The 57,671-nt window shown below is 65.5% G+C and carries 51 protein-coding genes and 1 tRNA gene (2 of these 52 running past the window's edge); 21 read left to right on the forward strand and 31 right to left on the reverse strand.

What is annotated here, in order from left to right:
* The 6 genes from ASG67_RS13290 to ASG67_RS13315 form a co-directional block, all read right to left on the reverse strand.
* On the reverse strand, positions 1-397 hold the 5' end (the start) of the coding sequence (locus ASG67_RS13290) for a sensor histidine kinase (RefSeq protein WP_056531088.1). The gene continues 2,297 nt to the left of window position 1, outside the view; the window shows 397 of its 2,694 coding nt (coding positions 1-397); it begins with the start codon at positions 395-397; its stop codon lies off the left edge, out of view.
* A complete protein-coding gene (gene kdpC, locus ASG67_RS13295; protein ID WP_056531090.1) occupies positions 397-969 on the reverse strand; it encodes a potassium-transporting ATPase subunit KdpC in 573 nt (190 codons plus the stop codon). The genes ASG67_RS13290 and kdpC overlap by 1 nt, the downstream gene beginning before the upstream one ends.
* 52 nt (positions 970-1,021) lie before the next feature.
* The gene (gene kdpB / locus ASG67_RS13300; RefSeq protein WP_056531093.1) at positions 1,022-3,067 is read right to left on the reverse strand and encodes a potassium-transporting ATPase subunit KdpB; all 2,046 of its coding nucleotides are present in this window, start codon (positions 3,065-3,067) and stop codon (positions 1,022-1,024) included.
* Between the two features lie 13 nt (positions 3,068-3,080).
* The gene (gene kdpA / locus ASG67_RS13305; RefSeq protein ID WP_056531095.1) at positions 3,081-4,784 is read right to left on the reverse strand and encodes a potassium-transporting ATPase subunit KdpA; all 1,704 of its coding nucleotides are present in this window, start codon (positions 4,782-4,784) and stop codon (positions 3,081-3,083) included.
* A gap of 13 nt (positions 4,785-4,797) precedes the next feature.
* Positions 4,798-4,887 carry a K(+)-transporting ATPase subunit F gene (gene kdpF, locus ASG67_RS13310; protein WP_037531783.1) on the reverse strand — a complete coding sequence of 30 codons (90 nt, stop codon included), beginning with the start codon at positions 4,885-4,887 and terminating at the stop codon, positions 4,798-4,800.
* A gap of 338 nt (positions 4,888-5,225) precedes the next feature.
* Positions 5,226-5,315: transfer RNA gene (locus ASG67_RS13315), tRNA-Ser, on the reverse strand.
* Positions 5,316-5,438: 123 nt separating this feature from the next.
* Between ASG67_RS13315 and hspQ the strand changes: the two genes are divergently transcribed.
* From hspQ to ASG67_RS13335, 4 genes are all read left to right on the forward strand, one after another.
* A complete protein-coding gene (hspQ, locus tag ASG67_RS13320; RefSeq protein WP_056531098.1) occupies positions 5,439-5,822 on the forward strand; it encodes a heat shock protein HspQ in 384 nt (127 codons plus the stop codon).
* 114 nt (positions 5,823-5,936) lie between these two features.
* Positions 5,937-6,233, forward strand: a complete 297-nt coding sequence (gene rplU, locus ASG67_RS13325; protein WP_056531100.1) for a 50S ribosomal protein L21 — start codon at positions 5,937-5,939, stop codon at positions 6,231-6,233.
* A gap of 28 nt (positions 6,234-6,261) precedes the next feature.
* Positions 6,262-6,531 carry a 50S ribosomal protein L27 gene (gene rpmA / locus ASG67_RS13330; protein WP_056531103.1) on the forward strand — a complete coding sequence of 90 codons (270 nt, stop codon included), beginning with the start codon at positions 6,262-6,264 and terminating at the stop codon, positions 6,529-6,531.
* A gap of 179 nt (positions 6,532-6,710) precedes the next feature.
* A complete protein-coding gene (locus tag ASG67_RS13335; protein WP_200940797.1) occupies positions 6,711-7,256 on the forward strand; it encodes a GNAT family N-acetyltransferase in 546 nt (181 codons plus the stop codon).
* 67 nt (positions 7,257-7,323) lie between these two features.
* Here the strand turns inward: ASG67_RS13335 and ASG67_RS13340 are convergent, their stop codons facing one another.
* Positions 7,324-8,190: a metal-dependent hydrolase gene (locus ASG67_RS13340; protein ID WP_056531106.1), complete on the reverse strand. Its 867-nt coding sequence runs from the start codon at positions 8,188-8,190 to the stop codon at positions 7,324-7,326.
* A gap of 126 nt (positions 8,191-8,316) precedes the next feature.
* Between ASG67_RS13340 and ASG67_RS13345 the strand changes: the two genes are divergently transcribed.
* Together ASG67_RS13345 and obgE are read left to right on the forward strand one after the other, a co-directional pair.
* Positions 8,317-8,892: a TetR/AcrR family transcriptional regulator gene (locus ASG67_RS13345; protein WP_056531109.1), complete on the forward strand. Its 576-nt coding sequence runs from the start codon at positions 8,317-8,319 to the stop codon at positions 8,890-8,892.
* 9 nt (positions 8,893-8,901) lie between these two features.
* A complete protein-coding gene (gene obgE, locus ASG67_RS13350) occupies positions 8,902-9,948 on the forward strand; it encodes a GTPase ObgE (RefSeq protein ID WP_056531112.1) in 1,047 nt (348 codons plus the stop codon).
* A gap of 750 nt (positions 9,949-10,698) precedes the next feature.
* On the opposite strand, the gene ASG67_RS13355 is transcribed toward obgE, so the two are convergent.
* Complete coding sequence (locus ASG67_RS13355; RefSeq protein WP_056531115.1) at positions 10,699-11,502, reverse strand: class I SAM-dependent methyltransferase; 804 nt, start codon at positions 11,500-11,502, stop codon at positions 10,699-10,701.
* Between the two features lie 185 nt (positions 11,503-11,687).
* Between ASG67_RS13355 and ASG67_RS13360 the strand changes: the two genes are divergently transcribed.
* The 10 genes from ASG67_RS13360 (at position 11,688) to lptG (ending at position 23,082) form a co-directional block, all read left to right on the forward strand.
* On the forward strand, positions 11,688-12,539 hold the full coding sequence (locus tag ASG67_RS13360) for a DUF4394 domain-containing protein (protein ID WP_082543517.1): 852 nt from the start codon (positions 11,688-11,690) through the stop codon (positions 12,537-12,539).
* 88 nt (positions 12,540-12,627) lie between these two features.
* Positions 12,628-13,350 (forward strand): response regulator, encoded by a 723-nt coding sequence (locus ASG67_RS13365; protein WP_056531122.1) that lies wholly within the window; start codon positions 12,628-12,630, stop codon positions 13,348-13,350.
* Between the two features lie 4 nt (positions 13,351-13,354).
* The gene (locus ASG67_RS13370; RefSeq protein ID WP_235535204.1) at positions 13,355-14,713 is read left to right on the forward strand and encodes an ATP-binding protein; all 1,359 of its coding nucleotides are present in this window, start codon (positions 13,355-13,357) and stop codon (positions 14,711-14,713) included.
* Between the two features lie 256 nt (positions 14,714-14,969).
* Positions 14,970-16,073, forward strand: coding sequence for a glutamate 5-kinase (gene proB, locus ASG67_RS13375; RefSeq protein ID WP_056531431.1), 1,104 nt, complete (start codon positions 14,970-14,972; stop codon positions 16,071-16,073).
* 151 nt (positions 16,074-16,224) lie between these two features.
* Positions 16,225-17,124: an SDR family oxidoreductase gene (locus ASG67_RS13380; RefSeq protein ID WP_056531125.1), complete on the forward strand. Its 900-nt coding sequence runs from the start codon at positions 16,225-16,227 to the stop codon at positions 17,122-17,124.
* A gap of 39 nt (positions 17,125-17,163) precedes the next feature.
* The gene (locus tag ASG67_RS13385) at positions 17,164-17,412 is read left to right on the forward strand and encodes an acyl carrier protein (RefSeq protein WP_056531128.1); all 249 of its coding nucleotides are present in this window, start codon (positions 17,164-17,166) and stop codon (positions 17,410-17,412) included.
* Positions 17,413-17,444: 32 nt separating this feature from the next.
* Positions 17,445-18,671: a serine palmitoyltransferase gene (gene spt, locus ASG67_RS13390; RefSeq protein WP_414887639.1), complete on the forward strand. Its 1,227-nt coding sequence runs from the start codon at positions 17,445-17,447 to the stop codon at positions 18,669-18,671.
* Between the two features lie 124 nt (positions 18,672-18,795).
* On the forward strand, positions 18,796-20,664 hold the full coding sequence (locus ASG67_RS13395; protein WP_082543548.1) for an ATP-binding protein: 1,869 nt from the start codon (positions 18,796-18,798) through the stop codon (positions 20,662-20,664).
* A gap of 139 nt (positions 20,665-20,803) precedes the next feature.
* Positions 20,804-21,988 carry an LPS export ABC transporter permease LptF gene (gene lptF, locus ASG67_RS13400; protein WP_056531433.1) on the forward strand — a complete coding sequence of 395 codons (1,185 nt, stop codon included), beginning with the start codon at positions 20,804-20,806 and terminating at the stop codon, positions 21,986-21,988.
* A gap of 2 nt (positions 21,989-21,990) precedes the next feature.
* On the forward strand, positions 21,991-23,082 hold the full coding sequence (gene lptG, locus ASG67_RS13405) for an LPS export ABC transporter permease LptG (RefSeq protein WP_056531137.1): 1,092 nt from the start codon (positions 21,991-21,993) through the stop codon (positions 23,080-23,082).
* Between the two features lie 17 nt (positions 23,083-23,099).
* Here the strand turns inward: lptG and ASG67_RS13410 are convergent, their stop codons facing one another.
* Complete coding sequence (locus tag ASG67_RS13410) at positions 23,100-23,375, reverse strand: hypothetical protein (protein ID WP_056531140.1); 276 nt, start codon at positions 23,373-23,375, stop codon at positions 23,100-23,102.
* A 509-nt stretch (positions 23,376-23,884) separates the two neighbouring features.
* The gene (locus ASG67_RS13415) at positions 23,885-24,970 is read right to left on the reverse strand and encodes a fatty acid desaturase family protein (protein ID WP_056531435.1); all 1,086 of its coding nucleotides are present in this window, start codon (positions 24,968-24,970) and stop codon (positions 23,885-23,887) included.
* Positions 24,971-25,131: 161 nt separating this feature from the next.
* Between ASG67_RS13415 and ASG67_RS13420 the strand changes: the two genes are divergently transcribed.
* Positions 25,132-26,286, forward strand: coding sequence for a hypothetical protein (locus tag ASG67_RS13420; protein ID WP_056531143.1), 1,155 nt, complete (start codon positions 25,132-25,134; stop codon positions 26,284-26,286).
* Positions 26,287-26,328: 42 nt separating this feature from the next.
* Here ASG67_RS13420 and ASG67_RS13425 read toward each other — a convergent pair whose 3' ends face one another.
* The 4 genes from ASG67_RS13425 to ASG67_RS13440 all read right to left on the reverse strand — a co-directional run bounded on the left by ASG67_RS13425 (position 26,329) and on the right by ASG67_RS13440 (position 28,658).
* Entirely contained in the window at positions 26,329-26,580 is a 252-nt protein-coding gene (locus ASG67_RS13425; protein ID WP_156460818.1) for a hypothetical protein, read from the reverse strand.
* A 174-nt stretch (positions 26,581-26,754) separates the two neighbouring features.
* The gene (locus ASG67_RS13430) at positions 26,755-27,537 is read right to left on the reverse strand and encodes a transporter (protein ID WP_235535205.1); all 783 of its coding nucleotides are present in this window, start codon (positions 27,535-27,537) and stop codon (positions 26,755-26,757) included.
* An 8-nt stretch (positions 27,538-27,545) separates the two neighbouring features.
* Positions 27,546-28,316, reverse strand: a complete 771-nt coding sequence (gene xth, locus ASG67_RS13435) for an exodeoxyribonuclease III (protein ID WP_056531152.1) — start codon at positions 28,314-28,316, stop codon at positions 27,546-27,548.
* Positions 28,317-28,319: 3 nt separating this feature from the next.
* Entirely contained in the window at positions 28,320-28,658 is a 339-nt protein-coding gene (locus ASG67_RS13440) for a HesB/IscA family protein (RefSeq protein ID WP_056531437.1), read from the reverse strand.
* 114 nt (positions 28,659-28,772) lie between these two features.
* Here ASG67_RS13440 and radC point away from each other — a divergent pair, with 114 nt between their 5' ends.
* Positions 28,773-29,459: a RadC family protein gene (radC, locus tag ASG67_RS13445; RefSeq protein WP_056531155.1), complete on the forward strand. Its 687-nt coding sequence runs from the start codon at positions 28,773-28,775 to the stop codon at positions 29,457-29,459.
* Between the two features lie 78 nt (positions 29,460-29,537).
* Here radC and ASG67_RS13450 read toward each other — a convergent pair whose 3' ends face one another.
* Positions 29,538-30,008: a calcium-binding protein gene (locus ASG67_RS13450; RefSeq protein ID WP_056531158.1), complete on the reverse strand. Its 471-nt coding sequence runs from the start codon at positions 30,006-30,008 to the stop codon at positions 29,538-29,540.
* A gap of 203 nt (positions 30,009-30,211) precedes the next feature.
* Between ASG67_RS13450 and purB the strand changes: the two genes are divergently transcribed.
* Positions 30,212-31,528 (forward strand): adenylosuccinate lyase, encoded by a 1,317-nt coding sequence (purB, locus tag ASG67_RS13455; protein WP_082543518.1) that lies wholly within the window; start codon positions 30,212-30,214, stop codon positions 31,526-31,528.
* A 30-nt stretch (positions 31,529-31,558) separates the two neighbouring features.
* Here the strand turns inward: purB and ASG67_RS19865 are convergent, their stop codons facing one another.
* The 3 genes from ASG67_RS19865 to dnaK all read right to left on the reverse strand — a co-directional run bounded on the left by ASG67_RS19865 (position 31,559) and on the right by dnaK (position 35,467).
* Positions 31,559-31,873, reverse strand: a complete 315-nt coding sequence (locus ASG67_RS19865; protein WP_414887628.1) for a thioredoxin family protein — start codon at positions 31,871-31,873, stop codon at positions 31,559-31,561.
* Between the two features lie 481 nt (positions 31,874-32,354).
* A complete protein-coding gene (gene dnaJ / locus ASG67_RS13465) occupies positions 32,355-33,482 on the reverse strand; it encodes a molecular chaperone DnaJ (protein ID WP_056531164.1) in 1,128 nt (375 codons plus the stop codon).
* A gap of 77 nt (positions 33,483-33,559) precedes the next feature.
* Positions 33,560-35,467: a molecular chaperone DnaK gene (dnaK, locus tag ASG67_RS13470; protein WP_056531166.1), complete on the reverse strand. Its 1,908-nt coding sequence runs from the start codon at positions 35,465-35,467 to the stop codon at positions 33,560-33,562.
* Positions 35,468-35,586: 119 nt separating this feature from the next.
* On the opposite strand from dnaK, the gene ASG67_RS13475 reads away from it, so the two are divergent.
* Both ASG67_RS13475 and ASG67_RS13480 read left to right on the forward strand, forming a co-directional pair.
* Positions 35,587-36,117: a copper chaperone PCu(A)C gene (locus ASG67_RS13475; RefSeq protein ID WP_235535206.1), complete on the forward strand. Its 531-nt coding sequence runs from the start codon at positions 35,587-35,589 to the stop codon at positions 36,115-36,117.
* 5 nt (positions 36,118-36,122) lie between these two features.
* A complete protein-coding gene (locus ASG67_RS13480; RefSeq protein ID WP_414887641.1) occupies positions 36,123-36,590 on the forward strand; it encodes a vgr related protein in 468 nt (155 codons plus the stop codon).
* Positions 36,591-36,622: 32 nt separating this feature from the next.
* Here ASG67_RS13480 and ASG67_RS18430 read toward each other — a convergent pair whose 3' ends face one another.
* The 13 genes from ASG67_RS18430 to ASG67_RS13540 form a co-directional block, all read right to left on the reverse strand.
* Positions 36,623-37,657: an endonuclease domain-containing protein gene (locus tag ASG67_RS18430; RefSeq protein WP_082543519.1), complete on the reverse strand. Its 1,035-nt coding sequence runs from the start codon at positions 37,655-37,657 to the stop codon at positions 36,623-36,625.
* A gap of 252 nt (positions 37,658-37,909) precedes the next feature.
* Complete coding sequence (locus ASG67_RS13485) at positions 37,910-38,851, reverse strand: rhodanese-related sulfurtransferase (protein ID WP_200940798.1); 942 nt, start codon at positions 38,849-38,851, stop codon at positions 37,910-37,912.
* Positions 38,851-40,074, reverse strand: coding sequence for a threonine synthase (locus ASG67_RS13490; RefSeq protein WP_056531172.1), 1,224 nt, complete (start codon positions 40,072-40,074; stop codon positions 38,851-38,853). Before ASG67_RS13490 ends, ASG67_RS13485 begins: the two co-directional genes overlap by 1 nt.
* A 106-nt stretch (positions 40,075-40,180) precedes the next feature.
* Positions 40,181-42,568 (reverse strand): malto-oligosyltrehalose synthase, encoded by a 2,388-nt coding sequence (gene treY / locus ASG67_RS13495; protein WP_056531174.1) that lies wholly within the window; start codon positions 42,566-42,568, stop codon positions 40,181-40,183.
* The gene (gene malQ / locus ASG67_RS13500) at positions 42,565-44,547 is read right to left on the reverse strand and encodes a 4-alpha-glucanotransferase (protein WP_056531177.1); all 1,983 of its coding nucleotides are present in this window, start codon (positions 44,545-44,547) and stop codon (positions 42,565-42,567) included. The genes treY and malQ overlap by 4 nt, the downstream gene beginning before the upstream one ends.
* Positions 44,544-46,265, reverse strand: coding sequence for a malto-oligosyltrehalose trehalohydrolase (treZ, locus tag ASG67_RS13505; RefSeq protein ID WP_235535208.1), 1,722 nt, complete (start codon positions 46,263-46,265; stop codon positions 44,544-44,546). Before treZ ends, malQ begins: the two co-directional genes overlap by 4 nt.
* Positions 46,244-48,343 (reverse strand): glycogen debranching protein GlgX, encoded by a 2,100-nt coding sequence (gene glgX / locus ASG67_RS13510; protein WP_056531180.1) that lies wholly within the window; start codon positions 48,341-48,343, stop codon positions 46,244-46,246. Before glgX ends, treZ begins: the two co-directional genes overlap by 22 nt.
* A gap of 107 nt (positions 48,344-48,450) precedes the next feature.
* Positions 48,451-51,672 carry a maltose alpha-D-glucosyltransferase gene (gene treS, locus ASG67_RS13515; protein ID WP_056531183.1) on the reverse strand — a complete coding sequence of 1,074 codons (3,222 nt, stop codon included), beginning with the start codon at positions 51,670-51,672 and terminating at the stop codon, positions 48,451-48,453.
* Complete coding sequence (locus ASG67_RS13520; RefSeq protein WP_056531186.1) at positions 51,669-53,696, reverse strand: alpha-1,4-glucan--maltose-1-phosphate maltosyltransferase; 2,028 nt, start codon at positions 53,694-53,696, stop codon at positions 51,669-51,671. The genes treS and ASG67_RS13520 overlap by 4 nt, the downstream gene beginning before the upstream one ends.
* A gap of 17 nt (positions 53,697-53,713) precedes the next feature.
* On the reverse strand, positions 53,714-54,109 hold the full coding sequence (locus tag ASG67_RS13525) for a DUF2934 domain-containing protein (RefSeq protein ID WP_200940799.1): 396 nt from the start codon (positions 54,107-54,109) through the stop codon (positions 53,714-53,716).
* 90 nt (positions 54,110-54,199) lie between these two features.
* Positions 54,200-54,568, reverse strand: coding sequence for a DUF4440 domain-containing protein (locus ASG67_RS13530; protein WP_056531193.1), 369 nt, complete (start codon positions 54,566-54,568; stop codon positions 54,200-54,202).
* Positions 54,569-54,633: 65 nt separating this feature from the next.
* Positions 54,634-57,144 (reverse strand): ABC transporter permease, encoded by a 2,511-nt coding sequence (locus ASG67_RS13535; protein ID WP_056531196.1) that lies wholly within the window; start codon positions 57,142-57,144, stop codon positions 54,634-54,636.
* Positions 57,141-57,671, reverse strand: partial view of an ABC transporter ATP-binding protein gene (locus ASG67_RS13540; RefSeq protein ID WP_056531200.1) — the 3' portion only. The gene runs 156 nt beyond the window's last position; 531 of the gene's 687 nt are visible here — the last part of the coding sequence; its start codon lies off the right edge, out of view; its stop codon occupies positions 57,141-57,143. Before ASG67_RS13540 ends, ASG67_RS13535 begins: the two co-directional genes overlap by 4 nt.

A 57,671-nucleotide genomic window follows, 5' to 3' on the forward strand; every position in this document is an offset into this window, starting at 1 on the left:
CATCCTGATACCGTTTGGGATGCCGGCTGCCGGGCGCGTTGGTGTGGGCCAGTTCATCGACCAGCGCGAGGCGGGGTGCGCGGGCGAGGATGGCGTCAATGTCCATCTCGCTCAGCGCGCGGCCTTCATAGGCTACGTCGCGGCGAGGGATGATCTCCTGTCCTCTGGTCAGCGCCTCCGTCTCGATGCGGCCATGCGTTTCGACCACGCCGACCACCACATCGACGCCGTCGCGCCGCCGCGATGCGCCCTCCGACAGCATCTCGTACGTCTTGCCGACGCCGGGGGCGGCGCCGAGGAATATCTTCAGCCGCCCCCGCCCCTCCTGCCCTACCTGACGCAGGAGGGCATCGGGATCCGGTCGTCCCGCGTCCGATGTCGCCCCCGAAACCGGCATCAGCGGCCGGCAGCGTCCAGCGCGCGATTGAGCGCCAGGACGTTGACGTGGGGTTCGCCCAGCACCGATCCCTCGGTCTGTGCATCGACGAGCGTGCGGACACGGGCCTCGGGCAATCCGCGCGCCCGTGCGATCCGGGGCGCCTGTGCCAGCGCCGCTGCCGGCGACAGATCGGGGTCGAGCCCGGAACCGCTGGCGGTGACGAGATCGGCCGGAATGCTACCCGTCGCACCCTCGGCATGGCGCTTCGCCACATCCGCCTTCACGCGATCGACCAGCGCCTGCGCTGCGGGGCCGAGATTGGAGCCGGAGGATGCGAGGCCGTCAAAGCCCTTGCCAGCGGCGGAGGGGCGGGTCTGGAAATAGCGATCGGTGGTGAAGGCCTGACCGACGACGGTAGAGCCGACGACCTTGCCGCCCGCGTCGCGCACCAGACTGCCGTTCGCCTGGGCGGAAAACAGGGCCTGTCCCATGCCGGTCATGACGAGAGGATAAACGATCCCGAGCAACAGCGCGAACAGGATCGTCATGACGATCGCGGGGCGAATGGCGGACGTGACGTCTTTGGTCATTTCGTGTTTTTCCTTCTGCTCCCCTGCCGCGGGCGGGAGGGGAGTTTTTGTGTCAAGCCAGCCCCAGGCCACCGACCAGCAGGTCGATGATCTTGATGCCGATGAAGGGCGCGACGAGGCCGCCGAGGCCGTAGACGGCGAGGTTGCGGGCGAGTAGCGGCCCCGCCCCCATCGGCTTGTACGCCACGCCCCGGAGCGCCAGCGGAACCAGACAGGGGATGATGACCGCGTTGAAGATGATCGCCGACAGGATCGCACTTTCGGGACTGCCGAGACGCATCACGTTCAGCACGCCCAACCCCGGATAGAGCACGACGAACATCGCCGGGATAATCGCGAAATACTTCGCGACATCGTTGGCGACCGAGAAGGTCGTGAGCGCCCCGCGCGTCATCAGCAACTGCTTGCCGAGGCCGACGACCTCGATCAGCTTGGTCGGATCGCTATCGAGATCGACCATGTTGCCGGCCTCACGCGCGGCCTGCGTGCCGGTGTTCATCGCGACGCCGACGTCCGCCTGCGCCAGTGCGGGCGCGTCGTTGGTGCCATCGCCGCACATCGCGACGAGCCGGCCGCCCTGCTGTTCCTGACGGATCAGCGCGAGTTTATCCTCCGGCGTGGCCTGAGCGAGGAAATCGTCGACGCCCGCTTCGGCGGCGATGGCCGCGGCGGTCAGCGGGTTGTCGCCGGTGATCATGACCGTGCGGATGCCCATCGCGCGAAGCTCGCCGAAACGCTCGCGAATGCCCGCCTTCACCACGTCTTTCAGGAAGATTGCGCCCAGCAAGCGGCCATCCTGTGCCACCGCCAGGGGCGTGCCGCCGGCGCGGGCGATCTCGTCGGTGATGCGGCGCAATTCGGTGGCGGCGGCGGTTTCGGCCAGCCCGGCATTGGCGCGCAGGATCGAATCGACCGCGCCCTTCTGGATCAGCGACCCACCGATCCGGACACCGGAGATGCGGGTTTGCGCGGTGAACGGAATGATCTCCGCATCGGCGGGCAGCACCGTCGTGGCTAAACGGAATCTGTCGCCCGCGAGCAGGACGATCGATCGACCCTCCGGCGTTTCATCGGCGAGGCTGGCGATCAGCGCCGCCTCCGCCAGTTCCTGTACGTTGACGCCGGCGACGCTGCGGAACTCGCTGGCCTGACGGTCACCGATCGTGATCGTCCCGGTCTTGTCGAGTAACAATACGTCGATATCGCCCGCCGCCTCCACCGCGCGACCCGATTTGGCCAGCACGTTGAAGCGGACCAGCCGGTCCATGCCGGCGATGCCGATCGCCGATAGGAGCGCCGCGATGGTGGTCGGGATCAGGGTGATGAGCAGCGCGGCGAGAATGGCGACGGGTATCGATCCGCCGGCATAGGTCGCGAAACCGGGGATGGTCCCGACCGCGATCAGGAAGATGATCGTCAGGCCGACGAGCAACAGGGTCAGGGCGATCTCGTTGGGTGTCTTCTGGCGCTCGGCTCCCTCGACCAGCGCGATCATGCGGTCGAGGAATCCCTTGCCGGGCTCCACCGTCACCTTGACGCGAATCTCGTCGGAGATGACGCGGGTGCCGGCGGTGACGGCCGACCGATCGCCGCCCGCCTCGCGGATCACGGGTGCGCTTTCGCCGGTGATCGCGGCTTCGTTGACCGAGGCGACGCCCGACACGACGTCGCCGTCCGACGGGATCAGATCGCCGGTTTCGACCAGCACGATGTCGCCGACCCTAAGCTGGCTGGCGGCCACGTCGTCATATTGGCCCCCGCCGTCGTTGCTGCCACCTTTCAGCCGCTTGGCCGTAAGTTCGGCCTTAGTCGCGCGTAGCGATGCGGCCTGCGCCTTGCCGCGCCCCTCCGCAAGTGCTTCGGCGAAGGTGCCGAAAAGCACGGTCAGCCACAGCCAGATGACGAGTTGCAACTTGAAGCCGACGCTTAGGCTGTCCTGCCCGATCACGAGCAGGACGGTCATCAGCACGGCGACCACGGCGGTGACGAACATCACCGGGTTGCGGATCAGTTCGGCCGGGTTGAGTTTCAGGAACGACGCCTTGATCGCCGGGACGATCAGGTCGGCCGTGAACAGGCTTTTTGCTTCTTGGGCCATGACGGTGTCCCGATCAGAACAATTGGCCGCGGATCATCGACAGATGATCGGCGATGGGACCGAGCGCGAGGCTCGGCAGGAAGGTGAGGCCCCCAAGGATCAGGATGATGCCGACGAGCAGACCCACCCAAAGGCCGCCGGTGGTCGGGAACGATCCCGCGCTGACCGGCGTGTGCTTCTTGGCCGCCAGGCTGCCGGCGATGGCGAGCGTCGGCACGATCACGAAGAAGCGGCCGACCCACATCGCGACGCCCAGCAGGCCGTCGTAATAGGGCGTGTTGGCGGTGATCCCCGCAAACGCCGACCCGTTGTTCGCCACCGCGCTGGTGAAGGCGTAGAGGATTTCGCTGAACCCGTGCGGGCCCTTGTTAAGCGGCCCCGCCAGCCCCTGTTGCAGAACCGACGACAGCGCGGTGAGGCCGAGGATCATCAGCGGTAACGCCGCGATCGCCAGCACCGCCAGCTTCACCTCACGCGCCTCGATCTTCTTGCCGACATATTCGGGCGTGCGGCCGACCATCAGCCCGGCGACGAACACCGCGAGGATGGCGAACAGCAGGAAGCCGTAGATGCCCGCGCCGACGCCGCCGATCACGACCTCGCCCAGCTGCATGTTGAACAGGGGGATCAGGCCGCCGATCGCGGTGAAGCTGTCGTGCATCGCGTTGACCGCGCCGCACGAGGCCGCCGTGGTGACGACCGCGAACAGCGAAGACGCGGCGATGCCGAAGCGCACCTCCTTGCCCTCCATATTCCCGCCCGCGACGCCCAGATGGTGCAGCACGGGATTGCCCGCCGCCTCCGCGCCATAAGTGACGGCGGTGCCGGCGAGAAACAGGAGCATCATCGCCGACAGGATCGCCCAGCCCTGACGCGTGTTGCCGACCGCCCTGCCGAAGCAATAGGTCAGGCCGGTGCCGATCGCGAAGATCGACAGCATCTGGATGAAGTTGGTCAGCGCGGTCGGGTTTTCGAACGGGTGGGCCGAATTGGTGTTGAAGAAGCCGCCACCATTGGTCCCCAGCATCTTGATCGCTTCCTGACTGGCGACCGGGCCGATCGCGAGCGTCTGGCGCAGACCCTCCAGCGTGGTGACGTCCACCGTCGTTGCCAGCGTCTGCGGCACGCCCGACGCGATCAGGAAGATCGCATAGACGATGGAGACGGGCAGCAGCAGGTAGAGTGTCACCCGCGTCATATCCGCCCAGAAATTGCCGACGGTCTTCGTTTCCCGCCGCGCGAAACCGCGGAACAGCGCGAAGGCGAGTGCAATGCCGGTCGCCGCGGACAGGAAGTTGTGGATAGTCAGACCCAGCATCTGGGCCAGATTCGACATCGTGCTTTCACCGGCATAACTCTGCCAGTTGGTATTGGTGGTGAAGCTGATCGCGGTGTTGAACGACAGATGCTCGCTCAACCCCGCCAAACCTTGCTGGTTCAGCGGCAACACCGCCTGCAACCGCAGGATGGCGTAGGTTAACAGCATCAGGACGGCGTTGAACAACAGCATGTGCACCGCGTACCGGCGCCATCCCTGCTCCTGTCCGGGGTCGATGCCCGCCAGCGTGTAGAAGCTACGCTCTACCGGGCCAAAGACGATATGAAGCGGTGTGCGGCGTCCTTCGTAAAGGGCGAACAGCCACAGGCCGACCGGCTTGGCCAGCGCCAGCAGGATGCTGGTAAAGGCGAGGATCAGGAACCAGCCCTGGATTGTCACGAATTCGCCTCCTTCAGAAGCGTTCGGGGCGGATCAGGACCGCCACCAGATAGACGAGAAGGCCGAGCGCGGTCAGCGCCGCCAGCCAGAGGTCGAGGGTCATGCCCGCCGCCTCACGCGTTGTCGCACAGGCGGACATAGGCGAGCGTCAGCGCCACCAGCCCCGCCATGACCGCGATCCAGATCACGTCCTGCATTTTGCCCCCGATAAAGTGGCGTCACTCCACAAACGGAGCGGCCTTCAGGGGATGGCGATTAAGCGCATGCCGCGTAGCAGTTCGAGAGCGATTCCCGGCAATCGCATATAGCGCGCATATGTTTTGCGCGTTTTCGATACGGATGCGCGTCGTTCGCCGCCGACGTCAGGCGAACGCCGGTGGCTCGCCGGCACTGGAGGCCATGGCGGAGCGGGACATCATCGGATCGTTCGAGTAGAATAAATGGCGGAGAGGGTGGGATTCGAACCCACGGTACCCGTGAGGGCACGCCGCATTTCGAGTGCGGTACATTCGACCACTCTGCCACCTCTCCGCAGAAGGACTTTTTCCGTCGCAAAACGACGGGGCCGGTCGGTCGAGGGCGCGCCTCTAACGCAAGGTTGCGGCCGGCACAAGCGGGCTTGCGCTTGTTGGGCAGCGTCGCAGCGCCTAGATGATGGGCATGCCACGCCACGATGCGATCCCCACCGGCCAAGAGCCTCCCGTCACACCGATGATCGCGCATGCGCGGTTCAGCATCGGTGAGGTCGTGCGCCATCGCATGTTCGATTTCCGCGGCGTGATCTTCGACGTCGATCCCGTCTTCGCCAACACCGACGAATGGTACGACGCGATTCCGGAGGCGATTCGGCCGCACAAGGACCAGCCCTTTTACCATCTGCTCGCCGAGAACATGGAATCGAGCTACGTTGCGTATGTCAGCCAGCAGAATCTGGTGCCCGACGACAGCGACGAACCGGTCGATCATCCGGCGATCTCCGGGCTTTTCACCAGCTATGCGGACGGGCGATACCGGTTGCGGCAGGAACACCGCCACTAACCACGTCGGACGACGGTTACGGTTGACAAGCGGGCGTGTGTTGCCTAGCTGGCCGCTCTTACCCGCCTGGCACCTGCCATGCGCGGGCTACGCATTTTGAAAGTGATGAGGGCCATGTTCGCAGTCGTGCGCACGGGCGGCAAGCAGTATCGCGTCGCCGCCGGAGACAAGATTGTCGTCGAAAAGATCGACGGCGAGGCCGGTTCGTCCGTGACGCTGGGCGATGTCCTGCTCGCAGGCGACGGTTCGGAATTGAAGTCGGTAACGGGCCTGACGGTCGCTGCCGAGATCGTGGCGCAGGCGAAGGCCGATAAGGTCATCGTGTTCAAGAAGCGCCGCCGTCACAATTATCGTCGCAAGAATGGCCATCGCCAGAACCATACGATCCTCAAGATCGTTTCGGTCGGCTGAGCGAACAGAGCCCCAGGAGTTATTCGACATGGCACATAAGAAAGCAGGCGGTTCATCGCGCAACGGTCGTGACTCGGCCGGCCGTCGCCTTGGCGTCAAGAAGTTCGGCAGCCAGGAGTGCGTTGCCGGCAACATCCTCGTGCGTCAGCGCGGCACCAAATTCTATCCCGGCGCGAACGTCGGCATTGGCAAGGATCACACCTTGTTCGCGCTGGTCGACGGCCGCGTTGCGTTTGCCAAGGGCAAGCTCGGCCGCAGCTATTGCTCGGTAGAGATTATGGCAGAGGCCGCCGAATAACATCGGACAACCGACCGGGTTGTCCACCAGGATGACCCGGTAGTTCCGGTAACGGAACCAGCCAGAACATGGGAGACGGGTCGCCCCGGCTCCCTTTTTTCTTGCCTCCCTCCATGGCCGTTGTCGCCGTCCCGTCATCCTGGCGTGGCATGGCGCTGGTGACGCGAAGGAGATGAGGAATGTTCGCGCGGACGGAGAGATTGACGTTGCGGCCGGCATGGCCGGAGGACGCCCCTGCCCTGGCGGGCGCGATTGGCGACGAACGCGTCGTGCGGATGCTGTCGCGGGTCCCCTATCCTTATACGACGCAGGATGCCGACTGCTGGGTCGCGCAGCCACGCGGGCCGCATGAGCCGCGGTTCGTGATCGAGGCGCATGATCGCGGCGCGCCCGCCCTGATCGGCGGGATCGGGATCAGCGAGTATGAGGGCCGACCGGAACTCGGCTATTGGCTGACGCCCGATGCCTGGGGCCGCGGCTATGCGACCGAGGCGGGGCGTGTGGTGATCGAGATGGCGCGCCATGCGCTGCCGATCGACCGACTCGACGCGTGGCACTTCGCCGACAACCCCGCCTCCGGCCGCGTGTTGCGCAAGCTCGGCTTCCGCCCCACGGGCACGACGATCGTCCGACAATCGGCAGGACGGCGCGAGCAGGCAGCGTGCGTGGAATACACACTCGATCTGGCGGAAGATGACCGAGTGCCGATGCCGATCGCGGCGTAGGCGTTAGTGGCTCCAACTTCAGCTCGTCGTGCCGAGCAGCCATGCGGCGCTCGGCACGAAGGTAAGATTATGCCGCGATCAGCTTGCGCGCTCCGGGCAACAGCGCGTCTTCATACTCGCTCTCGGCCAGTCCGATCAGCGCGCGGTCGTCGTGCGTCCACGGGTGAAAGCCCGGCAGAAAGTAGCTGAACCACACCCCCGCAACCTTGCGCGCCATGCCGGGGCGGCCGAACGCGTACCAGGCCAGCTTCGCCCAAACCTTCGGCCCGGTCATGCCGTCCTGCCGTAACAGTTCCAGCATCCCCTTGCGGCGGCCGTGAAAGAACTTCCACGTCGTGATAAGCATCACCATCGACTTCACCTTCCAGCGGCGGAAACGGGTCCAGTCGCGGGTAGCGTGGAGCCAGGTGTCGTAGGCGACGCCCTTGTGCTCGATTTCCTCGGCGGCGTGCCATTGCCATAGTCCCTTGGCCTGCGCCTCGCCGCCCGTAAGGTGGCGGGGGTTGGCGATTAACTCGTGCGCCAGCATCGCGGTGAAGTGCTCCAGCGCCATCGTCGCCGCCAAATTGCCGATCGGGTGGCGGCCCTTGGTCAACGCCAGCGCCTCGTCGACATGGCGCTCCAGCAGCGACACGTCATAACCCTGATCGACCACGTGGCGGTTGAAGGCGACATGTTCGCGGCTGTGGATCACCTCCTGCTTCACGAAAGCCTGGATCTCGGCGTGGAGCTTGGGCGGCGTGCCGGCGCGGAACGCCTTCACGCTCTCGCAAAAATAGGCCTCGCCCTTGGGGAAGGTTACCGACAAGGCATTGTAGAAGGCGGTGCCGATGGGGTCGTCGTTCAGCCAGTAGCGGCCGAGCATCGTGCCGCGGCCGAAGCGAACGTCGCGGGGGGTGATGGTGAGATCGACGGGGGTGGTTGCCTTCGCCATCAAATTCTCCAAGGTCGTGCATATCGACGGGCAAACGCGCCCTACTGACAGTTGTGTAAGTAAGGTCCTCCCCACCCCGTGTCAAATCGTCGCCGCCTTGCCCCAGAAGAATCGCGCGCGGCCGCGATGGATGCCGCGCGGGCGCTATTGATCGAATCGGGACCGCAGGCGGTGACGCTGAAGGCGGTGGCGGCGCGAATCGGGCGGACGCATGCCAACCTGCTCCACCATTTCGGATCGGCCGCCGGCCTGCAAAAGGCACTGGCGGAGCGGATGGCGGCGGACATCACCGCAACGATCGGCGAGGCGGTGCTGGCCGCGCGCGCCGGCACCCGCGATCCGCGCGCGATCGTCGACCTGACGTTCGATGCGTTCGACCGTGAGGGCGCGGGCGCGCTGGCAAGCTGGATGATCCTGACGGGCAACGAGGATGCGCTGGACCCGATCCTGCAGGCGATCCATCGGCTGGTCGATCAGCTGGCCGCCGGCACCGGCATCGGGGCGCGGCCGATCGCGGAGGAGACTTTGCATCTGGTGCTGATGGCGCTGGGCGACGCGCTGCTCGGCGCCCCGATGGCGCGCGCGTTGGGCCTGTCGCGAACGCGGGCGCGCGATCTGGCGCTGGCGGCGCTGCTGGGATCGGATGCGGCGCGCGAGCATGACATGCCACGAAAGGATGACGCGCCCGCCCCGGCAGCGTAAGGCGGCGCCATGCATTTCCTAGACCAGGCCAAGATCTTCACCCGTTCCGGCGCCGGCGGCCCCGGCGCCGTCAGTTTCCGCCGTGAAAAGTTCATCGAATATGGCGGCCCCGACGGCGGCAATGGCGGCAAGGGCGGCGACGTGATCTTCGAGGCGGTCGCCGGCCTCAACACGCTGATCGACTTCCGCTACACCCAGCATTTCCGGGCGCCGCGCGGATCCGGCGGATCGGGCAGCAACCGCACCGGCGGCGGTGGCGACGATCTGGTCATCAAGGTGCCGATCGGCACGCAGGTGCTGAGCGAGGACAAGGAGGAAGTCCTGCTCGACTTCACCCATGCCGGCCAGCGCGAGGTGTTCCTGCGCGGCGGCGACGGCGGGCGCGGCAACGCCAGCTACAAGACGTCGACCAACCGCACCCCACGCCAGCACGGCACCGGCTGGCCGCATCAGGAAGCGTGGGTCTGGCTGCGGCTGAAGTTGCTCGCCGATGCCGGCCTTGTCGGCCTGCCCAATGCCGGCAAGTCAACCTTCATCAACGCCGTCACCAATGCGCAGGCAAAGGTCGGCGAATACGCCTTCACCACCACCCGTCCGCAATTGGGCGTGGTGCGGCACAAGCAGCGCGAGTTCGTGGTCGCCGACATCCCCGGCCTGATCGAGGGCGCGGCGGACGGCGCGGGCATCGGCGACCGGTTCCTGGGGCATATCGAGCGGTGCCGCGTGCTGTTGCATCTGGTCGATGCGAGCGACCCCGATGTCGGCGAAAGCTATCGCATCGTGCGCGAGGAGCTGGCGGCCTATGGCGGCGGGCTGATCGAGAAGCCCTATGTCGTGGCGCTCAACAAGATCGACATGCTGGACGACGAACTGATCGAGGTGCTGTCGGCGGAGCTGGCCGAGGCATCGGGGGTCGATGTGATCCCGATCTCCGGCGTCAGCGGCGTCGGTGTCGACTGGGTACTGGACCGGATGATCGAGGCGATCGGGCCGGAATCGGGCAAGGCCGTGGATGACGATGGCGAAGAGGATGCGGTGGAATGGTCGCCGGTGTGACCGGCCCCGCGTAACGGAGGGTCGGGCGTGTTGCTGATGATGCTGGTCGCGTTGGCGACACCTGCGGGTTGCACCGACGTGAAGCGGCAGTGCCGGGCTTGCGTGGCCGATCGCGGGGTGCGGCGGTGTTCGATGCCGGGCATTGCCTGCCAGCCGATGGCGCGGGTTTGCCGGCCGGGTGTCTCCGGACGTGCTGGCGTGGGTAAGTTGCGGGACGAGGTTCGGGGTCGATCGTCTTAGGCACGGCGGTTGAATTCACGCGAAGGCGCGAAGAAAGTATTGGTTCACGCGGAGGCGCGGAGGACGCGGAGGGGTTACGGTTTTGGCTGATGTTCGGGCCGGTCGTGGGCCTGCCTCAGCGTGTGATGACGTCGGTTTGACCCGTCATTGCGAGCAGAGCGAAGTAACCGAGGGCGTCACGCGAACACCGGGTTGCTTCGCTGCGCTCGCAACGACGGACGGGTCTGTTTGCCCGTCGACGGCCGGGTGTTGCCGGCGGAAGCCGGGGTCCAGTTGGGTGAAGCTGCGTGATTTAACCGCGAGGGCTTTTCCAACTGGGCCCCGGCCTTCGCCGGGGAACAGCCTTTTACGGCGAAGGCCTGTCACGCCACGAAGCTGGAAGATTGTGGCGCTGCCCGCGACCGCTGCCGCCGTTCCCCGACGATCACGGTTCCGTGATCTTCTGCCTCTCCGCGCCTCCGCGCCTCCGCGCGAACATTCCTTCCTTCACTGGAACCGAGACGACCTCGCTTACTTCGGCTTGACGAATTTCAGCGTCATGCGGTCGCTTTCGCCGATCGCGGCGTAGCGGGCACGGTCCTTGTCGCCTTCGGCATAGCCCGGAGGGAGCGTCCAGACGCCCTTGGGATAGTCGCGGGTGTCGCGAGGGTTGGCGTTGACCTTGCTCTCGGCGGCCAGCTTGAACCCCGCCTTGGTCGCATAGGCCACCACCGACGAACGCTTCATGTAGCCGCTCTTGGCTTCCTCGATTGCGCCGGATTGCTCGGGCAGGTGGTGTTCGACGAGGCCGAGCGTGCCGCCGGGTTTCAACATCGCGAACATCTGGTCGAACGCGGCCTGGGTCTGGTCGGCAGCGCCGAAGCGCCAGTTATGGACGTTGCGGAAGGTTAGGACGACGTCGGCGGTGCCGGCGGGAACGGCCGGGGCAGCAGCGGTCGTGCTGGCGGGGAAGGTCGCGTATCGGACCGCGCGATAGGCGGCGGGGTTCGCGGCCTGTTTGGCCTTCACGCCGGCCAGCCCCTTGTCGCTGGGGCCGGCGGCGTAGAGCGTGCCGCGCGCCGCCAGATAGGGGCTGAGGATTTCGGTGTACCAGCCGCCGCTCGGCCAGATCTCGACCACCGTGTCGGTTGGCTTCACGCCGAAGAAGGCCAGCGTCTGGGCGGGGTGGCGATATGGGTCCCGAGCGACGTTGGCGGGGGTCCGCGTCGGCGCCTTGATCGCAGCGGTCAGTGCAGGGGTAACGCCCTGCTGGCCGATGGCGGCGGTGCCAATTCCGAGCGTGAGACAGGCAAGCATGAGGTGGCCGGTGCGCATCTGTCGGGTCTTTCGTCGAGAGGACTATGAGCGATCGATACCGCGTTACGCGCCGGTAAAGAAGGGCCGTATGCGATGCTCGATCCACGATTTTAACAATATTTTCATCTTTCGACATCCGGCAGCGGTGCTGCCGCGTACCTGTCGCGGTCTGGCATCGCCGGACGTCAAACGGGAGGTACGATATGTTGAAGACTGGAATGGCCGCGTTGCTGGCGCTGACCGCCGCGACATCGGCACAGGCGGCGACGATCTTTGGCGTCGACGAGCTGAACAATCTGGTGACGATCGATAGCGGCAATCCCGCGATCACGACGTCGTCGCGGGCGATCACCGGCGTGACCAACAGCATCCAGGCGCTGGATTTCCGGCCGCTGGACAACATGTTGTATGGGCTTGGCACGGATAGGGTGGTCTATACCATCAATACCGCGACCGGCGTGGCGAGCGCGGTCAGCGGCGTGCTGAACCTGACTGGCACAGAATTCGGGTTCGATTTCAATCCGACGATCGATCGCCTGCGCATCGTCAGCAACAGCAACGACAATTACGTCTTCAATCCCAATGACGGATCGCTGACGACGGCGACGCCGGTATTCTATGCCGCCGGCGACGCGAATGTTGGGGCCAATCCCGATGTGACCGCGCTGGCCTATACCAGCTCGACCTTCGGCGCGGCGGCGGCATCGACGCAGCTTTACGCGATCGACACTGCACTCGACGTGCTGACGCGGCAGGCGAACAGCGCGGGGACGCTGAACACGGTCGGGTCGCTCGGCACCAATGTCGGTGCGCGGACCAGCTTCGACATTGCCGGGTCGGACGCCTTCGCATTAAACGGGCGCACGCTGTACAACGTGAACCTGGCCACGGGTGCGCTGTCGCAGGTGGGGCTGGTCGATCGGTCGCTCTTCGGCATCGCGATCGCGGCCGTGCCTGAGCCGGGCACCTGGGCGCTAATGTTGACCGGCTTCGGCCTGACGGCGTTCGCCCTGCGCCGCCGCCGTGGGGTTACAACGCGGGTCCGGTTCGCCTGACACCTGACGCAAGACCCCGCTGGTCGCCGAGTGCGATCGGCGGGGTCAACGTTGATCCTGGCGCGATCGGGCCTTAGCGGGGAAGCGGATGACCGCCCCCACCATCCTGATCGTCGAGGACGACCCGGCGCTGCGCACGCTGATCGCGCGAACCCTGCAACAGAACGGCTTCGCCACGCGGCTGGCCGGCGCCGCGCCGGAGATGTGGCAGGGGATCGAGACCGGCGGCGTCGATCTGGTGCTGCTCGACATCATGTTGCCGGGCACCAGCGGCATCGACCTGTGCCGGCAATTGCGCCAGCGGAGCGCGGTGCCGATCATCTTCGTCAGCGCCAAGGGCAGCGAGACGGACCGCGTCGTCGGGCTGGAACTGGGCGCGGACGATTATCTGGCCAAACCGTTTGGCACGCACGAGCTGGTCGCGCGCATCAGGGCGGTGCTGCGCCGTGGACAGATGACGGGCGCGGCCGACGCGCGCAATACGAGCAGTAGCGGGGGCGGCGTGCTGCGTTTCGGCGGGTGGACCGCGAACCTGCCGCGGCGCGAATTGCTGTCGCCGAGCGGCGCGGTGGTCGATCTGACGGGGGCGGAGTTCGACCTACTGGTCGCGTTCCTGGACCATGCGCAGCGGGTGGTGGCGCGCGAGCGGCTGATCGAGCTGTCGCGGGCGCGGATCGGCGATGCCTCCGATCGGAGCGTCGATGTGCTGGTCAGCCGGCTGCGGCGGAAACTGTCGAGCGACGGCGCGCCCGCCCCGATCGTGACGGTGCGCGGCATCGGGTACATGCTGAACGTGGCGGTCGAGCGCTGATCCGGTGAGCGACGATTCCCCCCGCACGCTGAGGCAGGGACTGCGCCAGTTGCCGCGCAGTCTGGTGGGACAGATCGTCGGCATCCTGTTGCTGACGATGGCGATCGATTTCGGGGTCAGCACCTTGCTGTACGAACGCGCCAGTACCTTTGCCGTGCAGGACGACGAGGCGCGTCGGCTGGCGGAGCATCTGGTGGTGGCGAACCGGCTGTTGTCGGAACGCCCGGTCGAGGAACGCACCGCGATCGCCGACGAGTTGACGACCGATCGCTATGTCGTCCGCTGGTCGCCGCAGGCGCCGCTGTTGCCGCCGGTCGCGCCGGCGCTGGACGGGATGCGCGACCAAATCGTGGCGTGGGAACCGACGCTGGAGGACGCCGGGCTGAGACTGCGGTTTCTGTCGTCGGGGCCGCGATCGGTGATTTCGGGGCATATCCGGCTGGAGGACGATAGCTGGATGCGGTTCGAGACGCGCGATGCGGTGCGGACGATCGACCTGACGCTGAGCCGGGTAATGCTGGCGCTGGCCCCTGCGCTGGCGATGACGGCGATCGGCGGGCTGCTGATCCGGCGGACGCTGCGCCCGCTGCGCCAGCTGGCCGATGCGGCGGAGCGGCTGGGGCGCGCGCATCCCGAGCCGGTGCCGGAACGCGGGACGGGCGAGGTGCGGCGGCTGACCCAGTCGTTCAATGCGATGCAGCGGCGGATCATGCGGCTGATCGACGAACGCACCCGCGCGCTGGCGGCGGTGGGCCACGACCTGCGCACCCCGCTTGCCCGGTTGCAACTGGAGGTGGACGGGATCGACGATCCGGCGATGCGAACGATGATCCGGGGCGAACTGGACGAGATGGAGGTGATGGTCGCCTCACTGCTCGCCTTTCTGGGGGGCGAGGCGGATTCGGAGGGTGCGGTGCTGGTCGATCTGGCGGTGCTGTGCGCCAATCTGGTCGACGACGCGCAGGATCGCGGGCGGGCGGCGACGTATCACGGGCCGGATCATCTCGACCACCGGTTGCGGCCGGTGGGGTTCAAGCGGGCGCTGGTCAATCTGGTCGACAATGCGCTGCATTATGGCGGGCGGATCGATGTCCACGTTGCGGTGACGGACGAGGGCGTGGAGATCCGCGTCGAGGATGACGGGCCGGGCATCCCCGACGAATCGCTGCTGCTGGTGTTCGAGCCGTTCGTCCGGCTGGATGCGGCGCGGCGGCGGGATACGGTGGGGTTCGGCCTTGGCCTGTCGATCGTCGCGCGGGCGGTGGCGTCGGAGGGGGGCAGCGTCGTGCTGGAGAACCGGGCGACGGGCGGGCTGTCGGCGATCATCCGGCTGCCGCGTGGACAGCAACACTTCGTCACATAGCCGCGGCGATGCAGCAAGAATGACGCGCTATATTGCTAAGGACTGCTCTTGCCCCCGCATCAAAGGAATGGCCGTGAAGCCTGTATTCAATCTCGAACTGAACTGGCTGGAGCTGCAAAGCGCGTTGTTGGTCGTATCCGTGCTGTGCGTGTTCGCCGCCTTCACCGCGTGGCGCGCGCGATAGGGACACGCCCGCAGCGGCCAGAGGGATGCTGCCGGATTGGCGGCGGCCGTTACCGACGGTAAGGACGGCGACGTGACGCTGTTCTCCCCCGCCTCCACCGCGCGCCTGATTGTCAAGGTCGGCTCTGCGCTGCTCGTCGATCCGGACGGCGCGGTGCGGCGCGAGTGGCTGGCGGGGCTGGTCAAGGATATCGCCGCGCGGACGCGTGATGGGCAACAGGTGGCGATCGTCTCGTCGGGCGCGATCGCGCTGGGCGCGCGCAGGCTGGGTCTGGCCAAGGGCGGTCGCGCCAGTCTGGAGGATGCGCAGGCCGCCGCCGCGACGGGCCAGATCGCGCTCAGCCAGACATGGGCGGAATTGCTGGGTGCAGAGGGGCTAACGGCGGCGCAGATGCTGGTGACGCTGGGCGATCTGGAGGATCGGCGGCGGTACCTGAATGCGGCGGCGACGCTGGGGCGGTTGCTGGGCCTGGGCGTAGTGCCGATCATCAATGAAAACGACAGCGTCGCGACCGAGGAAATCCGGTTCGGCGACAATGACCGCCTCGCCGCGCGGGTGGCGCAGGCGGCGGGCGCGCAGGGCGTCGTGTTGCTGTCGGATGTCGATGGGCTGTACGATGCCAACCCCTCTCATAACCCCGACGCGCGGCACATCCCGGTGGTCGAGCGGATCGATGCCGTCGCGGCGATGGCCGACACGCGATCGGCATCGGGCATGGGATCGGGCGGGATGGTATCGAAACTGTCCGCCGCGCGCATCGCGGTGTCAGCCGGTATCCCGCTGGCGATCGCATCGGGCCGGGTCGATCGACCGCTGGCGGGCGGGCAGCGGCATACGCTGTTCGTCGCGGAACGGACCGCACCGGCGCGCAAGGCGTGGCTGGCGGGCGGCCTGACCGCGGCGGGGGCGATCCATATCGATGCCGGGGCGGCGGCGGCGCTGAACGGCGGCGGCAGCTTGCTGGCGGCGGGCGCGGTCCGGATCGAGGGCGGTTTCCTGCGCGGCGATCTGGTGACGGTGATGGGACCGGGCGGCGCCGTCGCGCGTGGATTGTCGGAATATGATGCGGGCGATGCACAGCGCTTGCTGGGGCGGCGCAGCGACGAGCATGAGGCGATATTGGGATATGCGCCGCGAACCGCGCTGGTGCATCGTAACCATCTGGCTTTGCTGTGATGGGTGAGGTTTCGACCGTTTGGGATGACCGTGTCGTTCCCTGGCGGAGGTCGGGGTCCAGTTGGGGAACATCGGTGCATCACCACCACCATCTTTGCAGCTGGACCCCGGCCTCCGCCTGGGAACAAGAGTGGATGAGGCGGCCCGCCCCATGATCCTCGCAATCACTGGAGGGACGGGGTTCGTCGGCGGGGCGTTGATTCGGCAGGCGGTGGAGGCCGGGCACCGGGTGCGGGCGCTCGCGCGGCGGGCGCAGCCTGAGCGTGACGGGGTCGTGTGGATCGCGGGGGCGCTGGACGATCCGGCGGCGCTCGACCGGGTGGTCGAGGGTGCGGATGCGGTCGTGCATGTTGCGGGCGTAGTGAATGCGCCCGATCGCGCCGGATTCGTCGCCGGCAATGTCGAGGGGACGCGCGCGATCCTGGCCGCCGCCGGCCGCGCGGGCAGCCCCCGCTTCGTCCATGTGTCGTCGCTGGCCGCGCGCGAGCCCGGCCTGTCGAATTATGGCTGGTCGAAGGCGGAGGCCGAGCGACTGGTGTCGGCCAGCGCGCTGCCGTGGACGATGGTTCGGCCGCCCGGTATCTATGGCCCCGGCGACATGGACCAGCTCGATCTGTTCAGGATCGCGCGATACGGCCTTGCCTTTCTGCCGCCGCCCGGCCGCCTGTCGCTGATCGCCGTGGACGATCTGGCGCGGCTGTTGCTGGCGCTGGCCGCCGCCGAACCGGTGCGCACGATCTATGAGGCGGATGACGGGTCGGCCGGCTGGACCTATGACGGTTTCGCCCGCGCGATCGGCGCGGCGGTCGGTCGGCGGGTGATGCCGATGCACCTGCCGCAGGGGCTGTTGTCGATCATCGCGCGCGGCGATCGCTGGTGGCGGGGCGACAAGGCGCGGCTGACTGCCGACCGGGTCGCGTATTTCTGCCATCCCGACTGGACGATCGATCCGAACAGGCGGCCGCCGCCATCGATCTGGGTGCCGTCCATCCCCACCATGGCCGGGCTGGCCGATACCGCACGATGGTATCGCCACGCCGGCCTGCTATAGCGCCGCACCCGTGCCGCAATTGCGGATCAAGGAACAGACATGACCGACCGCCAGAGCATCTTCGACACCGTCACCGCCCAGATCGAACCTTTCAACAAGAAGGGCGTCGCGCTGAGCGATGCGACCACGTTCCAGGGCGATCTGGAATGGGACAGCCTGACCGTGATGGATTTCGTCGCGGCGATCGAGGATGAATTCGACATCATCATCACGATGAACATGCAGGCCGAGATCGAGACGGTCGGCCAGCTGGTCGATGCGGTTGTGACGCTGAAGGGCAATCGATGACCGACGCAGGCTTTCAGTCCGAGACGATATCGATGGACCCGCCGGCGATCGCGCCGGAACGCGACCTGATGAGCAAGTTCGACGGCCTGATCGCCGAGCGTCAGGCGTTGATCGACACCGGCGTGATCGATCCGTTCGCGATCGTCATGGATCAGGTGAAATCGCCGACCGAAGCGGTGATCGCCGGTCGCGACACGATCCTGCTCGGCACGTACAACTATATGGGCATGACGTTCGACCCGGACGTGATCGCTGCCGGCCACGCCGCGCTCGACCAGTTCGGATCGGGCACCAATGGCAGCCGGATGCTGAACGGCACGTTCCGCGACCATATGGAGGCCGAGGCCGCGCTTCGCGACTTTTATGACATGAGCGGCGCGATCGTGTTTTCTACCGGATACATGGCCAATCTGGGCATGATATCGACGCTGGCGGCCAAGGGCGAATACGTCATCCTCGACGCCGATAGCCATGCATCGATCTATGACGGCTGCGCGCAGGGCAATGCCGAGATCGTCCGCTTCCGCCACAATTCGGTCGAGGATCTCGACAAGCGACTGGGCCGGTTGCCGAAGGAGCCGGCCAAGCTGGTTGTGCTGGAAGGCGTCTATTCGATGCTGGGCGACGTCGCACCGCTGAAGGAGATGGTTGCCGTCGCCAAGAAGCACGGCGCGATGGTGCTGTCGGACGAGGCGCATTCGATGGGCTTTTATGGCCCGAACGGACGCGGCGTGTACGAGGATCAGGGACTGGAGGGCGAAGTCGATTTCGTCATCGGCACCTTCTCGAAATCGGTCGGCACGGTCGGTGGCTTCTGCGTGTCAAACCATCCGAAGTTCGAGGCGATCCGCCTTGCCTGTCGCCCCTATATCTTCACCGCCAGCCTGCCGCCGTCGGTGGTGGCGACCGCGGCTGCGTCGATCCGCAAGCTGATGACCGCACATGATAAGCGGGCGCAATTGTGGGCGAACGCGCGGCAACTGCACGGCGGGCTGACCGCTATGGGTTTTCGGCTGGGCACCAAGTCGCCGGACAGCGCGATCGTCGCGGTGATCCTGGACGATCAGGAACAGGCCGTCGCGATGTGGCAGATGCTGTTGGAAGACGGGCTGTATGTGAACATGGCGCGGCCGCCCGCGACCCCGGCGGGGACGTATCTACTGCGTTGTTCGCTGTGCGCAGAGCATACGACGGCTCAGATCGATGCGGTGCTGGCGAAGTTCGCCACCGCCGGTCGCGCGGTGGGTGCGATCGGCTGATCGGTCGGTCGGCCGACACCTTTCCCCTGCGATACAGTTAAGGTAGGCCGTGTCGGTGGAACGCGAAGGCGACACGGACGCGCGAAGGGGCGCAGCATGGTGGCAGACCGTCACGTTGATCGTGATGGCGCTGCTTTCGGCTGCTGTGCTGGTCGCGCTCATCGTGACGCTGGGCGGCTCCAATCGCGAGCGGGACAGGGCGCTGGAACTTCAGCGCCATAGTTATGACGTCATGATCCTGGCGCGCACGCTGTCGAGCAGCATCGCGCGATCGGAAGCGTCGCTGGGCCGGTACGTGATCTCCAGCGACAAGCAGCAGGGCCAGTTGTATTTTGAGGACTGGACGCTGGCGGGGTCGCAGATCGACCGTTTGGCGCGGCTGACCAGCGACAACAAGGATCAGGACCCGGCGATCGAACGGCTGCGCGCAGCATACGAAACGCGCGGCGAAGAGCTGTCGACCACGGCGCTGTCGACCAGTTACGGCAAGAACAATCTGGCCTATGCCCGATATTACAGGGCACGGAAGGCCGAGTCGCTAGGTGCGATCGAGCGCGAACTGGCGGGGATCATCCGCCATGAACGTGCCCTGCTCGACCAGCGGATCGCGGCAGCGACGGCGTCGGTCGATCGATCGAGCCGGATCGCAGGCGTGCTGGCGGTGTTCGGCGTGCTGCTGGTGCTAGGTGCGGTGATGCTGGGTTGGATGAGCCTGCGCGCTGTGGAGGAACGCATCGTCGCGCGCGCCGAGGCCGATGCCGCGCGCGAACAGGCCGAGGCGCTGGCGACGGCGGTGGCGACCGCGACCACCGAGTTACGCCTGCAGGAAGCCAAGCTGCGCCAGGTGCAAAAGATGGAGGCAGTTGGCCAGCTGACTGGCGGCATCGCGCATGATTTCAACAATATGCTGGCGGTGGTTGTCGGCGGACTGGAGCTGGCACGGCGACACGCCGATGGCGATCCAGTGTCGATGCTGCGCCATCTCGACAGCGCGGCCGAGGGGGCGAACCGGGCGGCGGCGCTGACTCGCCGGCTGCTCGCGTTCAGCCGGGAGGAGTCGCTGAAGCCGGAGGCAATCGTGGCCGGGGCGCTGATCGCGGATATGTCCGACCTGCTCGAACGGACGCTGGGCGGCGGCATCACACTGGCACGGCGCGACGAATCACAGGGATGGTGCGTGCGCGCCGATCAGGTACAGTTGGAAAACGTCGTCCTGAACCTGGCCGTGAATGCGCGCGACGCACTGGCTGGACGCGGCACGATCCGGATCGTCACCAGGGCGGTGACGCTGGCCGCGGACGCGGTTGGCCACTGCGCGGCGGGTGATTATGTGATGCTGTCGGTTGCCGACAATGGCTGCGGCATGACGCCGGAGGTGGCGGAGCGGGCCTTCGAGCCGTTCTTCACCACCAAGGAAGTCGGCAAGGGAACGGGCCTGGGCCTCAGCCAGATTTTCGCGTTCGTGCGCCAGCATGCCGGCGAGATCGCAATCGAGACCGCGCCGGGTGCCGGCACGACCGTGTCGCTGTATCTGCCGCGCGAGGTAGCCACAGAGGCGACCGAGCCGGCCAAGGAGACGCCGCTGGGTGTGACCCCCGACCGGGCGGGGCTGGACGTGCTGGTGGTGGAGGACGATCCCCGCGTTCTGGCCGCCACGGTCGATGCGCTGGAGGAGCTGGGCCATCGCCCCGTCGCCTGTGCTGATCCGTTGCTCGCGCCCGATCTGCTGGCACGATTGCCACATGTCGATCTGGTGGTGTCAGACGTCCTGATGCCGAACCAGACCGGGCCGGAGATGATCGCCGGGCTGCGCGCGCGGTTCCCCGATGTCGCGGTGCTGTTCGTCACCGGCTTTGCCGGCGATGCGGGCGCGGGTGAACTGAGCGGATACCAGGTGTTGCGCAAGCCGTTCACGCTGATGCGACTGGAACGGGCGCTGGCCGCGGCAATGGATGGCCATCCGGCCTCGCCGGACCGGGTCGCGGCAGAGTAGCCGCCCGCCCATGCCCCAGGGCGATACGTCTTTGGCATCGACCATGTCATTTTTCCCCTGACGCCCGACGCGCCGCCGCCTATAGCCGGCAGGCCTTGTCGTCCGAGCCCCGCCCTTGCTAAAATCCATCGACCGCTATCTGGCGAAGCTGATCGCCGTGCCGCTGTTCGCCACGCTCATCATCGCGGCGATGCTGCTGGTGCTCGACCGCATCCGGCGGCTGTTCGATTTCGTGGCGACGCAGGGCGGACCGATCGGCGTGGTATGGCGGATGCTCGCCAACCTGTTGCCGGAATATCTGGGGCTGGGCATCCCGATCGGACTGATGCTCGGCATCCTGCTCGCCTTTCGCCGGCTGGCGACCTCATCCGAACTGGATGTGATGCGCGGCGTGGGGATGAGCTACACCCGGATGCTGCGCGTGCCGTATATGTACGCGATCGGCCTAGCGCTCGTGAACCTGGCGATCGTCGGTTATGTCCAGCCGATCGCGCGGTATTATTACGAGGGATTACGGTTCGAACTGCGCACGGGCGCGCTGGGCGCGTCGATCAAGGTGGGCGAATTCACTCATCTCGGCCCCAAGATGACGCTGCGCATCGAGGAGAGCAAGGACAAGGGCCGCGACCTGAGCGGCATCTTCGTCCATGTCCAGACGCCCAAGAACGACTGGATCGGCGTGACCGCGGAGCATGGGCGTTTCATGGCGACCGACGATCCCAACGTCATCATCTTTCGCCTGACCAATGGCATCCTCGTCCACAACCGGCCGGAATTCCCGACCCCGCGCGTGTTACAGTTCAGCAGCCACGATCTGCCGATCGACCTGCCGCGGCTGGAGAATTTCCGCCAGCGCGGCGGGCGTAATCTGGAATTCACGCTGCCAGAGCTGGCGCGTCTGGGCCATAGCGACGGCGCGACCGAGCAACAGCGCGATTCCAGTCGGGCGGAGTTCCACTTCCGATTGGCGGAGGTGTCGACGATGTTCCTGCTGCCCCTATTGGCGCTGGCGCTCGGCATCCCGCCGAAACGATCGTCGTCGGCGCTGGGTGTCTTCCTGTCGATCGTGATGATCGTCACCTATCATAAGGTGAACGAATATGCGCAGGCGGTGGGTGAGTTGGGTCGTGTCGACCCCGCCATCGCGCTGTGGGTGCCGTTTGCGATCTTTGCAGGGCTGGTGTTCTGGATGTTTTACACCGTCGCCTATGTCCCCGGTGGCCAGCCGATCGGCGCATTGGAACGGGTATTTTCGAAGGCGGGTCAGGCGATCATGCGCCGCCTGCCCGGCCGACGCCGGCGCAAGGTGGCAGTCGCGCCATGAAAATGACCAGCTTCTTCCCGTCGCGCACCGTCGCGATCTATATGGCGCGGCTGTTTCTGGTCCGCACCTTTGCGATCCTGCTGGGTCTGGTGCTGGTGCTCCAGACGCTCGATCTCTTGAGTACCACCGGCGACATCCTGGCGGCGCCGGGCAACGGGCAGTCGCAAATCTGGACGTATGTGTCGCTGCGGTCGCCGCAGATCATCTCGTTCCTGCTGCCGTTCTGCGTGTTGTTGGGGACGATCCTGACGCTCATCACGATGAATCAGAACAGCGAGGTCGTGGCGCTGAAGGCGGCGGGGCTGTCGGCGCATCAGGTGCTGGCGCCGCTGCTGGTTGCCAGCCTGGGCGTCGCCATCGTATCGTTCGTGTTTAACGACCGCGTCGTCTCACGCTCTACCGCGACGCTGACGCAGTGGCAGAATGTCGATTATGGCAAGATGCCGATCGACCGCGGCGACCGGGCGAATGTTTGGGTCCGCGACGGTGACGACCTGATCGAGGTGAACCAGACGCGAGGGCGTGGTGCGACGACGCAATTGGGTGGTATCACGCTGTACGATCGCACCGGCGGCAATTTGCGGTCGATCGTGCGGGCGACGCGCGGCGTCTATGTAGCCGGCGGCTGGCGAGTGGGGCCAGGTACACGGTTCGATGTGGCGAGCGGCAACTTGATTCCGTTCGATACGCTGGTGATAGGCCGCGGTATCCGCGCCGACCAGTTCACACTGGCGTCGGTCGATGCCGATAGCTTGTCATTCGGCGCGTTGCGTGCGGCGATCGCCGATCTGGCGGAATCGGGACGCCCGACCAAGGCGCTGGAGGGGTCGTTGTGGCACAAGCTGTCGGGACCGCTGTCGGCGATCCTGATGCCGCTGCTGGGTGCGGTCGCGGCGTTCGGTATCGCCCGGTCGGGCAAGCTGTTCGTGCGCGCCGTGATCGGTATGGCGCTGGGCTTCGCCTATTTCGTCGCGGATAACTTCGCGCTGGCGATGGGCAATCTGGGTGCCTATCCGCCGTTTCTGGCGGCTTGGGCGCCGTTCCTGCTGTTCCTGTTTATCGGTGAAGCGGTGTTGTTCCGGACCGAGGAATAGCGGCCGGGTCTTCAGGATCAGTAGGCAAATGCCGTTATCAGATCGGCAAATCGTTCGGGCGGCGGGAAGCCGGTAAAGCCGTGGTCGGCGCCGGTCGTCGCCCATGACAGCTTTTCACTGGTGAAGGTTTCGATGAACGGCTGATAGCTGGCGGCATTGTTCGGCAGAGTCGCGCGGGCGTTGACGATATCGTCCATCCGCGTTGGCCGGATGACGATCCAGCTCCCACAATGCAGGCAGAAGAAGTGTCGTGCGGCACCGTGTGGGCCGCCGATCACGGCGGCACGCACCATCAGTTCACGGCTGCTGACCAGTGCCTTCCGGTTCGCCGCTCATCACATTGCCCGATTCCGGCAAGAACTATGTCCACAACGGAGCAGACATACCCGTCCGCCGCCTTGCCTAACAACGCGCGATTACAGAAACGGACAGCAGAGTGACATCCGTGAATTAGGAATCGGGAACGTGTTGAGGTGCTTCTGGGGACATCGGTGGTCGCGGAAGCAGATCGTTGAAGCGATCGACAGCACGCCCCTCAATCCTGTCGTCGACGGTGAGATAGCGATCAAGCGCTGCAGTCGATGCAACAAGGTTCTCGTCATATGCTAATCCATAAGGCCGAACGACATGTTGAGTGACATACTGGCTGGATGGAATGCCTTTTGTCATTACGCGTCGTATTACGTCATCCTGCCGATCATCGGCTTATGGATTATCTATATTTTCTACAGCGCCATCTTCCAGCGCGGCGACCAATAACTGTCAATTTCAGATGACGCTAATCATCGCGTAGGCTCTGATCCTATGAGCGCGACACCATCGTGCTGCGACCGATCTTGAGAACGAGTCCGGGCAGTCCGGCATAATTGGCTTTATGATACGGCGATGCCATGTCGAGCGCCGACGAGATGCGCCGATGCGCTTCGCCCAGGGCGTGATAGGGCAGACCCGGCAGCAGATGGTGCAGCGCGTGGTAACGCAGACCCACGGGCGCCCACAGAGCAGGCAGCAAGGCCGGCGGCGGAACGTTGACCGTATCGAGATACTGGGCAGTGACCGTCATCGGCTCACCCTCGTTTTCCCACAGATGCGCAACAAGCGTGCGGACCTGGTTGATGACCGCCACGGCGGATGCGACGCCGAGGATGATGAGGAACGACCGCAGCGGCAGCACGCCCGTCGCCGCCAGCGTCAGCAGGGTGATCGCCCAGATGCTCGCTGCGGTTTCGATCCGTGCCCATTGGCTTGCCGCATCACCCTCCGGGCTGCGGCGGCGGAATTGAGGATTGATCGCCAGTGCCGAATACCGCTCGACCACGACGCGGCGCAGCTTGGACGACAGCAGGGAGATAGGTGACAGGACCGCGTAACGGACGATCAGCGCCACCGGCGCGAGGGCGGAAATCACGATGAACAACGGCAGAGTCCATGGCTTCATCAACGCCAGCGGCAGATATTCGGGGTCCTCGGCTGTGCCGTAGCGCGTCTTGGCGTGATGCAGATTATGGACGCCCTCATACATGAAGGACGGCGTCAGCATCGGGATGCCGACCAGCGTGTCCCACCCCTGTCGGAAGCCAGGCACCGCCGCGTGCTTCATGTGCGATACTTCGTGAATGAAGCTGAGCGCGCGGTACAGGCCCAGCACCGCCACGACGATCGCCGCGACCGTCAGGCCGGTCGATTGCGATGCGATTGCCACCGCCAACGCGCCATAGCCGATCACGACCGAGGTAATCAGGTCCATCCAATAGATGCGTGGATTCGGCTGCACAAGATCGCGGGTCAATTCCGCCGCGGCGCGCAGCATCGCCTTATCATCGGCGATCCGAAGGTTTGGCTTCGCACCACCGGGGGTCGCGCGATCCAGGGTTAGCGTGGTGTTCATGGCTTGATCCATTGCCACCAGATAATGGCGGCAGCGTGGCTTTTACAGACGCTGACGTGCGCACCGGATGACGGAAATGCCACTCGCCATGATCGGATACGCCGGTTACGACGTGCGCCGATCCGGGAGCGGGCCAGTGGAATGGATGTGGGGGCGGAACGATGACGAACAATGTGACGATCAGGGAAGTACGGACGGCGCGGGATCGCAAGACCTTCGTCGACCTGCCGTTCCGCCTGTATCGTGACGACCCCAACTGGGTTCCACCGCTGAAATCCGAGGCGCTCGGCCTCATTACCCCCGCCAAGAACGGCTGGTTCAGCCATGCCAAGGCACAGCTTTTTCTGGCGGAAGAGAACGGTCAGGTCGTCGGGCGCATCTCCGCGCATATCGATACGCTGGCGCTGACCATGCCGCCGGCGCAGGGGTTTGGCCCCGGCGTCGGCCAATGGGGCCTGATGGAGGCGGAGCGCGAGGACATCTTCACGGCGCTGCTCGCGCGCGCAGAAGGCTGGCTGCGCGATGAGGGGATGAGCCGGGCGCTCGGCCCGATCTCGATGTCGATCTGGGAAGAACCCGGCCTGCTGGTCGAGGGGTACGACCATCCGCCTACGGTGATGATGGGCCATGCCAAGCCCGAATATCGCGGCTGGATCGAGGCGGCGGGCTATGCCCCGGTCAAGACGCTGCTGACCTATGACCTGGATATCACCAAGCCATTTCCGCCGATCGTAAACCGTATCATCCAGTCGGGCGAGAAGAACGCGCGCATCCGCATCCGCGAGGTCGACAAGTCGAAATTCGACGCGGAGGCGGCGATCATCCTGGGCATCCTGAACGATGCGTGGTCGGACAACTGGGGCTTCGTGCCGCTGACCGAGCCGGAGATCGCGGACGTCGGCGTCAAGCTGAAGCCGATCGTTTTCCAGGATTTGATCCGTATCGCCGAGCTGGACGGCAAGCCGGTCGCGTTTATGATTACCCTGCCCGATCTGAACGAAGCGATCGCGCCATTGAAGGGATCGCTGTTGCCGTTCGGCTGGGCGAAACTGCTCTTGTGGCTGCGCAAGCCCAAGGTGCGGACGGTGCGGGTGCCGTTGATGGGCGTGGTGAAGGAGTTGCAATCGTCACGGATGGCGAGCCAGTTGGCCTTTACCCTGATCGAATATATCCGCCGGTCGGCGGTCGAGCGCTATGGCGCGAGCCGGGCGGAGATAGGCTGGATTCTTGATGACAATCAGGGAATGCGATCGATCGCCGAGACGATCCAGAGCCAGGTCAACAAGACCTACATCATCTACGAGCGCCATCTGTAGGCGGGCTGCCCCGCGACGCCGGGCGTCGCGGGGCGATCGCCGTCAACGGCGGCGCATCTGGGAGGGGTCGATACCGCGATCCTTCCACTGGCCGAGCGGAGCGCATTCCTTGCGCGGGATGCGCGAGCCGGTGGTATCGCTGACGATGCAATAACGCTGGTTAAGGTCGACCGATGCCATCGCCGAAGGTGCACTGGTCGCGGTGACGACCGGCTTTTCGCTGGCCTGTGCCACGCCCGCCGTCAGCATCGTCGTTGCGCCGGCCACCGTCAGAAGAATTTTCGAACCGAACATTTCCATCACCCTTTTTCGATGCGGATCATTCCGCATGGACCACTTTGCACGGCCCGTGCCAAACGGCAGATGACGGTATTACAATAACTTAGCAAAAGCTGTGTTGGTGAAGTACACCACCGGCCCGAAGATTATCCTATTGTCTGGCGAAATTTGCCCGAAGGATGCCGGTAATCAGAACAGCGCGGCGATCCCGCCATACACGCGCACGGTCGGCGCATCGTGGTTCAGCCCCGCAGCGGTGCCGATATCAAACTGCCAGCGCTTGCCCGGCTGCCACGCGGCGGAAAGACCGGCCAGATACATCGTCGCCCGGCCACCCGGATCGCGATCGCGGATCGCCTGTACCTCACCGATCAGTTCGACCGTCTCGACAACATCCCATTCCGCACCGACGACGGCGCTATAGGCGAGGTGATGGCCTTGGCCGTCCTCATCGACCGCTGCATCCACCTCCGGCGTAAATTCCAGCTGCACCGAATTGGATAGGTCGTAAGTCAATGGTGCGGTCAGCCCCGCGCCCCAGTCGCCCGCGCCGATCGGCGTACGGCCCACGGGCAGGGTGACGAGCGGCAGCACCGCAAAGGACAGGCCGTGGCCATCTGGATTCACGATGCTGCGCTTCATGCCCACCGTCACGTCACCGACCCGGCTCATGTGCGCCACGTCTCCCGTGGCGGTTCGCTCGCGCTGGTCGCCATAGGGGGTCCAGCCGAGCTCCAGCTCGGTCGCATCGTCCACGCCAAAGCGGGCGAGCGTCGATCCGATCTGGATCGTGTCGATACGGCCATCGCCGCTGTCGGCGCGGGTCCAGTCCGCCACGCCGGTTTCGATCAGGACATGGCCGGGATCGACGGTGCAGGCGGGCGTGCCCAGTCCCGGCCGGTGCGCGCACAGATCGCGGCCCTGCGCCACCGCCGCCCCCGGCACCATAACCAGCACAAGCCAGGCGGACACCATGGCTTTCATCGCAGGGACACCCAGGTCGGTGCGTGATCGCTCGCCTTTTCACGGCCGCGATACGCCTTATCGACGCCCGCCCCGGTCAGCCGGTCGGCGGCTTGTGGGCTGAGGAGCAGGTGATCGATACGGAAGCCGGCGTCGCGCTGCCACGCGCCGGCCTGATAGTCCCAGAAGGTCCAGACCCGACCCTTTGGCTCGCGGGTGCGCAGCGCGTCGGTCCACCCTTGCGCCAACAGGCGGCGATAGGAAGCACGGCTTTCTGGCTGCATCAAGGCGTCATCCTGCATCGCGCGTACCGAGAAGGTATCGTCGTCATTGGGGATGACATTATAGTCGCCAGCCAGCACGGCAGGCTTCTCCTCGGCTAGAATGGCACGCGCGCGGTCGGCCAGGCGCTCCATCCAGCGCAGCTTGTAATCGAATTTCGGTCCGGGACGCGGATTGCCATTGGGCAGATAGAGCGAAGCGACCACCAGATCGCCGATCTCGCATTCCAGATAGCGGCTGTGCTCGTCCTCCGGTTCACCGGCCAGACCGCGCTGACGCTCGACGGGAGTCGATCCCTTGGCGAGCACGGCGACGCCGTTCCACGCCTTTTGCCCATGCCACACCGCGCCGTATCCCGCCTCCTCGATCTCCGCGAGGGGGAAGGTCTCGTCGCTGGATTTCAGTTCCTGGAGGCAGACGATATCCGGCTGGTCCTCGGTCAGATATTCGATGACGCGGGGCAGCCGTGCCTTGATGCCGTTGACGTTGTACGTGACGATCTTCATGCCTCAGACCGCGAAGCTGGTACCACAGCCGCATCCCGATGCCGCCTGCGGATTATCCACCTTGAACGCCGCGCCACCCAACGATTCGACATAATCGACCCGGCATCCGCGCACTAGATCGAGGCTGATCGAATCCACCACCAGTTGCACGCCGTCCGTCTCGGCGATCATGTCGTCGCCCTCGGGCGCATCGGCGAGACCGAATTTATACTGAAATCCGGAGCAGCCGCCGCCATGCACCGACAATCGCAGGATCGCGGGCTTTCCCTGACGATTGGCGATCGCCGCCACGCGCGCGGCGGCGGCGGCGGACAGGGCGACTTCGGATGCGGTGGTGGCCATGCCCAAGAGATAGGCGGTGCGGGACCAAGCGGCAACCAACCGCTGCTTGGGTGACGGGTACCCCTTGATCATCCCCCTTTGATTGTCATCGACAGGCTTATAGGGTCGCCGCCGATGGCCGATGCAGATCCCCCGTCCGATACCGCCGGCCACCGCGCCCGGCTGCGCAGCCGCCTGCTGACTGATCCGGCCGGGCTGCTGGATCACGAATTGATCGAGTACCTGCTCGCCCTCGCAATTCCGCGCCGCGACACGAAGCCGCTCGCCAAGGCGCTGCTGCGCGAGTTCGGTAGCATCGGCGGCCTGTTGTCGGCCGATACGGAGGCGCTGACGCGAGTGGACGGGATGGGCGACACGGCGACCGCCGCGATCCGCATCGCCACCGCATCCGCGACGCGGCTGTTACAGAGCGAGGTGGCGGCGCGGCCAGTGTTGGGCAATTGGCAGGCGCTCCTGGATTATCTTCATGCAGACATGGCGCATCACGGGGTCGAGCGGTTCCGAGTCCTGCATCTGAACACGCGCAACATGCTGATCCGGGACGAAGTAATGAGCAAGGGATCGATCGATCAGGCCGCGGTGCACGTCCGCGAGGTGATCCGCCGGGCGATCGACCTGCAATCGGCGGCGATCATCCTGGTCCACAACCACCCATCGGGCGACCCCTCCCCCAGCCGGGCGGACATCGACGTGACACGATCGATCGTCGCCGCCGGAAAACCGATGGGGATCGCCGTGCACGACCATCTGATCGTCGGTACCGCCGGCCATGTTTCTCTCAGGGCGCAGGGCCTGATCTGAGGCGGACACGACAACGCCGCCGGACAGGGGGAGTGCCGGCGGCGTTGCGTTCACCCGCTAGGGGTAAAGGGGTTTAGGTCAGCCCTTGGTCAGAAAGCCGGTGACTTCCGTCTTGTCGAGCGACTTGTTCTTGTCCGTATCGGCCTGCGCGAATGCCGCGCCAACCCACTTCTTCGTCTCGGCGCTGCCGGCCTTCGTGGCCGGATCGCTCGCGGTCTTCAGTGCGACCATCCAAGACGAGAATTCCGCCTGGCTCAGCTTGCCGTCGGCGTTCTTGTCATAGGTGCCGAACTGCGTGTCGACTGCCGAGGCCACCTGCGTACCATCGGCCGCCGGCGCTGCTTCCGCTGTCTGCGCAGGGGCTGCCGCCGTTGCCGGTGCCGTTGTCGAAGTGGCGGGATCTACCGCCGTCTGCGGCACAGTTGTCGACGGGTCAACGGTAGTGGTCTGCGGCGCCGTCTGCACACCCGAATCGGCCGGTGCCATGGTCTGCGCCAATGCAGGTGCGGCGATGGTCATCGTTCCGGCGAGCAAGATCATCTTCAACATATCATGTCTCCTTCGAAAGTGACGCCGGCTCCCCTCTCAATTCTTGGAAGCTAGTGTGGAAATCTGTGCGGTATAACCATCAATACTGTAGGTATGTTCCCCGCAGCGAGATTTGAAGGGGGGCGCGAGTGCTGCTAACGGCAACTCGTCCCGCCCCCGGGGCGGAGTCACGACGACCCGTGGCCGAACCGAGACGAGGTATCATGATTCCCCGCTATTCCCGTGCCCCCATGGCCGCGCTCTGGACGCCAGAAGCGCGCTTTCGCATCTGGTTCGAGATCGAGGCACACGCCACCGACGCGCTCGCCGAGCTGGGCGTCGTGCCAAAGGAGGCCGCTGCCCGCATCTGGGAAGCCGATGCCGCCGCCGGCCCGTTCGACGTCGCGCGCATCGATGCGATCGAGGCGGAGACCAAGCATGACGTCATCGCCTTCCTGACCCATGTCAGCGAGCGGACCGGGCCGGAGGCGCGCTTCCTGCATCAGGGCATGACCTCGTCGGACGTGCTCGACACCTGTCTCGCAGTGCAGTTGGCGCGTGCCGCCGACATCCTGCTTGCCGATCTCGACCAGTTGCTGGAGGTGCTGAAGCGCCGCGCCATCGAACACAAGCTGACGCCGACGATCGGGCGCAGCCACGGCATCCACGCCGAACCCGTCACCTTCGGGCTGAAGCTGGCGCAGGCCTATGCCGAATTCGCCCGCAACCGCGATCGCCTGGTCGCCGCGCGCGCCGATATCGCCACCTGCGCGATCTCCGGCGCGGTCGGCACCTTCGCCAATATCGATCCGTTCGTGGAGGAATATGTCGCCGGCAAGCTCGGCCTGACCATCGAGCCCGTGTCGACGCAGGTCATCCCGCGCGATCGCCATGCGATGTTCTTCGCCACGCTGGGCGTCATCGCCAGCTCGATCGAGCGGCTGTCGACCGAAGTACGCCACCTGCAACGCACCGAGGTGCTGGAGGCGGAGGAGTATTTCTCGCCCGGCCAGAAGGGTTCATCGGCGATGCCGCACAAGCGCAACCCGGTGCTGACCGAGAACCTGACCGGCCTCGCCCGTATGGTGCGCGGCTATGTCACGCCGGCGCTGGAAAATGTGGCGCTGTGGCATGAGCGCGATATCAGCCATTCGTCGGTGGAGCGCTATATCGGCCCCGACGCCACGATCACGCTCGACTTCGCGCTCGCGCGCTTGACCGGGGTGATGGACAAGCTGGTCGTGTATCCGGCGCGGATGGCCAAGAACCTGCACCGCATGGGCGGCCTAGTCCATTCGCAGCGCGTGCTGCTGGCGCTGACCCAGGCCGGCGTCAGCCGCGAGGATTCCTACCGCCTCGTCCAGCGTAACGCGATGCGCGTGTGGGAATCCGACGGCGAGCTATCGCTGCTCGACCTGTTGAAGGCGGATGCCGACGTGACGGCGGCGCTGCCGGTCGAGGAGATCGAGTCGAAGTTCGATCTCGATTATCATTACAAGCACGTCGACACGATCTTCGCGCGGGTATTCGGCGCGGCCTGACGCCGCGCCGTCGTCAGGCGGCTGGGCGGATCAGGCCGTCCAGCCCGCCAGCCAGTCCGCCAGCGCCTGCGGCGTCAGGCGACGGGCATCGGCGAGCGCGGTTTCGTGGCCACGATTGACGAGGCGATTGGTCTTCGGATCGACGATCAACAGCGCTGGCACGCCGGCCAGCCGCCCCTTCGACCCATAGGACGCCGGCACGATCAGATTCTGGTCGAACCGGCCGATATCGACGGTCACGACCTCGAAATTACGGGCGACGAAGCCACGCAGTTGCGGCAAGTCCATCACCCCCGCGAGCAACCGGCAATCAAGGCACCAGTTGCCGCGCAGATCGATCAGCAAGCGCTTGTGCCTTGATCGCGCGGGCCGCGGCCACGTCCGCGCGACCGCTGCCTGCGTGATAGGGAAGCGGCAGCGGCTGAGGCTGAGGCAGGGCATCAGCGAATACGGCCGATATCCGGGGTGCGGTTCTGGGGCGGCCACCGCAGCATCTATAGTAATGGCAAGGACAGCGATGGACACCGTCTGCATCAGTCTGAATTGCAATTGATGCAACTGCGATGGACTGTTACAAAATTGCGTCAACGCGAAACGATCGCCATATCGCGCTTGCCGGATATTTCTCCGGCATCGGAGACCTTACATGCGCATGTTCGAAACCGTGACCAGCTCCATGCTGGCGATCGCGGCACAGGCGCTGGTGGTCGGAGTGGTCTTTACCACGCTCTGAACCAGCGTCGCACGACCGGTTGCCCGCCCCTGTTACAAGGGCGGGCAAACCGGACGTCACTGGATTTCAGAACGCAACAACCGATCTAGCCGGTCACTCGCCGGCAAACACACCCTTCAACTTCGCGAAGAACCCCTGACTTGCCGGGCATTCATCGCCGGTTTCCGTTTCGCGGAACATCTCCAGCAGCTCGCGCTGACGGGTAGACAGGCGGGTGGGTGTTTCCACCTCGATCTGGATCACCAGATCACCGGCACCGCGCCCTTGCAACACCGGCATACCGGCGCCGCGCTGGCGCAGCTGCTTACCCGACTGGACGCCGGCCGGGATTTTGATCTCATGCGTGCTGCCGTCGAGGCCGGGGATCGCCAGCGATCCGCCAAGGGCAGCAGTGGTGAAGCTGATCGGCGCGCGCGCGAACAGCGTCGTGCCTTCGCGCTCGAAGAACGCGTGCCGCTTCACGTGCAGGAAGATGTAGAGGTCGCCCGCCGGCGCGCCGCGCGGTCCCGCCTCGCCCTCGCCGGTCAGGCGGATACGGGTGCCCTCATCCACGCCGGCCGGCACATTGACGGCGAGCGTCTTCGTCTTGTCGACCCGCCCCTCGCCCCGGCAATCGGTGCACGGGTCAGCGATGACCTGACCCGACCCCTGACAGACCGGGCAGGCGCGCTCCACCACGAAGAAGCCCTGCTGCGCGCGCACCTTGCCATGGCCGTTGCACTGGCGGCAGGTGGAGGCGTGGGTGCCGGGCTTTGCGCCCGATCCGTGACAGGTGTCGCACTCGGCCGATACATCGACGGTGATCTCGGTCGATTTGCCGTGGAACGCCTCTTCCAGCGTGATTTCCATGTCGTAGCGCAGATCGGCGCCGCGCCGCGCCTGCTGGCGACCGCCGCCGCCACCGCGCCCGCCCATGAATTCGCCGAACACGCTTTCGAAGATGTCGGAGAACCCCCCGAAATCCTGCGCGCCTGCGCCACCGCCGCCGCCGTTCTGGAAGGCTGCGTGCCCGAACCGGTCATAGGCGGCCCGCTTCTGCGGGTCCTTCAGAATGTCGTATGCTTCCGACACCGCCTTGAACTTCGATTCCGAATCCTTGCACCCGGCATTCTTGTCCGGGTGATATTTCATGGCGAGCTTGCGGTAGGACGTCTTAATCGTCCCCGCATCCGCGGTCCGCTCGCATTCGAGCAGCTCGTAATAGTCCACCTGGGTGCTCATGATCGCCTCACAGAAAGCGCCCCGCCATCCCCCGGCCGGGACGGCCGATGGGATGACGGGGCGCGATCATGGTGTCGTTATGCCTTGTGCGAGTCGTCGACTTCCGAGAACTCGGCATCAACGACGTCGTCGGCCTTCGCCTCTGGCGCGCCATCGCCCTGCGGCGATGCCTCGGACTGCGCCTGCTTCTCGTAGATCGCCTGACCCAGCTTCATCGCGACCTGCGCCAGTGCCTGCGCCTTCTCGTTCATCGCATCCGGGTCACCACCTTCAACTGCTGCCTTCGCAGCATCGATTGCGGTCTGGATTTCCGACTTCAGCGACTCGTCAACCTTGTCGCCATTGTCTGCCAGCTGGCGCTCGGTCGTGTGGATCAGAGATTCGGCGTTGTTCTTCGCCTCGGCACCGGCCCGACGCTTCTTGTCCTCCTCGGCGAACTGCTCGGCATCGCGGACCATCTGGTCGATGTCGCTATCCGACAGGCCGCCCGATGCCTGGATGCGGATCTGCTGTTCCTTGCCCGTGCCCTTATCCTTCGCGGACACGTTGACCAGACCGTTGGCGTCGATGTCGAACGTCACCTCAATCTGCGGCACGCCGCGCGGGGCCGGCGGGATGCCGACTAGATCGAACTGCCCGAGCAGCTTGTTGTCCGCCGCCATTTCGCGCTCGCCCTGGAAGACGCGGATCGTCACTGCGCCCTGGTTGTCGTCGGCGGTCGAATAGGTCTGCGACTTCTTGGTCGGGATCGTCGTGTTGCGATCGATCATCCGGGTGAACACGCCACCCAGCGTCTCGATGCCCAGCGACAGCGGCGTCACGTCGAGCAGCAGCACGTCCTTGACGTCGCCCTGCAACACGCCCGCCTGAATGGCAGCGCCCATCGCCACGACTTCGTCCGGATTCACGCCGGTGTGCGGCTCCTTGCCGAAGAACGCCTTCACGGCCTCGCGCACCTTGGGCATGCGCGTCATACCGCCGACGAGGACGACTTCAGAGATGTCGTCGGTCTTCACGCCGGCATCCGCCAGCGCCTTCTTCATCGGCTCGATCGTACGCTTGATGAGATCATCGACCAGACGCTCCAGATCGGCGCGGTTGATCGTCTTCACCAGATGCTTCGGGCCATTCTGGTCCGCGGTGATGAAGGGCAGGTTGACCTCGGTCGATGCCGCCGACGACAGCTCGATCTTTGCCTTTTCGGCCGCTTCCTTCAGCCGCTGCAGCGCCAGCTTGTCCTTGGCGAGGTCGATGCCCTCGGCCTTCTTGAACTCGTCGGCCAGATACTGAACGATCTTGTTGTCGAAGTCCTCACCGCCCAGGAACGTGTCGCCGTTCGTGGCCTTCACCTCGAATACGCCGTCGCCGATTTCCAGGATCGAGACGTCGAACGTACCGCCGCCAAGGTCATAGACCGCGATGGTCTTGCCGTCCTGCTTCTCAAGCCCATAAGCGAGCGCAGCCGCAGTCGGCTCGTTGATGATGCGCAGCACTTCTAGGCCCGCGATTTGGCCGGCATCCTTAGTCGCCTGGCGCTGGGCGTCATTAAAATACGCCGGCACGGTGATGACCGCTTGCGTCACCGTCTCACCCAAATAGGACTCGGCGGTTTCCTTCATCTTCTGGAGCGTGAACGCGCTGATCTGCGACGGCGAGTAATCCTTGCCGCCGGCCGAGACCCACGCGTCGCCGTTGGGGCCGCGCGCGATCTTGTAGGGGACCAGCTCGGTATCCTTCTTGGTGATCGGATCGTCGAAACGACGACCGATCAAGCGCTTCACCGCAAAGATGGTGTTGTCGCCGTTGGTCACCGCCTGCCGCTTGGCGGGCTGGCCGACCAGTCGCTCGCCATCCTTGGCGAAGGCGACGATCGAAGGCGTGGTACGGGCGCCCTCCGCATTCTCGATGACCTTGGGCTTGCCGCCTTCCATGACCGAAACGCAGCTGTTGGTCGTGCCCAGATCGATACCGATTACTTTTGCCATGAGTCCTTGATGCCCCTCATCACATTACAAAAAAGCCTTGCGATCACGTTCCGTTACGGAAACGCAATCTCCGGGTGATGGGCGCGATATAGGTGGCATGTCGCTTGCCGCAAGAAGGCGTGGAACCTACGAACCGCTCCAGCGTGACGATGATGCAACAGGATGCGGGCGAGCGCCCGCGCAAAACGGGAGTGGCGGGCATGCGGGCGATGATGGCGATGGTGGCGCCGGCAGTGGCGGGGGCGCTGCTTCTGACGGGATGCCTAAAGCCCGCCATGATCGAGGCGGATCACGTCTGGGTCCGCCTGCCCGCCGTCGAGGGGCGGCCCGGATCGGGGTATTTCACCCTGCACGGCGGCACCGGCGCGGCGACGCTGATCGCGGTGTCGGCAGACTATGCGATCCGTACCGAAATGCACGAATCGATGATGTCCGGCGGCATGGCAACGATGAAGAAGATCGACAGCGTCCCCCTGCCCGCCGGTGGCGAGGTGACGTTCCAGCCGGGCGGCCGCCACTTGATGCTGTTCGGGGTCAGCCGCGACCTGAAACCGGGCGACAACACGCTGCTGACCTTCACCTTCGCCGACGGATCGCGCATCCAGCGCAAGGCATTGGCGGTCGGCGCCGGCGATTCCGCGCCCGAATAATGGTGATCACCGCCCCCGGCGCGGCCCGCCGCCTCACACCTGGCGAGATCGCGCTTGCCCGGTCGGTTTATGGCGATCGCATCGACCTGTCCGGGGTCGAGATCAGGCGGCGGAAATGGGCGTTCTTCCAGCCGCGCCAGGTCGCGATGGCGCCGTGCGGCCACATCCATTTCCACCCGCAGGGCAATGGCTGGAGCGACGACTTCGCGGAGGCGGATATCGACCGGCGCGGCCTGTTCGTCCACGAACTCGCCCATGTTTGGCAATGGCAGCGCGGCATCTACCTCCCCCTCGCCCGCGCACCGTTCTGCCGGTACAGCTATACGATCAAACCGGGCTGGCCGCTGATCCGTTATGGTCTGGAGCAACAGGCGGAAATCATCCGCCACGCCTATCTGTTGCGCGAGGGCGAAGAGGTGCCGGGCGCGCCGGGGGTGGAGGTGTATGAAAGTTTATTGCGGGGGTTTCGTTGATGCAAAACTCAAAAATACTCAAGAATTTCGCATCAGGCGGTGCGTTCCCAAACTTGCGGGCATCCAAAACTAGTTAGATTGTTTCTAACCAACGGTGCTAACCGGTGATCTTTCCCCACTTTCTCACGAATTCCATTAAAGTAGGCATCTCGATCAGCACTCATGCTAACAAACCGTTCTTCGATTTCGCGGTCGATTGCAGCGTCTCCCGATAGCTGTGGACGAAGATATGGCGGCACATTGATTCTCTGTTTCGTCACGTTCTTTTGATCGCGCTTATCTGACTCTTCGAAAGCTTTGGTGAGCTTCTCCGTAAAGGCGTCATAAGAAGCCCGTTTTTCAGCATCGTCTCCCAACTCCTCGTCAATCCTGATCTGCCGTTCGGCAGCATCGACGGCGCTACCGAGAACGTTCTTCTCAGCATGATATGACAGTTCCGCTGCCCTCAAAGCCTCTGCCAATTGCCTATGGCGATCAACACTCGCGTTAAGATCAGACATGAACTTGTTGGTTGAAGACGCAGTCTGGCGAAGGCGCTCTAACCCGCTTCGCTGGACTGGCTCAGCAATAACCGGTTTGCCAACCTGTAGCGCCGCGCTCACCCGTCTAACGGCTTCATTAGGATCATTGAATACAATCTTAGCGGGTATCCGCACCACCGAGTAACCAAGCTCAACAAAGAAACGATCACGCGCAGCGTCCCGCGCCTTGGCCTCATCTGATGAATGCCATGCGGCTCCGTCAATCTCAACAATCAGCCATTCGTTAGCCAAAAAGTCGAGACGATATCGGTCTACCTCTACTTGAAAGTCTATTTTGAGGCCGGTGGATTTTAATGAACCATTGTCTGGAAGTAGTTTGTGAGCCGCAATCATCGCCTTTAGGAACGCAGTTTCGGCAGGCGAGTCACAATGCTCATTAATGAAGGTTTGCCAGTTTGGATCGCTGGCGATTGCCCTCGGCTCGTGACGAAACTTCAGTGTCGGCTTTGAGGGCTGGCGCTTAGGTAGGAAATGCCAAACGACAAAAGCAATTACCGCGATGATAAGAAGCATTGTACCAGACATTTGCACCCCCAATAGCAAATTGCTCGCATGGTTTGACCCAGCTTGCAAATGCACCGGTTAACCCGCAGCCTCCGCCTACCACCTCGATTGGGCGTCAGCCGACCGGCCGTTTTCCAACTTCGCTGATGTAAAATTTACAAGTTTTGCATTGCCGGAAAAATGTCGCGAATTCAGTATCTCGTGAGATGCATAAATCCTATGCAAATTTACGCCACGCCAGCGCGGAGATTTCCCGCAGTCGCCGCCGGCGGATCAGCCATCCTCGCCCTGCACCCGCCCGACATGCGCCTCCCCCCGCGCCTCAGCGAGCAGCGCCTGTCGGTGCCGCTCGGCGTAACCCGCACGTTGCGTGTCGTCGCGAGCGGCGTGGCAGCGTGGGCAACTGACCCCTTCGACGAACATCGGCGAGGCGCGGTCGGCTTCGCTCACTGGCATCCGGCAGCCGCGGCACAGCGCGTGGCTGCCGGGCGTCAGGCCATGGCCCACGGCCACGCGCTCGTCGAACACGAAGCATTCGCCCTGCCAGCGGCTGTCGGCGGCGGGCATTTCCTCCAGATAGCGCAGGATGCCGCCGTCTAGATGGAACACGTCGTCCACCCCCTCGCGACGCAGGAACGCGGTCGCCTTTTCGCAGCGAATGCCACCGGTGCAGAACATCGCCACCCGCTTGCCCGCCAGTTCGTCGCGGTGCGCGTCGAACCATGCCGGGAAGTCGCGGAAGCTCGCGGTGCCGGGATCGACCGCGCCGGCGAAACTGCCGACCGCCACCTCGTAATCATTACGCGTGTCGATCACGACGGTGCCGGGATCATCGACTAGTGCGTTCCAGTCGACCGGCGCGACATAGGTGCCCACCTCGGTCAGCGGATCGATGTCGGCCACGCCCATCGTCACGATCTCGCGCTTCAGCCGCACTTTCAGCCGGTGGAACGGCATCGTGGCCGCCTCGGCGAATTTGCGGGTCAGGTCTGCGCATCCGGGCAACGCGCGGATCGCGGCCAGCACCGTGTCGATGCCATCGGGCGAACCGGCGATCGTGCCGTTGATCCCCTCCGCCGCGATTAGCAACGTGCCGCGGATGCCCGCCGTCTTCGCGACCGTCTCCAGCCGGTCCCGCACCGCGGCGGGATCGTCGAACCGCGCGAAGCGATAGAGCGCCGCGACCCGGATCACCGCCGGGGTCACAGCCGGCATCACAGGGCGTCGAAGTCGATCGCGCCGTGGCGATCGAGCGTCTGCGGCGCGGCCGGCATCGGATATTTCAGGCCCGTCGCACAGTTGAACAAGACGACGCGTTCCTCCTCGTCCACCTCGCCGGTACGCAGCGCCTCACGATACGCGGCCAGCGTCGCGCCGCCCTCGGGACACAGCAACAGGCCGTCGCGCCGGGCGCAGTCGTCCACCGCCTTCAGGATCGCGGGGTCGCCGACGCCCAGCGCCTTGCCGCCACTTTCCCGCACCGCGCGCAGGATCAGGAAGTCGCCGACCGCCTTGGGCACGCGGATGCCCATCGCGATCGTGTGCGAATCCTCCCAACGCTCGGCATGTTCCTCGCCCGCCTCGAACGCGCGGACGATGGGCGCGCAGCCGGATGCCTGCACCGCGTACATTCGCGGCCGCTTCGACCCGATCCAGCCGAGCTTCTCCAGCTCGTCGAACGCCTTCCACATGCCGATCAAGCCAGTGCCGCCACCGGTGGGATAGAAGATCGCGTCGGGCAATTCCCAGCCGAACTGCGCGGCGAGTTCGAGGCCCATCGTCTTCTTGCCCTCGATCCGATAAGGCTCCTTCAGGGTCGAGAAGTCGAACCAGCGGCCCTCTGCCGCGCCCTTCCCCACGATCGCGCCGCAATCGTCGATCAAGCCATTGACGCGCCACACCCGCGCGCCCTGCATCGCGATCTCGCGCACGTTGATCTCGGGCGTGTCCTCCGGGCAGAAGACGATCGTCTCGATCCCGACGCGGGTGGCATAGGCGGCCAGCGCGGCGCCGGCATTGCCGTTGGTCGGCATCGCGATGCGGGTGACGCCCAGTTCCTTGGCCATCGCGACCGCCATCACCAGCCCGCGCGCCTTGAAGCTGCCGGTGGGCAGGCGACCCTCGTCCTTCACCAGCACGTTGGGGCCGGCGGACCGGGGGACCGGCACCAGCGGCGTCTCGATTTCGCCCAGGCTGACGATGTTGGCGGTGTGCCGCACCGGCAACAACTCGCGCCAGCGCCACAGGTCGGTGTCGCGGGCGGCCAGCGCATCGCGCGACAGGGCCGCGCCGACGGCGTCGAGGTCATAGCGGACCAGCAGGGGGCGGCTGACGCGTGACAGGCCATGCAACCGGTCCGCCTCGTACCGCTCGCCCGTCATCGAGCATTGGAGATGGGTGACGAAGGTCGGGCGGTTGGCGGTCAGGTTCGAAAACATAGGTGGGCTTTAGAAGTCCCGAGCGCTGACGTCACGTCCGATGAAATTCTCTTTGTCATCCCGACGTTAGCCGGGATGACGGATGGTCGGGCTGAAGGTCAGAGTATCAATCCGACACCCGTGCCACGACCGTCCGATCGGAGAACAGATCGGCCATACGCATCGTCGCGCCATCCATCACCACTGCGGTGTCGCCCCACCAGTCGTCGCCGGCCAGTTCCGCCAGATGCAGGCCGACCGCGACGAACAGGCGCTTGCCCTCCGCCCGCCGCGTGAAGACCAGCACATGCGCTGCGCGCGTGCCCGTGGCCGCAACCGGGGTGTAGTCGCCATGCGTGAAGAGTGCCGGATGATCCCGGCGAAGCGTTAGCAGATCGGCGATCAGCGCCAGCTTGGGCGACCGCTCACCGGCCAGTTCGTCCGTGCGGGCGGTGTAGTCGACCGGCCGCCGGTTGTCGGGATCGACCAGACTGAGGTCGAGGAATTCGGTGCCCTGATAGGTGTCCGGCACCCCCGGCACGGTCAGCCGCAGCGCGGTCTGTGCCAGGATACCGGCCATCGCGGGCTGTGCCGTCGCTGCCCGCAGGTCGGCCAGATCGGCGAGGAAGGCGACCGATTGCGTGGGGTCGAGCAACGTGTCGGTCAGCGCCTTGCACCGCGATTCATACTCTTCCTGCGGTGCTTCCCACGACGATCGCAGCTTGCCTTCGCGCAGGGCCTTTTCCTGCCAGCCGTTGACGCGTTCGGCGAAGGCGGCGAGGCCGTCGGCATCGTCGACCGCCAGCCCGTCCGGCCAAGCACCATAGAGCGTCTGGTAGAGCATATAGGCGTCGGCCGGATCGACACCCTCCAGCGGCGCGGCCGCCAGTTCGTTCCAGCACGCGACATGCGCCAGCCACCGGTCGGGCATCTCGCTCAGCACGGCGAGACGCGCGCGGACATCTTCGCCGCGCTTGTGGTCGTGGGTGGCGGTGGCCAGCAGGGCGAGCGGCCACGCTTTTGCCCGGATCGCCATGGCATCGTGGAATTCTTCGATCGTCCGCGCGAACCGGTCAGCATCGAAGCCGACATCGTTGCGCGAGAGCAAGCGACCATAACGGTAGAAGGCGGTGTCCTCGACCCCCTTCGCCGCGACGGGCGCCGACAATTGCTGGAAACGACGCACCGCGTCCGCCGCCAGCGCGGTATCCCCTGGCCCCTCTCCCGCCAGCCAGGCGAGCACCGCATCGACCACGAAATCCTCGCCCGGTGGGATCAGCGGTGCGACCCGCTCGCGCGCCTGTTCGCGGATCGCGGCATCGCTGGCGGGGGCGGTGTCGCCGAGGCCGTAGGTGCGATAGACCGGGAAGACCCACAACAAACGTTCGATCGCACGGCGCAGCATTGCCGGCGTCAGGACGTTGTTGGGATCGCTTTCCGCCAGGGTGGCGAAGGCGCGGACGCAGCCTTTCAACTGGCCCTCAAATTGCCAAGCCAGTTCGTCCTGCCGTGCTTGCAATTCTTCCGGCTCGAAGGTTGCCGAGCGGCCGCTGAGATCGGCCCAGGCGGTTGCAAGCGGCGCCTCGCCAGCGGGATCGTGGAGCAGCGCGGCAACTTCCTCCATGAAGTCGTAACCGCTGGTGCCGTCGACGCCCCAGTCGGTCGCCAGAGGTTCGCCCGCGCCCAGGATCTTCTCGATCCAGATGATCGCCCGCGCATCGTCGCGCGGCATCTCGTCGAAGCGGGTCCGCAGGCGGCGGCAATAGCCGGCGGGATCGGTTAGGCCATCGACATGGTCGATACGGACGCCGTCGATCAGCCCTTCCCGCCACAGCCGGAAGTAAAGCGCATGAGTACGCTCGAACACCGATTCCTGCCCGACGCGGACGCCGGCAAGATCGTTGACGGTGAAGAACCGCCGCCAGTTCAGCTCGTCATCGGCGGTGCGCCACCAAGCGAGGCGGTAATGCTGGCGTTCGAGCAACGCCTCCAGTTCATCGCCGGTCGCGGTGCTACCGTGATCGTCGGGCCGCAGCGGGAAGCGGTGTTCCCCGTACGCGACCACTTCATTGCCCTCGATCGCGATCGCGTCGTCGGCCAGCGCCTTGGGCAGCGGATCGCCCAGCACGGGCAGCACGACGGGGCGCGACCAGTCGATGTCGAACACGTCGGCGAATTCACTCGCCTGGCCATGCACCAGCACGTCGTTCCACCAGGCGTTCTCACCGCCCGCGACACCCATGTGATTGGGCACGATGTCGATCACGACGCCCATGCCATGTTCGCGCAGGGCCGACACGAGCGCGCGATAGCCCTCTTCGCCGCCCAGTTCGGGGTTGATCGCGGTCGGATCGATCACATCGTATCCGTGCGTCGACCCCTTCGTCGCGGTGGTAATCGGCGACAGATAGGCGTGGCTGATACCCAGTTGGTCGAGATAGGGGACGATCTTCACCGCATCGGCGAAGGTGAAGTCCTTGTGCAATTGCAGCCGGTATGTGGCGCGCGGGGTCATGCGGTTCTCGCTTCGTTGATCGTGGCGACATGGGCGGCGACATCGTCGTGGGCGAGGAGCGTGGCGGTGTCGTTAGGCATGCGCCGACGCCAGTTGGGGTGTTCGTCCGTGGTGCCGGGCAGGTTGGGCTGCTCGATCAGGCCGACGACGTCCTCCATCGGCACGATGGCGATCGCGCAAGGCGTGCGGCCGACGAAACCGAGCGCGGCATCGACCACCGCCCCGCCGTCATCTGGCGCCGGTTGTGCGCCCGATGCGATGCCGGCGTCGGTAAAGCTGTCCCACCACCCAGTCCGCTCCCGCGCGCGTTGCGCATCGGCATGGGCGCGGCTTTCTTTGCGGGTGGCGCGGCCGAGATCATAGATCAGGTCGAGATCGCGGCCTCGCCACCAGCCGGCGATCGTCGGCAGATCGTGCGTGCCGGTCATCGCCGCCGCCTGCGCATCGTAACTGGCCGGCGATTTCAGCCGGTCGCCCTCCGTCTCGAACGGCATGACCCGCATGCCGAGCGTGCCACGCGCGTCCGCTTTTGGCCGGAAGCCTTCGGGCACCGTGCCCAGATCCTCGCCAATGACGATCGCCTGCGCCGCCTGCGATTCGATCGCCAGCACGCGCAGCATGTCGTCGATCGGGTAAGACAGATACGCACCCTCGCTGGCCGGCTTGCCGTCCGGCACCACCCACAGGCGCTGCAAGCCCATCGCATGGTCGATGCGGATACCGCCGGCATGACGCAGTGCCGCGCGGATGGTGGCGATGAACGGTTCGAACCCCAATCGCCGCAGCGCGCCGGGGGAGAAGCCGGTTATTCCCCAATTTTGCCCCTCAGGCCCAAGCAAGTCGGGTGGCGCACCGATCGACAGGCCGGTGATGAGGTCCTGAGGACGGCTCCATGCATGGCTGCCGCCGGCGTCCATGCCGACCGCCAGATCGGCAATCAGGCCGAGCGCCATGCCTGCGTCCTTACCCGCCTTCTGCGCCTCGGACAGGCTGCGGTCGGCGAGCCATTGGCAAAAAAGATAGAAATTCACCTCTTCGCTTTGCTCGCGCGCGAAGGCAACGACGGCCTCGCCGGCGGGATCGTGGAACGCGGCCGGCCAATCCTGCCAGCCATAAGCGCCGTCCGCGAAGAAGTGCGCATGCAGCGCATCGAAACGGGCATGGCGGACGAGTTCTTCGCCACCCTCCGCCACGAACGCGGCCACGGCATCGCGGATCGCATCGGTGCGCCCCTCGAACGCGGTGCGCAGGTGCGTCAGGCGCTGTGGGATGGCAGCGGCCCAGTCGATCATGTCGGGTGCCGCCTCTTCCCCCGCCGGCAGGCCGACGATCGCCGGATCGGCCAGCAGGATGTTGAGAAACAGACGGCTGGACGGCGCATAGGGGCTGAACCGGCCGGGATCGGCGGGGAACAACGCGTGGACGGGGCTGATGCCGATCGCATCCGCACCGCTGGCGCCGAATACCGCCGCGGTCCGGGCGAGCGTGCCAAAATCGCCGAATGCGGTGGCGCGGTGGTCGCGCAGCGCCGGGATCTGCACCGCTGGCCCCCACAGCTTGCGGCCCGGTGCGGCATCACCGACCATGAAGCATCGTGCCGGCGCGACCGCGACGGTGATAGTGCGGTCACCGACTACCAACCGGTGATAGCCGGGCCGGTCGATCGCCGGCAGTTCGCCGTCGATCGAGACCGCCCGATGCTCGCCATCATCGAGGATCAGTTCGCCCTCGCCCGACACGCCGTCGATCGCGATCCCGGTGCCGACATCGCCCGAGACGAAGGCCGCCGCCTGATCGCGACGCTCCGCCACGATTCGCGCCTGCGCATCGGCGATCGCCGCCTCGCTGTCGCTACGATAGCCGAGCGCGTCGAGCACGCCGGCCAGCGCCTCGTCAGTAACGCGCTGCGCCTGCCCGCCGGCATCGGTCCAGTCGATCTGGAGCCCGGCCGCGCGGGCGAGATCGTGCAGCCCACTCATGCCGGGTCGATCCATGCCGCCGCGCTAGCGGGGGCGCCCGGTGTGCCAGTAGCGGCGATTGGTTTTCCGCCCGGCACCGGGATGGCAGTATCGCCTAGGTTGAGCGCGATCGTCAGCACCGTGTCGTTCGCCAATCGCCAGAGCGCCACGACGGCGGCATCCCCCACCGCCTCCGCACCGAGCGAAGTCGCGCCGGCCAGATACGGGGCGATATGGCCGCAGCGCAGGGCGAGCAGATCGCGATACAGTGTGCGCCACGCATCGGTATCCGGACCAGGTTCGGCGCGCGATTGATCGAACGTCGAGCGGTCGTTGGGGTCGGGGATCGCTTCACGCTTGTCGGGATCGGCGAAGGCGGCAAACTTCGCGAATTCGCCGCGTCGCCCTTCACGTACGGCGTCGGCCAGTTCATCGTGGAAATCGGTGAAAAACAGAAACGGCGTCTGCGATCCGCTCTCGTCACCCATGAACAGCAGCGGGATCTGCGGCCCCAGTAGTAGCAGCAGCGTCGCCGCGCGCAGCTTGGCGGGATCGGTCAGCAGCGTCAGCCGCTCGCCCAGCGCACGATTGCCGATCTGGTCGTGGTTCTGCAGGAACGAGACGAACGCGGTCGGCGGCAGGTGTGCGGACGGCTTGCCGCGCCTCTTGCCGTCGTGATTCGCCGATCCTTCACCCTGATAGACGAAACCTTCGCCCAGGCACCGGGCCAGCCGTTCGGCCGGTCGATCGGCGAAGTCGCTGTAATAGGCGTCTTTCTCGCCGGTCAGCAGGACATGAAGGACATTGTGGAAATCGTCGTTCCATTGCGCGTCGTATTTGCCGCGGGCCAGGCGATCCGCATCGTTCTTCTCGTTTTCCAGCACCAGATGCACCGGGCGATCCGCCTTCGCACGGATTTCCGCCGCCATCGTGTCGAGGAAGGCGTCGTTGTTGATCGCGTGGACCGCATCGAAACGCAGGCCGTCGATGCGATAATCGTTTAGCCACATCAACGCGTTGTCGATGAAGAAGCGCTTCACCGGCTCCTCGTCCACCGCCACCGCACCGCCCCATGGCGTCTTCACCTCCGGGTGAAAGAAGCCGCTGGCGTATTCACCAAGATAATTTCCGTCTGGGCCGAAGTGATTATAGACCACGTCGAGAAACACCGAGATGCCCAGTTCGTGCGCTCGATCGACCAGCGCCTGCAATGCCTGGGGCGGGCCATAGCTCTCCGCCGGGGCATAGGGGAGCACGCCGTCGTAACCCCAGTTGCGGGTGCCGCCGAACGCGTTGACCGGCATCAGTTCGATCGCGGTGATACCCAGATCGGCCATCGCCGGCAGATGTGTGGCAACGCCGTTGAAACCGCCCAGCAAGCCGACATGGACCTCCTGGATCACCATGTCCTGCCATGGCCGCCCGCGCCAGTCGGCGTTGCGCCACGGTCGGGCCGCAGGGTTTACGACCACGCTCCAGCCGTTGACGCCGCCATCCTGCGCGCGCGACGCCGGGTCCGGCACCGTCAGATTGTCCGACAGGCGGAAGCGGTAACGCGCCCCCGCCCCGACGGGCGCATCAGCCGTGAACCAGCCGCCCTCACCCGCCGTCATCGCCACCGCATCGTGGCCATCGATCTCCAGCTTTACCGCCGTACGATCGGGTGCCCATAGGCGAAAGGTCGTGCCTGTCGCCGTCAGTTCCGGTCCCCAGCGCATCAGGCCGCTGCCAGCTTCCATGTCACGAGCGCGGCGCCGTGTGCGCCCAGCTCATATTCATCGGCGATCGCTGTTTCGGCCTGGTCGGGCTTTGTGCTGTCGATCAGGACGGTGCGGTCGACGTGCGGCGACGGCATATGGAAGGTGATCGGATCATCCGATGCATTCAGCAGCAGCGAAATCGCCTCGACCTCGCCGCTCTCCAGCTTGATCGCCCGACGCATCAGCAGGGCGCGACCCTCCGGATTGTTCCAGTCGTCACCCGACAACTGCTCACCGCGCTCGTCCCACCATTCGATGTCGTTGATGCCATGCCCGGTATCGTCCTGACCGTAGAGGAAAGAGGCCGCGCGCAGCATCGGATAGCGGCGGCGCAGTCCGGTGAGGCGCGACGTGAAGTCAAACAGCGACTTGCCCTCCGGCGTGTCCATTTTTGACCAATCGAGCCAACTGATCTCGTCATCATGGCAATAGGCGTTGTTGTTGCCGCCCTGCGACCGGCCGAACTCGTCACCCGCGACCAGCATCGGCGTGCCGAGCGAGGCGAACAACGTGGTCAGCATCGACCGCTGCACGTTGCCGCGCGTCGTCAGGATGCCCTCGTCCTCAGTTTCCCCCTCCGCGCCCCAATTGCGCGAGTAGTTTTCCGAGTGCCCGTCCTTGTTGTCTTCCTTGTTCGCCTCGTTGTGGCGCTGTTCGTAAGCAACCGTGTCAGCGAGCGTGAAGCCGTCATGCGCGGCAAGCAGGTTGACACTGGCCCATGGCCGGCGGGCACGGCGATCAAACAGATCGCCCGACCCGGACAGGCGCGCCGCCAGATCGCCGCGCTGCGAGGGGTCGCCGCGCCAGAACTTGCGCACGGTGTCGCGGTACTTGTCGTTCCACTCGGCGAAACCGGGCGGAAAATTGCCGAGCTGGTAACCGCCGGGGCCGATGTCCCATGGCTCGGTCGACAGTTTCAGGCGGCCCAGCACCGGGTCCTGTCGCAGCACGTCGAAGAACGCATGGCCGGGATCGAACCCCTCCGCCGTCCGCCCCAGCGTCAGGCCGAGGTCGAAGCGGAAACCATCGACGCCGAAGCTGGTCGCCCAGTATCGCAGAGAATCGGCGATCATCTGGATGACCCGTGCCTTGTCGGTGTTCAGCGTGTTGCCGGTGCCGGTATCATTGATCGCATAGCGCGGATCGCCCTGCACGAGGCGGTAATAGGTGGCGTTATCCAGCCCGCGCCATGACAGCGTCGGACCCTTTTCCGATCCTTCGGCGGTGTGATTATACACCACGTCCAGGATCACCTCGATCCCCGCCGCATGCAGTTTTCGCACCGCGCGGCGCAGTTCGTCCTGGCTGTCGGTCGCGAAATAGGTCTGTTCGGGCGCGAAGAAGGCGAGCGTGTTGTAACCCCAGTAATTGCGCAGGCCTTTTTCCTGCAGAAACCGGTCCTGCGTGAAGGCATGGATCGGCATCAGTTCCAGCGCGGTCACACCGAGCCGCTTCAGGTGATCGATCACCTTCGGGTGACCCAGCGCCTTGTATGTGCCGCGCTCTTGCGGGGGCACCAGTTCGAACAGCTTGGTCAGGCCCTTGACGTGCGCTTCATAGACGACCGTGTCGGACCATGAGGTGTTGGGCTTCCGATCGCCCGACCAGTCGAAATGGTCGTCGACAACCATCGCCTTGGGCATCGCCATCGCGCTGTCGCGCTTGTCGAAACTCAGATCCTCGCGCTTGCCCTTCACCTGGTATCCGTGAAGCGCGTCGTTCCATTTGATCTGGCCGACCAACTTTCGCGCATATGGATCGAGCAGCAGCTTGTTGGGGTTGAAGCGATGGCCCTGTTCGGGCTCGTACGGACCATAGGCACGGTAGCCATAGACCAGACCCGGGCCGACGTCGGGCAGGAAACCGTGCCATACTTCGTCCGTCCACTCGGTCAGCGGATAACGCTTCAACTCGCGCTTACCGGCGCTGTCGAAAACGCACAGTTCGATCTTTTCGGCGTTGGCGGAGAAAACCGCAAAATTCACGCCTTCGCCCACGCAGGTCGCGCCAAGCGGATAGGGCGATCCGGCTTCCAGCCGGTCGGGCAAAGAACTCAAGGCAGTAACCCCCGTTGATGGATATGCCCGCGAGAACCCGTTCCCGGCTAATGATGTTCCCGTTGCGGGCATTTATTGCCCGCAACGGGATATTTCCTAGGGCGTCGCTAGCCCACCAGCCTACGCCCGGCACGGAACAGGCCGTCCACCGGCACCTCGATCCAGTCGGGGCGGTTCGCGGCTTCATAGCCGACCTCATACGCCGCCTTGGCGACCAGCAGCAGGTCGAGCAGCGCGACGTCGGGCTGCGTGTCGCTGGCCGCCTGATACGCGTCGAGGAACGTCTCGCGCGCCTTATGACAGAAGCGGGCATAGCGATGCTCGGCGCGCAATGCCTCCGTATCCGGCCCCGGCGGGCGTGACCGGTCAGCGACGGCGGTGGCGTAATCGAACGAGCGCAGGATGCCGGCAACGTCGCGCATCGCCAGATCCTTGGCGCGTCGTTCGGCGAGCGGTTTCGCGGGCTGACCCTCGAAATCGATCAGCATCACGTCACCCGCGGTGACCAGCACCTGACCCAGATGCAGATCGCCGTGGATGCGGGTCAGCCGTTGCCCGGCCGCAGCGCCCGCGACCTGACGGATGCGGTCGGCCAGTGCATCACGGTTCTCTGCAAGCCATTCGGCCGCCTCGCCCTCCAGCCCCGCTGCCGTCACATGCCGGATGGCGGTGTCGACATCGGCAAGAACATCCGTGCCCAGATGCGACGCTCCGTCCGCCGAAAGGGTATCGGCGGCAAAGGCCGGATCGTCGGTCGGCAATGCTAGCACCGCGTGCATCTCCGCCAGCCGCCGCCCCAGCGTTTCGGCAAAACTGGCATAGTTGGAGAATGTGGCATCGTCGGCGCTTGCCAGCCGTTCCAGCACGCCCAGCGTCCAGCTCCACGCATCGCCTTGATTATGGACGAAGCGCTGCGCCAGCATCAGCAGCGTGCCGTCCGATACACGGCGCACCTCGCCCAGCACCGGTGGCACGGCTTCGAACCCCCGCGCCGTCAGGTAACGCACCATCTCGGCATCGGGGTGGATGCCCGATTCCAGCTTGCGGAGCAGCTTCAGCACCACCGACTGGCCCAGCACCATCGAGCTGTTGGACTGTTCGGCCGTCAGCCATTCCAGTTCGGCGTCGGTGCCGACGTCGAGGTCATCGGAGGTGAAGGAGAGCGCGGTGTCACCCTCCCCCGTCACCGAGTTCGCGGTCATAGCGCCGATCACGCTGCGGGCGAATTCGTTGACTGCGAAGCCATCGGTCAGCAACCCTACCTGCCGGCCGCGTCTCACGCGGGCCAGCGCCAGCGCACCGGCGAAGCGGCCCTGCGCATCACCCTCCCACGCGATGCCGAACGGCATGGCGTAGCGATAGGTCGATCGGTCGGTTTCCACCTCGATCTCGGCGAGCAGCAGGTCATCGACGCCCGGCATCGGATCGAGATGCAGGATGCGCACTGCCCGCACGCCTTCGTCCTTGGCCCCGAACCAGCGGCGCGCGGCGATGTAGGCGGGCAGTATGTCCCGCTCCAGCACCGACCGGTTCGCGCCCACCGCGATATCGCCGAAACCCGGCCGCAGCACGAAGGTGAAGCGCTCCGCCTCCAGCGCGGCGGGCGGTGTCGCCCAATTGGGTGCATCAGCCTCAGCCGACAACGCGAACCACAGGAAGCCATAGGGCGGCAACGTGAGGACATAAGGGTTGGGACCGACCGCCGGGAACGGCGTGCCGCCGGTCAATTCGATCGGCGTGCGTCCGTCGAATTCCGCCAGGTCCAGTTCCACCGCCTGCGCGGTCCGGCCGAGGTTGAACACACAGAGGATCGTGTCGCCCTCATGCTCGCGCACATAGGCCAGTATCTTGCGGTTGGCGGGGCGCAGGAAACGCTGCGTGCCGCGCCCGAAGGCCGGGTGCTCGCGCCGCACCGCCAGCATGCGCTTGACCGCGTTCAGCAGCGAATGGCCGTCGCGCTCCTGCGCCTCGACGTTGACCGCCTGAAAACCATAGAGCGGGTCCTGAATCGCAGGCAGCGTCAGGTCGGGCGGATCGGCGCGGCTGAAGCCTCCGTTGCGGTCGGGCGACCACTGCATCGGCGTGCGGACACCATCGCGATCGCCGAGATGGATGTTGTCGCCCATCCCGATCTCGTCGCCATAATAGAGGACGGGCGTGCCGGGCATGGTCAGCAGCAGCGCGTTCATCAGCTCGACCCGCCGCCGGTCGCGCTGCATCAGGGGGGCGAGCCGACGACGGATACCGAGATTGATCCGTGCGCGCCGGTCGGCGGCATAGGTATTCCACAGATAATCGCGCTCGGCGTCGGTCACCATTTCCAGCGTCAGCTCGTCATGGTTGCGCAGGAAGATCGCCCATTGGCAGTTGGCTGGAATGTCCGGCGTCTGCCGCATGATGTCGGTGATCGGAAAGCGATCCTCCTGCGCCACGGCCATGTACATCCGCGGCATCAGCGGGAAGTGGAACGCCATGTGGCATTCGTCGCCCGCCTCGCCCACCGCCGCCGTGTCGCCGAAATATTGCTGCGTATCCTCGGGCCACATATTCGCTTCGGCGAGCAGCATCCGGTCGGGATATTCGGCGTCCAGCGCGGCGCGGATTTTCTTCAGCACGTCGTGCGTTTCGGACAAATTCTCGTTCGTGGTGCCGTCGCGTTCGATCAGGTACGGGATCGCATCCAGCCGCAGGCCATCGACGCCGAGATCGAGCCAGAAGCGCATGACGTCCAGCACCTCCTCCAGCACCGCCGGGTTGTCGAAGTTCAGATCGGGCTGATGTGAATAGAAGCGGTGCCAGAAATAGGCGCCGGCTTCTTCGTCCCATGTCCAGTTCGACTTTTCGGTGTCGAGGAAGATGATGCGGGTGCCGCTGTACAGCTTGTCGTCGTTCGACCAGACGTAGAAATCGCGCTCCGGCGATCCCGGTGGCGCCTTGCGCGCGGCCTGGAACCAGGGATGCTGGTCCGACGTGTGGTTGATGACCAGTTCGGTGACGACGCGGATGCCCCGCGCATGCGCTGCCGCGATGAAGGCGGTGGCGTCCGCCATCGTGCCGTAATCCTCCGACACGTCGCGATAGGCGGCGATGTCGTACCCGTCGTCGCGGCGCGGTGAGGGATAGAACGGCAACAGCCAGATGCAGGTGACGCCTAGATCGGCGATGTAATCCAGCTTCTGGATCAGTCCCTTGAAGTCGCCGATGCCGTCGTTGTTGGAATCGAAGAAGGATTTGACGTGCACCTGATAGATGACCGCGTCCTTGTACCACAGCGGATCGTGACCCACGCCGGTATCCGCTGTCGTCGTCACGTCGTTGGTCGCGTTCATGCAAGGTTCCCCGCCGTCAGGCGCCAGATGCGATAGGGTTGGTCGGGTTCGATCCGGATCGTCTGATCCTTGCCGTACCAGTTGAAACGATAACCCTCGGCCAGATCCTCGACCGCGATGCTGGCATCGTCGTCCAGACCGAATTCCCACAGCGGCACCTGAAACGCGCATTCATGGCCTTCACGCGGGTCCATGTTCACCATGACGCAGATCATGCCGGCACCATCGGGATCGGGCTTTCCATACCAGATGATATTGTCGTCGCCGGCGACGAAGAACTTCGTGTTCAGGTGCGTCTGGAGCGCTGGATATTGCCGCCGGATGCGGTTGAGCATCGCTATATCCTGAATGATGTTGCCGGGCGCGTTCCAGTCGCGCGGCTTCACGATGTATTTTTCGGAGTCGTTATATTCTTCCTTGCCGGGCACCGGATCGGCCTCGCACAATTCGAACCCCGAATAGACGCCGAACAGGCCCGACAGGGTCGCGGCCAGCACGGCGCGGATGCGAAAGCCGGGGCGGCCGGACGTCTGCAGAAACACCGGATTGATGTCCGGCGTATTGACGAAGAAATGCGGGCGATAGAATTCCTGCGGCGCCGCCGTCGTCAGCTCGGTAATGTAATCGGTCAGCTCCTGCTTGCCGTCCCGCCAAGTGAAATAGGTGTAGGATTGCGAGAAGCCGACCTTGGCGAGCCGGTACATCATCGTCGGGCGCGTGAATGCCTCCGCCAGGAAAATGACGTCGGGATGCTCCGCGCGCACGTCGGCGATCATCCACTCCCAGAACGGCAGTGGCTTGGTGTGGGGATTATCGACGCGGAACGTCTTCACCCCGTGTTCCACCCACAACAGCACGACATCGCGCAGCGCGACCCACAGGCCGGGAACGGCATCGGGGCCATAGAAATCGACGTTAACGATATCCTGATATTTTTTTGGCGGGTTCTCCGCATATTTCATCGATCCGTCCGGCCGCCACGCGAACCAGCCGGGATGATCGATCAGCCACGGGTGATCTGGCGAACACTGGATCGCGAAATCCAGCGCGATCTCCAGCCCGTGCGCACGCGCCGCCTTGACCAACCGGCCGAACGCCTCGAACCCGCCGAGATCAGGATGTACCGCATCGTGCCCACCCTCGACCGCGCCGATCGCATAGGGACTGCCGGGATCGTCGGGGCCGGCGATCAGCGTGTTGTTCGGCCCCTTGCGATTGGTGCGGCCGATCGGGTGGATCGGTGGAAAATAGAGCGTGTCGAACCCCATGTCGCGGATCTGCGGCAGGCGAGTGACGACGTCGTCGAACGTGCCATGCCGGCTCGCATCGGGCGTGATCGAACGCGGAAAAAGTTCGTACCATGACGAAAAGCGCGCCGCGATGCGCTCGGCATCCAGCAACTGGCGGGGAGAGCGTAGCGCGAACGGCCGCTGGTCAGCCGCCGCCATCAGCGCGGCCAGTTCGTCCGACAACAGCAGCGCCGCGCCTGCCATATCGTCGCCAGATGCCTCAAGCTTGGCCGACCATGCCGCCAGATTGGTGGCCGGCACGCCCTTGGCAGCGGCTGCGACAAAGCCGCGCCCCTCCATGAAATCGACCGGCTGGGCGACACCGGCATCCAGTTTCTTGCGAAAATCGCGGCGGAAACCGCCGAACACGTCGAGCCAGCCTTCGACCAGAAACTCATGCCGGCCCAGCCGCTGCAGCGTGAAGTCGGCAGTCCAGCGATCGGTCGGCAGCGCAACCATCGGCACCCGGTGCCATACATCCTCGTCGACCGCGCGCCACAACAGATGGACAGCGAGTTGCTCATGCCCGTCCGTGTAGACGGTGGCCTCGACCGTCACCGTTTCGCCGACGATCCGGCGAACCGCGAAGTCGCCGCCAACGACGTGCGGCGTCACCTCCTCGACGACCAATCGGGGGCTAGCGCTGGCCACCGACTCGGCCGGTCCGGGCGAAGCGGCAATAATGGCCGACGCGGAAGAAGCCGCGCGAGGCGCGGCGGAAAGGGCATCGGCCATGAAATAATGCTCGCTGTTTACTTGGTTTTGGTCTTGCGCGACTTGGGCGCTGCCGGGGCGGGCGTGTCAGCGGGTTCGGCCGACGCCTTGCGCTTCGGCGGCGCTTTCGGGCGGGGCGTAGCCACCGCTGGCGAATCCGCCGGTTCCGCTTCGTCCGTCGCTCCGGCCGGTGCCTCGTGGGTCGCGGGTGAGGTAGTTTCCGCATCGGTGATGCTGCTGCCCTCGCCGATGGTCGTGCCATCCGGCGCTACCTGCGTACCACCCTGATCGACCTCGCCGGCTGCCTGATGCCAATGATCCGAATCTCGTCCATGACTGCCACCCTCCTTCTCCCATATTTCATAGGCGCGGCGGCTGATGGATTCATGACGATCGTCGGACATTGCCTTTTTCTCCTTCAGATGGTCGGACATTGTTTCCTCATCCGACACCATGGGGCAAGTCGAATGAAAACCGCCGACCGCGCGTCCGGTTGCATCGGGCACGCGGCCAACGACCATCCATCAGACCGCGGCGGTGGTGGCGAGCGGCGGCGTCTGCTGGTGCTGCACGACCAGCCAGTCTTCGTGCGCGCGGCGACGATAGGTTGAGGTGCAATGCGCTTCGTATCCGGAGCCGTCGTCCTTGGTAGCACGGGCGTGATAGGCCACGACGATCAGGCCTTCTTCCGGTCGGGCGATCCGCCGGTCGGTGATCTCGACCGACGACCAGCGCGGCGTTGCCGCCACTGCCTCGATCGCCTCGCCACCGCTCATTACGAAGGGCGGCTGCGGCAGGACCATCAGGCATTCCTCGTCGATCGAGGCACGGTAATGCTCCGCATCGCCCGTCCACAGGCTTTCCTCAAACGTCCATACCCGGTTGTCGTCCATCGTCACTCTCCCACGATCAGTCCTGGCGGATAGCGCCGGGCCGGGCCGATCGTTCCCATATGAAATCAAAGCTGTCGCAAGGCGCGCGCCGGGCGGACGCTCAAGATCGGCCAAGCACCGGCCAGCCCCACGCCGACCACCGCGGCCAGCCCGACTACCAGCGTCAGCGCGACGACCACCGGATCGGGCGCCCAGGGGAAGGCGAACAACTGCGTGACGACATACCACGCGCCCCCCAGCCCGAGCGTCAGCGCGACGATCGCGAGCACCATTCCGAGCAGCGCATATTCGATCGCCTGCCCCGCCAGCAATTGCCACCGCGTCGCGCCCAGCACGCGCAACACCACCGCGTCATAGGTCCGCGCCTCCCGCGCCGCGGCGATTGCGCCAATCAGCACCGCGATCCCGGCCGCCACCGCCACGCCGGCGGCGGCGGCGATGGCGGCGGCGACCTGGCCGACGATACCTCGCACCTGCGCCAGCACGCCGCGCACCTCGATCACCGATACCGACGGGAACGGCGCCAGCAGCGCCCGTGTCACTGCCCCCTCGCGTCTCTTGGCCATGTCGATCGTCGCCGCCAGATTATGCGGCGCGTCGGCGATGGCGTTGGGCGAGAAGACCATTACGAAGTTGAAGCCCAGCGTATCCCATTCGATCCGCCGGAACGACGCGACCCGCGCGGTCCGTTCGACGCCCAGCAGCGCGATGGTCAGCCGGTCGCCGATCTTCAGATCGAGCGCCTGCGCCAGCCGCTCGTCGACCGACACCAAAGGCTCGCCGGCATAATCCTGCGGCCACCAGCGGCCGGCGGTCAGCTTGCTGCCCTCCGGCACCATCGTCGCATAGGTCAGTCCGCGCTCGCCGCGCAGCGCCCACGCGCCCTCGGGCAATTGCTTCAGGTCGGCGACGCGGATGTCGCGATAACCGGTGATCGTGCCGCGCATCAGCGGCACGGTGCGGATCGTGGCGTCGGGCGCCGCCGACAGCACGGTAGCGCGGAACGCCGCTTCGCGGTCGCGCGGCACGTCGAGCGCGAAAAGGGCGGGCGCGCGGGCCGGTACGGTGGTGGCGACCGCGGAATCGATGCTGGTGCGGATGCCCGCCAGCAGGACAAACAGCGTCAGTCCCAGCCCCAGCGCAACAACCAGCGCCTCCGTCCGCGCACCCGGCCGGTGCAGCGCCGCCAACGCCAGCCGCAGCAACGGCCGGCGTGGCCGGGACAGTCTCGCCACGCCGCGCCGGATCGCCCAGCCCAGTCCCGCCAGCAGCAGTAGCGTCGCCGCCACCGCGGCGAGAAATCCCGCTGCCAGCAATGGCTGGTCGGACGTCCCGATCGCGAGCAGCAACGCCGCGCCGCCCGCCGCCAGCGCCGGCACCCAGCCGCGCCGGCCACCACCGCGCATCGGCGCCAGCGCCCCGCGCAACAGACCCGCCGCCGGCGTCGCGCCCGCACTCGCCAGCGGTGGCGCGGCAAAGGCGATCGCCACCAACAGGCCATAGGCGGCCGCCCGCGCCAGCGGCCACGGCTCCAGCACGAACCCCGGCGCCACCGGCAGCACGCTGCGCGCAGCCACCACCAGCAACGGCACCGCCGCCGCGCCGACGATCAGGCCCGCGCCGATCCCGACCAGCGCCGCCGCGCCGACTTCGATCGCCACGATCCGCGCCACGTCGCCACCGGTCGCGCCCAGTACCTTCAGCGTCGCGAGTGCCGGCCGCCGCTGGGCGAGGAACGACGACACACCGCCGCCCACACCGATGCCGGCGATCGCCAGCGCCGCCAGCCCGACCAGCGTCAGGAACTGCCCCATGCGATCGACGAAGCGCGATGCGCCCGGCGAGGCGCGGTCGCGCGTCTTCGCTTCCCACCCACCGGCGGGAAAGGCATTGCGGAACGTATCGATCGCCGTGGCGGGATTACGCCCCGGTGCCATCCTGATCCGGTATCGGTAATCGTACAGGCTGCCCGGCTGCAACAGCCCGGTCGCCGCCAGCGAGGCCGGCGCGACGATCGCGACGGGGCCGAGCGTGAAGCCCTCGCCGAGCCGGTCCGGCTCGTCGGCGATGACGCCGCCGATCGTCAGCCGTGCGCTGCCGATCCGCACCGCCCCGCCACGACCCACGCCGAGCCGGTCCGCCAGCGCGGGCGCGATCCATGCCTGCCCCGTCGGTGGTGGCCCGACCGACCGACCATCGGCCAGCGTCACCCGACCATAAAGCGGGTAGCGCGCATCGACCGCCTTCAACTGAATTGGCACCACGGTGGGCGCGGCTGGCGTGCCGCCGATCGCGCTCGCCTGCATCCGCACCGTCGCCGATACGGTGCCGAGACGCGCCATATCCGCCAGTTCGGCGGGCGTCGCGGTCCGTTGCGACACCGCGAACTCCACGTCGCCGCCCAGAATAGCCGCGCCGCGATCCGCCAGTTCTCGGCCGATCGCATCGGCGAGGCTCCCGATCGCCGCCAGCGCCGCGACGCCCAGGAACAGGCAAACGACCAGTAGCCGCAGGCCACGGAACCGCCAGTCCAGTTCACGCCGGGCCAGTCGCCAGGCGAGCGGCCAGCCGCTCATGCGGAACCGCTGTCGGACTGGATGCGCCCGTCCGCCAGCGTGACGATCCGGTCGCATCGTTCGGCCAGCGCCGGATCGTGCGTCACGATCACCAGCGTCGCGCCGGTCGCCGCGCGGCGATCGAACAGCAGGTCCATGATCGAATGGCCCGTCGCCGCATCGAGATTGCCGGTCGGCTCGTCCGCGAAGACCAGCGGCGGGCGCGGCCCCAAAGCGCGGGCGATGGCGACGCGCTGCTGCTCGCCGCCCGACAATTGCGTGGGATAATGGTCGAGGCGATGGCCGAGGCCGACCGCGGTCAGCTCTGCCGCCGCCCGCTCGAACGCGTCGGCCATGCCCGCCAGTTCCATGGGCACGGCGACATTCTCGTGCGCGGTCATCGTCGGCAACAGGTGAAATGCCTGCAGCACGATGCCGATCCGCCCCCGCCGCGCGCGCGCCAGCGCATCCTCGTCCAGCGCCCCCAGATCGAGGCCGGCGACCGTCACCCGGCCGCCGGTCGCGCGTTCCAGCCCGGTCAGCACCGC

The sequence above is a fragment of the Sphingomonas sp. Leaf339 genome, from assembly GCF_001426195.1.
Taxonomy (GTDB): Bacteria; Pseudomonadota; Alphaproteobacteria; order Sphingomonadales; family Sphingomonadaceae; genus Sphingomonas.

What these genes read in the sequence shown, in the direction of transcription:
- kdpC (WP_056531090.1), bottom strand. Translation starts at nt 969, where the DNA reads ATGACCAAAGACGTCACGTCCGCCATTCGCCCCGCGATCGTCATGACG.
- kdpB (WP_056531093.1), bottom strand. Translation starts at nt 3,067, where the DNA reads ATGGCCCAAGAAGCAAAAAGCCTGTTCACGGCCGACCTGATCGTCCCG.
- kdpF (WP_037531783.1), bottom strand. Translation starts at nt 4,887, where the DNA reads ATGACCCTCGACCTCTGGCTGGCGGCGCTGACCGCGCTCGGCCTTCTC.
- hspQ (WP_056531098.1), top strand. Translation starts at nt 5,439, where the DNA reads ATGGGCATGCCACGCCACGATGCGATCCCCACCGGCCAAGAGCCTCCC.
- rplU (WP_056531100.1), top strand. Translation starts at nt 5,937, where the DNA reads ATGTTCGCAGTCGTGCGCACGGGCGGCAAGCAGTATCGCGTCGCCGCC.
- rpmA (WP_056531103.1), top strand. Translation starts at nt 6,262, where the DNA reads ATGGCACATAAGAAAGCAGGCGGTTCATCGCGCAACGGTCGTGACTCG.
- ASG67_RS13335 (WP_200940797.1), top strand. Translation starts at nt 6,711, where the DNA reads ATGTTCGCGCGGACGGAGAGATTGACGTTGCGGCCGGCATGGCCGGAG.
- ASG67_RS13340 (WP_056531106.1), bottom strand. Translation starts at nt 8,190, where the DNA reads ATGGCGAAGGCAACCACCCCCGTCGATCTCACCATCACCCCCCGCGAC.
- ASG67_RS13345 (WP_056531109.1), top strand. Translation starts at nt 8,317, where the DNA reads ATGGATGCCGCGCGGGCGCTATTGATCGAATCGGGACCGCAGGCGGTG.
- obgE (WP_056531112.1), top strand. Translation starts at nt 8,902, where the DNA reads ATGCATTTCCTAGACCAGGCCAAGATCTTCACCCGTTCCGGCGCCGGC.
- ASG67_RS13355 (WP_056531115.1), bottom strand. Translation starts at nt 11,502, where the DNA reads ATGCGCACCGGCCACCTCATGCTTGCCTGTCTCACGCTCGGAATTGGC.
- ASG67_RS13360 (WP_082543517.1), top strand. Translation starts at nt 11,688, where the DNA reads ATGTTGAAGACTGGAATGGCCGCGTTGCTGGCGCTGACCGCCGCGACA.
- ASG67_RS13365 (WP_056531122.1), top strand. Translation starts at nt 12,628, where the DNA reads ATGACCGCCCCCACCATCCTGATCGTCGAGGACGACCCGGCGCTGCGC.
- ASG67_RS13380 (WP_056531125.1), top strand. Translation starts at nt 16,225, where the DNA reads ATGATCCTCGCAATCACTGGAGGGACGGGGTTCGTCGGCGGGGCGTTG.
- ASG67_RS13385 (WP_056531128.1), top strand. Translation starts at nt 17,164, where the DNA reads ATGACCGACCGCCAGAGCATCTTCGACACCGTCACCGCCCAGATCGAA.
- spt (WP_414887639.1), top strand. Translation starts at nt 17,445, where the DNA reads ATGGACCCGCCGGCGATCGCGCCGGAACGCGACCTGATGAGCAAGTTC.
- ASG67_RS13395 (WP_082543548.1), top strand. Translation starts at nt 18,796, where the DNA reads ATGGCGCTGCTTTCGGCTGCTGTGCTGGTCGCGCTCATCGTGACGCTG.
- lptG (WP_056531137.1), top strand. Translation starts at nt 21,991, where the DNA reads ATGACCAGCTTCTTCCCGTCGCGCACCGTCGCGATCTATATGGCGCGG.
- ASG67_RS13410 (WP_056531140.1), bottom strand. Translation starts at nt 23,375, where the DNA reads ATGGTGCGTGCCGCCGTGATCGGCGGCCCACACGGTGCCGCACGACAC.
- ASG67_RS13415 (WP_056531435.1), bottom strand. Translation starts at nt 24,970, where the DNA reads ATGAACACCACGCTAACCCTGGATCGCGCGACCCCCGGTGGTGCGAAG.
- ASG67_RS13420 (WP_056531143.1), top strand. Translation starts at nt 25,132, where the DNA reads ATGACGAACAATGTGACGATCAGGGAAGTACGGACGGCGCGGGATCGC.
- ASG67_RS13425 (WP_156460818.1), bottom strand. Translation starts at nt 26,580, where the DNA reads ATGTTCGGTTCGAAAATTCTTCTGACGGTGGCCGGCGCAACGACGATG.
- xth (WP_056531152.1), bottom strand. Translation starts at nt 28,316, where the DNA reads ATGAAGATCGTCACGTACAACGTCAACGGCATCAAGGCACGGCTGCCC.
- ASG67_RS13440 (WP_056531437.1), bottom strand. Translation starts at nt 28,658, where the DNA reads ATGGCCACCACCGCATCCGAAGTCGCCCTGTCCGCCGCCGCCGCCGCG.
- radC (WP_056531155.1), top strand. Translation starts at nt 28,773, where the DNA reads ATGGCCGATGCAGATCCCCCGTCCGATACCGCCGGCCACCGCGCCCGG.
- ASG67_RS13450 (WP_056531158.1), bottom strand. Translation starts at nt 30,008, where the DNA reads ATGTTGAAGATGATCTTGCTCGCCGGAACGATGACCATCGCCGCACCT.
- purB (WP_082543518.1), top strand. Translation starts at nt 30,212, where the DNA reads ATGATTCCCCGCTATTCCCGTGCCCCCATGGCCGCGCTCTGGACGCCA.
- dnaJ (WP_056531164.1), bottom strand. Translation starts at nt 33,482, where the DNA reads ATGAGCACCCAGGTGGACTATTACGAGCTGCTCGAATGCGAGCGGACC.
- dnaK (WP_056531166.1), bottom strand. Translation starts at nt 35,467, where the DNA reads ATGGCAAAAGTAATCGGTATCGATCTGGGCACGACCAACAGCTGCGTT.
- ASG67_RS18430 (WP_082543519.1), bottom strand. Translation starts at nt 37,657, where the DNA reads ATGTCTGGTACAATGCTTCTTATCATCGCGGTAATTGCTTTTGTCGTT.
- ASG67_RS13485 (WP_200940798.1), bottom strand. Translation starts at nt 38,851, where the DNA reads ATGCCGGCTGTGACCCCGGCGGTGATCCGGGTCGCGGCGCTCTATCGC.
- ASG67_RS13490 (WP_056531172.1), bottom strand. Translation starts at nt 40,074, where the DNA reads ATGTTTTCGAACCTGACCGCCAACCGCCCGACCTTCGTCACCCATCTC.
- treY (WP_056531174.1), bottom strand. Translation starts at nt 42,568, where the DNA reads ATGACCCCGCGCGCCACATACCGGCTGCAATTGCACAAGGACTTCACC.
- malQ (WP_056531177.1), bottom strand. Translation starts at nt 44,547, where the DNA reads ATGAGTGGGCTGCACGATCTCGCCCGCGCGGCCGGGCTCCAGATCGAC.
- treZ (WP_235535208.1), bottom strand. Translation starts at nt 46,265, where the DNA reads ATGGAAGCTGGCAGCGGCCTGATGCGCTGGGGACCGGAACTGACGGCG.
- treS (WP_056531183.1), bottom strand. Translation starts at nt 51,672, where the DNA reads ATGAACGCGACCAACGACGTGACGACGACAGCGGATACCGGCGTGGGT.
- ASG67_RS13520 (WP_056531186.1), bottom strand. Translation starts at nt 53,696, where the DNA reads ATGGCCGATGCCCTTTCCGCCGCGCCTCGCGCGGCTTCTTCCGCGTCG.
- ASG67_RS13525 (WP_200940799.1), bottom strand. Translation starts at nt 54,109, where the DNA reads ATGTCCGACCATCTGAAGGAGAAAAAGGCAATGTCCGACGATCGTCAT.
- ASG67_RS13530 (WP_056531193.1), bottom strand. Translation starts at nt 54,568, where the DNA reads ATGGACGACAACCGGGTATGGACGTTTGAGGAAAGCCTGTGGACGGGC.
- ASG67_RS13535 (WP_056531196.1), bottom strand. Translation starts at nt 57,144, where the DNA reads ATGAGCGGCTGGCCGCTCGCCTGGCGACTGGCCCGGCGTGAACTGGAC.